The following is a 57671-nucleotide window of genomic DNA, read 5'->3' as shown; positions in this document are numbered from 1 at the left end:
GAGTAGATTCGGCGGTGGCGTTAGGGATCTTAAAACATACGGCCCAGCTGCCAAACTCCCCGCTTAAACACATCTTTGCGTTAATGATGCCTGTTTCTAATTCCTCCGGTACTACACACCAAAATGAAGCCACCCAACGAGGGAAGGAACTTTGCCAAAAATGGGGTTTGAAACCGTATATTATTGACTTGCACGATACCAACCAAGCCATGCGAACAGTCGTAGAAACTGCCCTGCAAGTACAAGCTACCGACTGGGCTATCGGACAACTAGTTTCCTGCAGCCGTACCCCGATTGTGTACTATGTTGCTAATCTGTTAGTCCAAGAAGGGAAAAAAGCCGTTGTTTGCGGGACAACCAATCTGGATGAAGGCGGTTATTTGGGATTTATGGGAAAAGCATCCGATTGTATGGTGGACTTGCAGCTAATTTCCGATTTACACAAATCTGAAGTATATGCGTTGGCTAGGCACTTGGACGTATTACCTAGTATTTTAGAAGCGGTGCCTAGTGGGGATATGTACGATGCCCGAAGTGATGAAACCGTATTCGGGGCTCCTTATGATTTCGTAGAGCTGTATTTGCATTATTTGAATTTACCCGCACAAGAACAAAACCGACTCTTAAACGGCTGGGACGATACAACGCGCCAACAATTTAACACCTTTGCGGCTAATTTAGAACGGCTCCACCGCTACAATGCCCATAAATACATGGTAAAATCTCCGGCAGTACATTTGGATATACTGCCTAGCACCATCAAAGGCGGTTGGGATAATTCCAGCCCGAATTGGAAAGAGGTTTTGTATGAAAAAAACACTATGGGAACAGCTCGGGATTGCTAAAAATGCCACGCGGGAAGAAATAGATGCTTCCTATCAAGCCATTACACATCCAACGTACCAAACACGACTGGCGTGGAAGGTATTGCGAGATGATTTCTACCGGGATATATATGTCAAATATGAGGATCTTTGCATTGTAGAGCGAGCCGGGTTCTTAGAAGATAATTTTGAACTGCAAGACATAGCCCGGTTAAAAGACATCACATTTCTGACAACACCGCTGCCGTTGATAAAACATCTGCCCAAAGATGCCCATCCGGTTGTATTACTCAGTACCGGAGGATTTTGCCCTCTACACGAAGGGCACCTTCAAATGATGTACTTAGCCAAAGCAGCATTAGAAGCGGCCGGGAAACAGGTGATTGGGGGCTATTTCTCCATTTCTCACCCCAGTTATGTGAACACCAAAACAAATGTGCACGGAACGCCGGGATCCTGGCTTTATGATTTACAAAAGCACTTAGTTTCTCATCCCTGGCTGCTGGCTGATCCCTGGGAAAGCTGCTATATGCCTTCTTTTGTTAATTTTACGGAAGTCATCAGCCGTTTACAGCAGTATCTACGCACCTATTTCCACCCTAATACCCAGGTTGCTTATGTGTTTGGTTCGGATAACGCACGGTTTATGTACTGTTTTGAGAAACGCGGGTTAGGAGTATGTGTGGAACGTACCGGGAGCAAGGAACTATTTAAACAATTAAAGGCAAAACTGACTTCTGAGCGGTGTTTCTTTGTTCCGAATAACACTCCCCAAGCAGCGGCCAATTCCACCAAATTACGAACGGACGGCATTCATGCACGCCCAGAAACTCAGCCAACTTTGCGTTATTATATACGCAATGAAGGAACTATTCCACTGCGGCATTTCCCCTTGCCTGCGGAAGAAGTGGCCCAAATCCAACAGTATTTCGCTAATCAATTTATACGCATACTTAAGAGCAGCATTCCACCACATGCAACTGTTTCCACCGTATTTGCACAGCAACAAATTGAACAGGCCAGGCAAACATTGGGCTCTCAAAAAGTAATCAGTTTAGATCGGTTATTCAAAGCCGATTATAATATATCATTAAGCCGAGTATTTAATTTATGTGCAACAAACAATAATTCGTACGTTTATTTTTCTAGTGAAGGTCCGCTTGCCCAACAATTACAGTTAGTTGCATCGGGGGAATATGTGCTGTTAGATGATGACTTAGCCAGTGGCGGCACCTTAAAAACATTTTATCAAGCATTGCCGCCCCACGTTCAAATCAGTAAGGTTCATTTGCTCATTAAACCGCAAGACAATATCCCCTATGAAATACTGGATTTACGGGATTTCTTGCTAGGGACACAGCATGGGGGCTTATGCGTACAGCTTCCCAACGGCAAATACGCGCGTGCCCCCTATTTGTTGCCCTACGCATCTCCGGCCGCACGTAGTACAATTTTGCCTTCACAAGAGCTGTTATTTTCAAAACAGATCTGGCAATTAAATTACCAAATTTTCAGTCAAACAAGCCACCCTGTGTGCATCCGGGATATTCCCTCGGAAACGGCCGCTTTCCTTAATTATTTGGGTTTTCCCCTGCATGAAACATTGGCCAAAGTATGCCAGTACCACATAGACCGATTAACCTGGGCAGGCCATTAACTGCAATTTTGCTAAAATCCCCTGGGATTTAGCATTTTAATGTTTTGGAATTAACTTGACTTCTAGGCCTAGAAGAAACGGTAATATGTATAGGAGGAAACATGCAAAACTATACACATTTAACCGCACGGGAATTACGTTTAAAACGGATTGAAATCATAGGCCGGCCTATACCGCCAATCGGGCGAAGTCTAATTATTAAATACCTGTTATGGTATGAACAAGCCAAGCGTGAGAAGATTTCTCCACTTGGCTTTTTTCATGAAGTGGCCCAAGCTACTAAGGGAACAGACAAACATCCCAAAGCTACATTGGAAGTTGGTTCTAAACTAATCCGTTCCTATCAAGGTATCAAATACGAAGTAGAGATTGTTGCTAATGGATATCTATATGAAAATAATCTCTACAAGAGCCTAAACACAACATTTTAACACAACTACCAGTATGGGGCGGCTCACATTAAATATGCTACTCTCATTTGCCAAATTGAACAAGTCCAAGCCGTAATGGCGGAAAAGCGCATTAACCGCCAACATTATGACCCTAAAAAGAGCCTTTTGTGGGGCAGTTTGTAGAACCGAAGAAACGTCCTAATACTGAACTTATCAAAATATTAAATCAGGCCTATACTTGGCACCAAGATATACTGGACGGCAAGACTACGCAAGAAATAGCAAATAGAGATAAAGTATGCGTACAATATGTTCGCAGGATCCTCAATTTAAGTTTTTTATCCCCTAAAATTGTCCGTAGTATCTTAAACGGTACCCAACCGACAGATTGACCCTTAAAAAATTGCTCTCCATTAAAACGTCAGATTGGCAAAAACAAGAGCAAAACTTTTACAAATAATCGTAAGTGCACGACTTCCTAACCCACCCGGTCAGCATAGAAACAACAGATTCTTCACAATACCCCAAAACCCGCCAAAATTCCCATGCTATCAGTCATTTATAAAAAAATCCCCGTCGGGCAAGTTGCCTAACGGGGATTTATGCTATAAACTCAAAACTAAAATACGGTGGGTGTAGTTTTCCTAGCACTATGCTGATTTTTCAAACAGGACGCAAACAGGCGAGAAATGTTATTTTCAAAGTTAAATTAAAATAAAATGCTTGACAAATAAAAAGTTTCTTAGTAAACTATTTATATGAAAACCAATAAACCGAACTTACGTCCTTACGGTATCAATCCGGAAAAAGGACGTGTGTATGAAAATATTACATATGTGTTGGCGCTGGTTTATAACCTGTTGCAAACGCGCGTGGAAAAATTCCTGCTTCCGCATGGTTTGTCGGCTGTGCAGTTTAATTTGCTGATGCTTGCCGCTTATCAAAATAATGGCAAAGGACTTAGCCAAGTGGAGTTAGCTAAGAGGCTTATTGCATCGGCCAGCAATATTACTAAACTAGTGGAAAAATCAGTTCATGCCGGTTGGCTTACACGCCAAACAAATCCGCAAAGCCGTCGCGAAAATATTATTTGTATCACAAAAAAAGGACAGGAACTCATTGATAAAGTGTGGCCCGGATATGATCAGTTAGTAAAAAGTTTGACAGAAAAAATTCCGGCACAAAGCCGCCCGCAAATGGAACAAATTTTAAAAGATTGGTTTGTGGCACTACAGGAGGAAAAATAATATGTTGTCTTTACTTAAAACTTTCTTTAATCGTCCGTTTTTAGCTTTGTTTTGCACTCAGTATTTGGGTGCGTTTAATGACAATTTTTTTCGTACTGCTATGGCTACATTCATTACCTATAAGGTGACTAGTATATCAGCAGGGAGCAAATCAGTAATAGTTTCTTTGGCAGTTGCATTATTTATGTTGCCGTTTTTCTTGTTCTCGGCATTGGCAGGGGAACTGGCGGATAAGTTTCGCAAAGATATCCTTATTAAAGCCACTAAAGGGTTGGAAGTTGTTATCGTCCTTTTAGCCGGAGTTGGGTTTTTAACGACCAACGTACCGCTTTTGCTGGGTGTATTATTTTTAATGGGTACGCAATCCGCCTTCTTTGGCCCGGTCAAATACAGTATCTTGCCTGATATTTTAGGTGAAAAACAACTGATTGCCGGTAATGGTATTATTGAAGCGGGTACGTACGGCTCTATTTTGCAAGGCACTATTTTTGGCGGGATTATCATTGCCGCTAATGAATTGTGGTTGCCTGGCATTATTTTAGGGGTAGCTATATTAGGGTTGCTTGCCAGTTTGTTCATCCCGGCTCAAAAACCGGCCAATGCGGATTTGAAGATAGATAAAAATTTCATCCGCAGTACATGGAAGAATATGGCGTTTGCTAAGCAGAACCACGATATTTTCCTTTGTATTTTGGGGATTTCCTGGTTTTGGATGTTGGGCACGGCGTTGATTGCCCAAATGCCTTCCTTGGCACATGACATCTTAAACGGTACGCCCGGTTTGTTTACCTTCCTTTTAACTCTTTTTTCCTGTGGAATCGGGTTGGGCTCTTTGCTTTGCCAATTTTTGGTAAAGGGGGAAATTACCAGTAAATATGTGCCGATAAGTGCCCTTTTGATGACGGTATTTTTGGCTGATTTGGCTTGTGCCACTGCCGGCTATATTCCGGCGGAAACGGCCCTGGATTACAAAGCCTTCTTAATGACTTTTGCCGGCAAGCGTATTACCTTGGATTTACTCGGCTTTGCGGTGTGTGGCGGGCTCTATATTGTACCGCTTAATGCGATGCTGCAGTTTTTGGCTACCGAGGATACCCGCTCCCGTGTGATTGCCACTAATAACATTATTAATTCACTTTTTATGGTGCTTGGTAGCGGTTTCTGTGCACTACTATTAGCTATGCACTTTACCATTCCAACCGTATTTGGAGTGATTGCGTTTGCTAACGCGTTAGCTGCCATTTACATTTGCGGTCTATTGCCGCATCATATTATCCGTATGATTATGACGCGGGTATTAAACTTTGTGTACGGTGTGAAGGTAAACGGGATTGAACATTGGAAAAACCTGCAAGGCAACGCTCTAATTATTGCCAACCACACTTCCTTTTTAGATGCTGTTTTGTTGTGGGTGTATCTGCCGGGAAATTTGTATTTTGCCATTGACACTTATGTCAGCCAAAAATGGTGGGTAAAACCCTTTTTGCACTTGGTAAAATACTTCCCGATTGACCCCACCAACCCGATGGCGGTAAAGTCCATTATTGAAGAAGTAAAAGCCGGTAAACGGGTGGTTATTTTCCCCGAAGGGCGTATTACCACCACAGGCGGCCTTATGAAAATCTATCCCGGCCCAGCCATGATTGCCGACAAAAGCGACGCCCAGTTGTTGCCCGTCTGTTTGGAGGGGAGCCAATACTCGTTATTTTCGCGCTTTGGTACGCAATTAAAAACGCGCCCGCAGAGCAAAATTACCATTACCATTCAATCGCCTAAAACCTTGAAAATTGACGAAAGCGTAAAAGGGAAGGCCCGCCGTTTGGCAGCTGCCCGTGGTTTGTACGATGTGATGGTCAATATGAAGTACGAGGCGGGCAATGTCAGCGAGACGTTGTTTGATTCGCTCATTGATGCCTATAAATTGGTGGGCCGTAAAAAACGTATTATCAATGATGCTACGCGCAAGCCGCTCAATTTCGGGCAATTTTTAACCGCTGTATTTGTATTAGGAAAGAAAATTGCTAAACATCAAAAACAGGGCGAAATGGCGGGTTTTTTACTCCCAAATATGACAGCCAGTGTGGTGGCGTTCTTTGGGATGCGGGCTTTTAATATTACTCCGTGTATGCTTAATTTTTCTACGGGTGTAAAAAACATGCTCGCTTGTTGTAAAGCCGCAAAAATCACAACCATCTTTACTTCCAAATTATTCCTGCGGCAAGGTGGACTGATGGAAACAGCGGATGCTTTAAAACGGGCGGGTTTTCAACTGGTGTACTTGGAAGATTTGAAAAAGGAGATTTCTGTTTGGGATAAAATAATTGGTTTAATGGCATCTTACTTCCCAAGTCGGTACTACAAAAAAGTGCGTGGCAATGTAAGCCCCAAAGATCCAGCAGTGGTACTTTTTACCTCCGGAAGTGAAGGAACCCCCAAAGGAGTCGTGCTCTCACACGAGAATATTCAAGCCAATCGTTTGCAACTGCAAAGTGTGCTAGATTTTGGGCTTAAAGACCGTGTGTTTAATGCAATGCCTATTTTCCATTCCTTCGGTTTAACAGTAGGCACATTGTTGCCAATCTTGTGTGGCGTTCCAGTATTTTTCTATCCGTCTCCGTTGCATTACCGCATTGTGCCAGAGCTGGTTTATGATAGAAATGCCACTATTATTTTTGGAACGGATACCTTCTTCAGCGGGTACGCCAAAATGGCTCACCCGTATGATTTTTACTCGGTGCGTTTGGCCGTGGTGGGAGCAGAAAAACTAAAAGAAGAAACTATCCGCAATTACTATGACCAGTTCGGTTTGCGCATTATGGAAGGATACGGAGCCACCGAAACGGCCCCTGTTATGGCTGTCAATACGCCTATGTACTTTAAGCGGGGTAGTGTAGGCCGTCTTTTACCGGGTATTGAATATAAGTTGGAACAAATCCCCGGAGTGGAAGAGGGAGGCAAACTGCTTGTCAAAGGGGCTAACATTATGGCTGGGTATCTGCGCGATAGCAACCCCGGTGTATTAGAGCCGCCGCAAGACGGTTGGTATGATACAGGCGACATTGTACGCGTGGATGAAGACGGTTTTGCATTTATCTTAGGTCGTGCCAAACGTTTTGCCAAAATTGCGGGCGAGATGATTTCTTTGACGGCAGTAGAAACGGAAATCAATGCGCTGTGGCCTAACAAAATGCACGCGGTAGTCAATATTCCCGATGAGAAAAAAGGTGAACAACTTGTGCTATTTACCACAGAACCTACCGCTGAACGCGGAGCCTTGCTTGCCGCTTTCAAAGAGAAAGGCCTTAGTGAACTGGCCGTGCCCAAAACGATTCGTGTAGTGGAAGAAATTCCGCTGATGGGAACCGGCAAAGTAGATTATGTAAAGTTAAAAGAGATGGCATTAAATAGCTAGGATTTATTATGACTAAATTACACATTGAAAGCATTGCTTATGAATTGCCGGATCGGTATATCTTGTCTAATGAACTTGACGAAAAATGTCAAACCCCTATTGGATATACCGAAGAACATATCGGTATCAAGTCACGCTATTATTTTGATAAGAAAACCGTGCTGGCAGGTGGTGCGGCGGCAGCTCAAAAGGCCGTGGAGCAAGCCGGACTGACGTGGAAAGATATTGATTGCATGGTGGCGGCTTCTGCTACCAAATGGCAACCCATTCCGTGCATGGCTGCTTGTCTAAAACAAGAGTTAGGAGTATCTGATTATACGTTTCCTTGTTTTGATATAGACAGTACTTGTTTAAGCTTTATGGTGGCAGTGGATACGTTGGCATGCGGGTTAGAAAGTGGGAAATATAAACACGTGCTTGTGGTTTCTGCCGAACAACCTTCAGGCGTTATTAATTGGAATCAACCCAAAAGTGCATGTTTATTTGGAGATATGGCCGTAGCGGCTGTATTGGGACGAGGAAATGCAGATAAGCCTTTCTTCTCATGTTTTAGCACTCACATCCAAGGAGCCGATTTTGCTCGTATTAAAGGTGGACAACTGGCACAGCTTCCCACATTATATACACCGCAAAATCATAACGATTATTTGTTCGATATGAACGGACGAAGTATCTATAAAGTTTCGGCAAAAGTATTGCCCGGATTTATTGAAAATGCATTTAAACAAACAGGGCTTGCATGGAAAGATATTGCCATGGTTATCCCCCACCAAGCCAGCCCACTTGCGATGACGCTTATGAGCAAAAAATTAGGGATTCCTTTGGAAAAAATGATGTTTACCATCCAAGATTACGGCAATAATGTAGCGGCAGCTATTCCGTTTGCATTTGCTAAAGCTATTGAGCAGGGTAAAATCAAACGAGGCGACAAAGTAATGCTGCTGGGCACGTCAGCGGGTTTATCTATTGGGATGATGATATTGGAGTATTAATATGCGGATATTGGTTACCGGAGCAACAGGTTTTTTGGGTGGACAAACGGCTTTGCGATTATGTCAAGATGGCCATAGTGTGCGTGCTACGGGACGTTCGGAAGTTGCCAAAAGTTTGAAACAAAGAAATATCGAGTTCCATAAGGTTGCTTTAGATAAAGAAAATTTGAGCGGTTTGTTAGAAAATATAGATGCTGTAGTGCATTGTGCTGCAAAGTCTAGTCCATGGGGAAGTTATGAATCTTTTTATGCTAGCAATGTAGAGGCAACTCGTAGGTTGTGTCAAGCAGCCTTGGCGCATAAAGTAAAATGTTTTGTTCATATTTCCACTCCAGGATTGTATTTTAATTTTCAAGACAAACATCATTTGAAAGAAGAAGATATTATCGCAAATAATAAAACTAATTTCTACATTCAAACAAAATATCAGGCTGAAGAAATTGTACAGGAGTATGTTAAATTGGGATTGCATGCAATTATTTTAAGGCCACGTGCTATTTTTGGACAGGGCGATAGAGCATTACTGCCTCGTTTATTGAGTGTTGGACAGAAACGTTTTATTCCTCAAATGCGCGTTGATAGAGGTCCCTTGTGTGACTTAACTTACGTAGATAATGTGGTGTTTGCAATTCGACAGGCACTTCATTCTTCTGTACCGAGTGGAAGTGTATATAATATTACAAATGATGAGCCAGTTTATTTATTGGATGTATTGAAAAAAGTATTTGAATCTTTAAATATTCCTTGGAGAACCCGAAAAATTCCTTACAAATTAGCGGTAGGTTATGCTTATTTATTGGAAAAGATATATAGTTGTTTTTTGCGAGGGAAAGAACCTCCTTTCACAACATATACCATTTCTTTGTTAGCCAAAGATATGACGTTGGATATACAGAAGGCAAAAAAAGAATTGGGATACGTGGCCCAGGTTAACATGTCTGATGCCTTAACATATACTTTGCAGGCTTATAAAAATGAACATACAACTTAAACATTTTATTTGTGGTACATGTAGCCAGTTTGCTCATTTTGCAGTCAGAAATAAGCCTTTTCGTTGGCAACGTTTTCCTGCCCGAGTAACTTGTGTGATTTTTGGAAAAGAGAAGTGGCTGATAGATAGTGGTTATGCGGGAAATTCGCAATCACATAATATTTCTTGGCAACGTAAGATATATAACATATTGGTACCAAATCGTCAGACGGATGAGGAAAATATATCTTTTCAATTAAAACGAGAAAGCATACGTCCACAAGAAATTTCTAATATCTTTATTTCCCATTTTCATGCAGATCATATTGGGGGGCTTTCTCAATTTATCAAATCGAAATATATCTGTTCGGCATATGAATATAAACGATTAATGAAAATGAGTGTATGCTCAAAACTTTTACATGGTTTTTTTCCAGAGTTGCTTCCCGCTGATTTTGAAAAGAGAAGTTTGTGGATAGAAGATTTCCCAAGAGGGAAGGATATTTTTGGACTTCCATCCTATTGTTTAGATGAGAAAAGGGGAATTTTTGCAGTTTTTTTACCAGGACACACTTTGAATCAATATGGCCTATTTTTAGAGCAGGAAAAAGTATTGTTTGCCGCTGATGCGGCTTGGAGTCCTCTGCTGTATGAGCAGGGAATTTTGCCATCAAAGATAGGACTTTTGGTACAAGAAAATCAAAAGGATTATCTCGCTACGGTGGGAGTATTAAAAGAGATGTGGGAACAAGGAATTACTATTTATTTGACGCATGGAAATTAATTTATGTTTGAAAAACTTTTGATTCTTTTTTACTATCTAAAAACAAAGTATTTTATGCATTTCTCTTCTAGAGAACAATTAGATCGTTGGCAACAAAAGCGTTTGCGGAAATTTTTAGACTATATTATTCCTAGAAGTCCTTTTTATCATTCGTTATATAGAAAAACGGATTCTAGGAACAAATTAACCCCCATTAATAAAGCGATTTTTATGGAAAATTTTGATAATTTAAATACTGTGGGAATATCTTTGAAAGAGGCTCTTGAAGTGGCACAACTGGCAGAAGATTCGCGCAATTTTTCACCGACGTGTAAAGGATATACGGTTGGTTTGTCATCGGGAACATCTGGTATTAGAGGCGTATTTCTTGTTAGCCGATTGGAACGGGCAAAATGGTGTGGAACAATTCTGGCTAAAATGCTACCAAGAGGACTTTTTTCAGTTACCAAAATTGCTTTTTTCCTACGTGCTGATAGTAACTTATATGAAACAATTCATAGCTCTTTTTTAAAATTTAAATTTTTTGATTTAAAAGAGGATTTCTCCCTACATGTTGGTAGCTTGCAGAGTTTTCAACCGAACGTACTGGTAGCTCCTCCGACAGTTTTAGATTTATTGAGCAAAAAACAACAGCAAGGTGAAATTTCTTTAACTCTTGAAAAGATTATTTCGGTTGCAGATGTCTTATATGACGATATAAAGCAAAGAGTGCAGAATTCTTTTCATTTACCTGTTCATCAAATTTATCAAGCTACGGAAGGCCTATTGGGGTGCAGTTGCAAAGAAGGAAATTTGCACTTAAATGAAGATTTAATACACATAGAAAAAAAAGTTTTGGATGAAAAAAATCATAAATTCATTCCCATTATTACTGATTTTAATCGTACAACACAACCTATTATTGCTTATGAATTAAATGATATTTTGACCGAGGATCCGACACCTTGTCCATGTGGTAGTCCTATGATTCGTTTAAAACAGATTGAAGGGCGGGCAGATGATATTTTGTGCTTTAAAGATGATAACGGAAAAGAAAAACTGATTTTCCCAGATTTTATAATCAGATTAATACTACGGGTTTGCCCAATGATTGGAGAGTTTAAAGTAGTACAAGAGGGATCCTTTTTACATATTTTTGCTTCAATATCAGATGTAAAAAGGCAGGAATTAGAAGCGCATTTGCAATCCTTCTTTTCAGAAAATAGATTAACCGTGAAATGTGTCTTTATGCCTTTTTCTCAAAAGATTCCTTTAACAATGAAAAACAAACGAGTAATACGGAGCATATCTAAATGAAAACCAAAGTGCGGTCCCTTTCGCAAAATGAATTGATGTATTTAGATTTGCAAGAATTATCTAATACATTTACAATTCAATATTTGCTTGCTTATAAAAAAGTAAATATGACATGGGTCCAAGAGTCTTTTGAACGCACAGTTAGGGAAATACCATCAATTTGGGTATATAAAAAGGGAAATAACTGGGTGTGTAATACCGTTCGGCCAAAGGTTGAAGAATTATGGATAAAAGAAACAAATGTGTTGGACGAACCTATTCTAAAATCCAAATTGGATGTATGTAAACAGAGCATTACTTGTACTGTCTTGCATGCGCAGAATCAAGATTATTTACTAATACGTTTTTCACATAGTTTGGTCGATGGACAAGGGGCTCTTTTGTTTTTAAATCACTTTTTCCGCATTATGTCAACGAGGCAAATTCCGGATAATACTTGTAATGATGAATCCTTTGTACGAGACTTGCCCCTGCAGTCAGGAAAATTAGAGTTTGGAAAATATAATCCGAGGAATCCGATTGCGTTAGATAAGAATTTTGTATGGCGTGATATAGTGCTAAATGGATATCATGTTGGGGTTATCGCACGTTTAGCTCGCATTTTGGCCCAATACTTTCGACAAGATTCTATAAAATTTTTGATTCCCACTGATATCCGTAGACATAAGCCTTCGAGTGACTTATATTTTGCTAATTTAACATTGCCCATTTTTTTAAATGCTTCTCCGAAAGAGGATTGGCAGAATATAAATGGGAAATTATTATATGCATTGAAGGAAAAACAGGAATTATGTGCGGCCAATGTGCGACATTATCACTACGGGATTATTCCGCATAAAATGCGAGTTTGGGGTTGGGAAAAACTAATCAAGAGATCACAAGAAAGAAATCGATTTTTGATAGGGGGCATTATTTCCCATTTGGGCCGGATATCTCTTGATAAGTATTTAATAGAGCAGCAAGTGCCTATGCAATTTGTATCTTTGCCGGTAGCTCAACCATTGGGCATATTTTCCGTAGTGATTACGGAATATAACAGACGTACTCATATTTGTATTTCTTATCCTAAAAATCTGTTCAATTTCCAAGAAGAAAGATTATTTTTATTAGGTATTAGGCAAGAATTCGAAGGGTATAGTTCTATGTTACAAGGGCCTGAGCAAGAATGGTCCGTTACGTGTGTTCAAAGTTTAGAAACAATAGCACGTGAATCTGCTCAAAAAATAGCTATTGTTACGGAAACGAAAAAGTATACTTATGCAGATTTGTTGGAGGCCAGTTCTCATATTGCTACGGGTTTGAAACAAGCGGGAGTTAAAGCGCAAGATAAAGTAAATATTTGCTTGGGTAGAAGTTTTGAGATGGTAGCTAGTATGTGGGCTGTGATGCGCATAGGGGGTTTTTGGCATTTAGTAGCTGAAGCGGAGGGAACATCAAATACAAAATTTACTATCAATTCAGAAAACATCAGTCGATTATTAGCTTTTCCGGCAAAAGAAGATATATTTTATAAGTATAGTGGAAAAGATATCCTGTATGAGGTTTCTACCTCTGGTTCGACAGGTTGTCCCAAGCTCATAAGGGTTACGGTAGAAAATTTTTCGAACTATATTTTTTGGGCAGCTCAAACCTATTCCGCTCAAAAAAACGCCGTAATGCCTTTATTTACAGATTTGAGAGTCGATTTAACCTATACTTCTTTATTTTTGCCTTTTATTACGGCAGGCACATTAAAAATATTTTCAGAAAGTTTTACTCCTATGATATTGAAACGAATTTATTCGGATCCAGATATCAATTTGGTTAAGTGCACGCCTTCTCACTTAACTTTCTGGGATAAAGAAATGCTTACTTGTACAAAATTAAAGGGTCTGATTGTAGGTGGAGAGGATTTTTCAGTATCGTTAGCGAAACGTCTGTGGAACCGGCATGCATTTATTGTAAATGAATATGGCCCTGCTGAGACTACAGTCGGTTCTTCTTATCATTTTCTACGGGAGGAGGATTTGAAAAGGGAGAAGATTCCCATCGGACAGCCTATTTGTAATACGGCCATAAAAATACAAACGGCAACTTTAGGAAATCCTGGCGTGGGAGAAATTATTATCCAAGGTAAGGGGGTGACCTCCGGTTATGCAAATGGTTTAGAAGATGGATTCTTGCAACAAAAGGGAAAAGTGATCGAATATCATACCGGAGATCAAGGATATATATTGCAAAATCAATTGTTTTTTAGTGGTAGGTCCGATGGACAAATTAAAATACACGGACATCGTATTGAACGAGAACATATCAGTGCAGTGTTGAAAAAATTCTCTGATGTGAAGGATGCTTATGTATTTTATACGAGGAAGCATTTAAGCGCCGTCATCTGCACAAATGTAAAAATAGACATGAAAGATTTAAAGAGTTTTTTACGCTCAACTTTGCCTGACTATGCAATACCACAACATTTTATATTTGTAGAAAACGTGCCCATTGGGGCCAATGGAAAAGCGGATATGAATTATATGGAATCAATCGTTGATTCGTATCTTTCTGTTTCGAAAGAACCTCAAAGCCCTATTGAACGCCTTATTCAGTCAATTCTTAAAGATAAATCTTTGAAAATGGGGGCAAATTGTTTATACGATATGGGAGTAGATTCTGTCGATTGTATTAAAATATTGATGAATCTTTCTCGTGGTGTTACGCCTGCAAAACGAGATGATTTTATACATAATCTTATGCCAAAAATCCAAGGGATGTCGGTAAGTGAACTTGAAAAAATATTGAGTGATTACGCATGGAAAGCAAATTAAAAAAACATCATATTGGCATTGCAACAAAAGATTTAAACAAATCCATACAGAAATATATTAATTGGGGATACCAATGTTGTAACCAAGTTTTTGATTCCCATCAGCAAGCTGATTTAGTATTACTAACCAAAGAAGGGAAACCTTATATAGAATTGGTATGCGCTATAAATGAACATTCTCCGGTGTGGAAAACTTGTCAGACTTATGAAAATAAAGAATATCACGTTTGTTACCAAGTAAAGAATTTGCAAACAGCTATTGAGCAGAAGAAAAGGGAAAAGTGGTTACAAGTTTCTGAGGTTGTATATGCACCATTACTAATGGGATATATTTGTTTTATGTATAATCGCGAAGAGGGATTAATAGAGCTATATGAATTATGTGTATCGAAATACGACCGTTGAGTATTTATTCAAAGAGAATACTTGTTCGTTTAGCGGATATAATGATTATACTTTACCAACTGATTGGGAAAAGTATGAACGGTTTATTTTCTTATTAACATTACCCAATTGGTATGAAGAAGCAAAATTAGTTTCATGGATTGAGGACTATAAAAATATATTAATAAACTTTTGTAATATGGTTTCTGGTAAACCGATTTATGTATGCAAGTTGGAGAATTATCAATGTCCTGTTTGGAACAGAGGCCATATACTAGATAAAGCCTTGAATAAATTTAATACAGATTTATTTAATTTAAGTCCTAATGTGAACATATTAGATCTTAAAAAATTTAAGCAAGACTGGGTGCCAGATCTGCGCTATTATTATATGTACCAGGCTTTGATACCTCCTCATTATGGAGCAGAATTCCAATGTTGGTTTGAGCAAATATGTACTCGCGAAATTATGCCTGCCAAAAAATGCTTAGTCCTTGATTTGGATAATACCCTTTGGGGAGGAGTTTTAAGCGAAGATGGATCCGCCAATTTGCAGATTAGCGGAAGCTATCCCGGGAATGTCTACCAAGATTTTCAGCGCCTTGTATTGGCAGTAAAACAAGCGGGAATTGTGCTTTGTATAGCTAGCAAAAATGATCCGGAAACAGTAAAAAAATGCTTTGAACAGCGAAGCGATTTGTTGGTCAGATGGGATGATTTTATTCTTCATAAGATAAGTTGGCAGTCAAAATATATATCCGTGCAAGAGATTGCTTCCGAACTAAATATTGGGCTTGATAGTGTAGTGTTTGTTGATGATAGCTCGCTTGAGCGTGAAGAAATGAAATATTATTGTCCGGAAGTAATTATTCCAGACTTCCCCAAAGAAATTTATAGCAGGCCTACTTACTTTGCTAAGTTATTTGAACAGTATTTTTCTCAAAATACGCAATTTTCTGATGTGAACAAAACAGATCTGTATATGAAAAAAATACTGGCAGATCAAGAACGAGATAAGTTTTCTTCATTAGCAGACTATTTAAAAAATCTTAATATAAAATTGCATTACGAAGAATTGGCCGAAAACAATATGGAACGTATCAGCGAATTAATTAACAAAAGTAATCAGTTTAATTTGACCACCCATCGATATACAAAAGAAAAGTTGGGAGAAATGGCGAAGACCCATTGGATTAGTTGTGTTGATGTAGCAGATAAATTTGGAGACCTGGGTATTTGTGGGGTTTGTATAGTAAAATATCAAGCAAATACAGCCGAAATTGATACTTTTTTATTAAGTTGTCGAGTTTTAGGAAGGGATATTGAATTCTCATATATGAAATATATAGAAGACACTTTAAAGAAGAAAAATATTAAACGTATAAAATCGTGTTATGTTCCTACTTCCAAGAATATGAAGGTTGAATTTTTTTATGAGAAATGTGGTTTTACGTTAGATAGTGTCAATAGTGGGTGTAAAATTTACATTAAGGAGCTATGAGATGGTAAAAGAAAGGGTGAGAGCTATTCTGAAACAGGTGTTAGAAAGTGAGATCCCTGATGGTTTTTCGCAATCAATGTCAGAAAATTGGGATTCGATTCATCACTTGGCTATACTAGTAACTTTAGAAAAAGAATTTGATATCTCTTTTACGCCAGAAGAAATAGGCCGAGTTGATTCATTTGAAATGTTAGTCAGCGTAGTTGAAAAAAAATATGAAAAAAATACGACCTCTAAGTGATAATGAACGTGCTTACAGGTTATTTGAAAAGTTCTATCCTCCAGTAATACAATTTGTCTTGCAATATCCAACACGGATTAAAGAGGATAAGTTGTCGAGTTCTATCGGGGTGTTGCGCAAACAAGTAAAAGAACTGCGCCTTCAAATTAGCAAAAATTATTTTTACGAGAAAGATTATCCTTTAACGATCGAAACGATAAATTCCCCGACATTTACAGGATATAATTGGGATGAGCTTGCTTGTTGGAAACGGAGTATTTTATCTACAAAACCAATTGAAGTTTTCTTAATCCATGGGAAAACAGATGATTTTTTATTTTTTCGAGTACATCATAGTTTAATGGATGGGATGGGGATACTGCAGTTTGTAAAGGCAGTATTTAATCATATAAATGGGAAGTCGGTCGCATTGCCAAATTGTTTTATAAGTGACCAGAATTTTATAAAAAAATTCATCCGGCGAAAGAGAGAATCTTCATTTTGGTTTAATCAAAAGTTACGACAAAATAGAAAAGAGGGGGCAGATTTTATATGCCGACGACTGTATTTGCAAAATATTTCTCATGGCTTGTTGTATAAGATTTGTTGTGTGTTAAAAGAATGTTATAGCAATTCCCCCGTGCGTTTTTGCATACCTTCTTCTGTGCGTTTTTTGCAACCGAATTTGAGCAGCTGGGGAAATTTAACTTTGCCGTTATATATTGACGTAACGGAACAAGAAATATGGAGCGATGTATATAAAAAAATGTTTCAATACCATACCCAACTGCAGATGTGTTCAAAGCAGAATATCCGATATCCGTTTTTACATTTGCCTGTTTGGTTAGTTATAGGAATGTTAATATTGTTGCAGAATTTTCAACGAAAAAGTGGCCGTTTTTTGACGGCGGGGATGATAACGAGTGTGGGAAAAGTCAATTTAATGGATTATGTCCTAGAAGATTGTATTCCTGTTTCTGCATTTATTATTCCTCTCTATCAGCCATTGTTCCCTCTGTCTATGTGTCTAACAGAACAAGGTAAAAATTGTGAAATTTTGCTTTGTACGGATTTAAAGGTCTTCCCCGAAAATTTATTAAATCAGGTAATGGAAAAAATCGCTACATTATCTTAAATTATTATATTGAACATTTATTTAAAATATACCTTGACTTCTAGGCCCAGAAGAAACGGTAATATGTATAGGAGGAAACATGCAAAACTATACACATTTAACCGAACGGGAATTACGTTTAAAATGGATTGAAATCATAGGCCGACCTATAAAAGTATTGATAAAAGTCCCAAAGCTACATTGGAAGTTGGCTCTAAAATGGTCCGGTCCTATCAAGGTATCAAATACGAAGTAGAAATTGTTGCTAATGGATATCTATATGAAAATAATCTCTACAAGAGCCTAAACACAACATTTTAATACAACTACAAGTATGGGGCGGCTCACATTAAATATGCTACTCTCATTTGCCCAATTGAATAAGTCCAAGCCGTAATGGCGGATAATCGTATTAATCGTCAGCATTATGACCCTAAAAAGAGCCTTTTGTGGGGCAGTTTGTAGAGCCGAAGAAACGTCCTAATACTGAACTTATCAAAATATTAAATCAGGCCTATACTTGGACCAAGATATACTGGACGGCAAGACTACGCAAGAAATAGCAAATAGAGATAAAGGATGTGTGCAATATGTCCGCAGGATCCTCAATTTAAGTTTTTTATCCCCTAAAATTGTCCGTAGTATCTTAAACGGTACCCAACCGGCAGATTGGCCCTTAAAAAATTGCTCTCAATAAAATCCTCAAACTGGTACGAACAAGAGCAAATCTTCTACAAATAATTGCAAGTGCGCGACTTCCTACCCAGTTCCGTCAGCATAAAAAGAGAATATTCACAGAAAAGCCAGAAAACCTGCCAAAATTCCCATGCTATCAGTCGTTTATAAAAAAATCCCCGTCGGGCAAATTGCCTAACGGGGATTTATGCTATAAACTCAAAACTAAAATACGGTGCTTTTAGTTTGGGTAGCAAAGAGCTTCTTCTTTCGCTCCGACAGATTTTAAGATATCAGCAATTTCAGTAAATCCTTTTTGTTCGGCTATCTGTAAGATGATTTCATTGAAATTGTTTTTGTAATTTCCATCTGCTCCGGTCTTTATTGAACGTTTAATAATTTCTACATTCTTTTTAATAATAGCAACCATTAAGGCGGATTCAGCAAATCTGTCTACGAAGTTTACATCAGTACCTTGTGTAATCAGATTTTTGACTTCGTCTATTTGGCCGTTTTTAACTGTGTTGAGTAAAGGGTGTATCCAAGTCGGTCCAGTGTATCTATGGGTTTCTTGGTATAAACACGGGTTATTGTCTGTAGGTTTGCTGTCAGTAATTCGGGCTGTGGTATAACTTGTTTCTATTTTTCTGTCACCTAATATGTAAAGATATTGTCTGTTAATTCCGCAGCTGTTTTTGCTCCGGCAGATTTTAAAATAGAAATAATTTCTGTATTACCTTTATCTTGAGCCAAATCTAAAGCGGTTTTTTGGGGTTCATAATGTTTGTCTCCCAAGTGTCCTATAAGGTTTATTTGACTTCCTTTTTTTATGAGTACTTCTACTAATTCTAGATTTTTATTTTCCACGGCCCACATTAAAGGAGACAATTTGTTTTCTTCGTCAATCCCATCCATGCCGGCAACGAATTGGCGCTCATAATATACTATATTTACATCCGCACCTTGTTCAATGAGCCATAAGGCTTTCTGTGTATCATTATTTTTACATGCTACTGACAGGGCGGAATATTTTCCTTCATAATATCCTCTACCATATGATGTCTGTTCTTTATCTATTCCATTTACATCTACTCCGTGGTCTTTTAGCAGTTGAGCAATTGTTAGAAAAGGGGTTTGTACAAATGCTTTAATTCGGGTGTTTTCATCGGCATCTTCCATATAGTTTCGTACAAAAGATTCATCCCCCTGTTGTGCCGCGTGTAAAAAAATCTCATTGGTGTGGCGTTGTTTATAGTTTTGCAACCATTTTTTTGTATAGGGGGCAATATCTTGGACGGTTTTACCTTGGGTATCTTTATAATCTGTATTTGCCCCGGCTTTTAGTAAAACATCCATTAACGTAAAATTCTGTTGTTTTGCTACACACATAAAAGCGGACTCGCCTTTTTGTTCTGTTTCTTCTTTAATTATCAGAACAGGCGAATTAACGTCCGCGTCATTTTTTATTAACCACTTCACTTTTTCTATATAATTTTCTTCACAAGCTCTGTAAAGTGCCGTTAATTTAACTTGCTTATCAACATCATATGCATAGCCATTTATTTCAACTTTGTATTGTAATAAATATGTACTTATCTCCACGGAAGGGGTATAAACAAAAGCGAGTTGAAGTGCCTCGCGGCTAGCTTTATCTGCGTATTCTTTTATGTATGCTAGATTATCCGTTTGAGCTGCTTGTAAGAATTGTTCGCTTTGTGGAATCATATTCGGTTTGTCTCCCGTTAAAAGTCATGCTTTTTTTATTATAGATTTTTTTGATAATTGCCGATACTCCCCTTTCTATCCAGTTCGATCGGCATAAAAATAAAATTCTTTCCGAAATTCTCAAAAATCCGCCTAAAACCACATGCTTAAAGTGGTGTATAAAAAAATCCCCGTCGGAGTTAAACTCTAACGGGGATTTATGCTTAAAATCAAAAACTAAAATACGGAGTCGACGGGATTCGAACCCGCGGTCTCTGCCTTGACAGGGCAGCGTGTTAGGCCAGGCTACACCACGACTCCAACGACTTAAATTATTTCGTACATATATTATAGCAACTTATAAAAAGTTCGTCAATTATTTTTATTTTACGAGAGAGATTATTTGCCAAACTCGCCCCATAAAATTTGTTCAAGTTCCAATTCAATGCCACTTTTTTCTTTTACTTGGCGTTTTACTTCGTCCATTAGATTTCTGATATCTTCCGGAGTGGCATGGTTGAAATTGATGATGAAACCGGCATGTTTTTCAGATACTTTGGCTCCACCAATGCTTAGACCGCGCAGTCCGGCCTCGTCAATCAAGCGTGAGGCATAATCTCCCACCGGCCTTTTAAAAACACTCCCTGCTGACGGAAAATCCAACGGTTGCTTTTCTATACGCTTATGCAAAACGGCATTTCTGGCTTCTACCAAAGAAGCAAAATCCTTTTTTTCCAAAGAAAATCCCGCCCCTAACACGATATAATTTTCTATGCCTTCCACGTGGCGATAGGCATGTGGAAGATTTTCTTTAAGCAGTGTAGCAGGACGTCCATCATAATCAATCACTTCTACATATTCCAAACAGTCAAAAGTCTCCTGTCCGAAAGCCCCTGCATTCATATATACCGCTCCGCCTACGCTGCCCGGAATGCCGGAAAGTTTTTCCATGCCGGCTAAACCTGCCCGGGAGGCGAGCTCGCATACTTTATCTAAAGCAACCCCTGCCTGAGCAGCCACTCTGTTTCCGGTGACGGCTACATGATTCATGTGTTTGGTGGAGCAGACAATTCCGCCTACTCCTTTTCCGCCTACTAAAATATTGGAGCCAAACCCAATGATGCGCAAGGGCACATTCTCTGTGCTGGCCAACTTAAGCACGAAACTCCACTCTTCGCTGGTGGTCGGATAGACATAAGCCTCCGCCGCACCGCCTGTTAAATAGGTGGTGTGGCGGCTCATCGGCTCGTTGAGTAAGCAGTTTTCCTTAAAATAGGCGGAAAGTTCTTGTTTAAAATCCATGTTTTACCTTAAAAGTGTACGCCTACGCCGCCTTGAAAACCTTGACTGTTTTTGGTGTAGGTATAGGCTCCATACAGATACACAAGCGGGAACGGATGGAAATTGGCACCCAATGTGTAGCGTACGGCATCATCATTGGTTTTGTGATGGGTCGGCCAATTTTTGGTTTGCATTTCGCTGTAATCATAACCCACACCAACGTAGGGCGTTAAGAATAATAAATTAACAGAGGCGGAAGCAGAGGCAGACACATGGTCCCCCTCGTAATAATCGGTTTGGTAGCGATCATAGAAAAGACCGGCAGAAAAATGTACCGTAGCCAAAGAGCCATGCCATTTTAAACCACCGCCGATGGATTGGAAATCATTATAACTGGTACCGCGTGCGGCTACACCCATGCCGATAATGGGGATTTGCGTTTCAGCAGTAATAAAAGGAGCATAAAAATAATCTTCACCGGTGAAGTTGTCATTGGCTGTTTTGACGGCAGAAAGGGTGGCGCCTACGTCAAAACCGGGAAAAGAGGTGCCTTTGCCGGTGTGGAAATCAGCCATACCAATCATGGTAGAAATATCGTGGTTGTATTGAGAAAATCCAGCCACATTGAAATGATCTTTAAAATCACTGTTCATACCGGCAAAAGCAGGTACGGAAAAAGCAAAGGCTAAAAATACGGCTAATATAATTTTTTTCATGGGTTATATCCTTGTTGATAAATTTTCCTACATATCATATCATAGAAAAAGAGAGCATTTTTCGCAAGGCGAAAATAAAAAATTTTATTTATTGGAGGAAAATTTATGGTTAGTCCGTTAGCAGGTACTTTAACTAAAGAACGCATTGATGTAGAAAAATTGCGTCAATTGTTTTGGGAACCGGAAGGAGAAATCGCTCCTGTAAAATTTGGCACTTCCGGTCATCGCGGTCAGTTGGGAAACGGTTTTTGCGCTCGCCATGCTTTGGCAATTGCGCAAGCGGTGGCTCAAATTCATTTGGAAGATAAAATCGAAGGCCCGATTTTGTGCGGAGGAGATACTCGTTTAATGTCTTACGATACGGCCAAACTTTGCGCCGAAGTGTTGACCGCAAACGGACTAAAAGTGATTTTGCCCGACGGTGCTTTGCCCACGCCGGTCTTTTCTTTTGAAATTATTCAAGGCAGAGCCAGTGCCTGTTTAAATGGTACTGCCAGCCACAATCCTCCGCAAGATATGGGACTGAAATACAATCCCTCCAACGGTGGTCCGGCTGGTGCGGAATTGACGGGACGTATAGCCAAATATGCTAATGAATATTTAAAAAATCCCTCGTTGATTAAGCGTATTTCTCTGGAAGAAGCGAAAGAAAAAGGCTTATTGTTGGAAGCGGATTTACTGACTCCCTATGTAAAAGCATTAGGTAAAATGGTAGATTTTGAGGCTATTAAAAAGGCTGGTTTGAAAATTGCCATTCATCCATTAGGCGGCAGCAGTTTGGCCTACTATCGCGCAATAAAAGAAATGTATGGCTTGGATAATTTGCACATTGTGAGTGAACTTCAAGATCCGTCTTTTTACTTTATTCCCATTGACCATGACGGCAAAATCCGCATGGATCCCTCCTCTGTATATCCGATGAAGCCTTTAATTGACATTGTTTCCTCCGGTGAATATGATGTGGCCGGAGCTAGCGATCCGGATGCAGACCGTTTTGGCTGTGCCACAAAAGAGGGGGGGCTTGTTCCTCCTAATCATGCTTTGTGTGTGGTGGCGGATTATTTAATTGAAAAGAAAAACCCGAAAAAAGAAATGCAAATTGGTCGCACATTGGGTACCACTTCTTTATTAGACCGCATTGCCGCTGCCAAAGGATACGGTCTTGATGAACAAAATGTAGGTTTTAAACATTTTGTAGATGGCATTGTCGGCGGTCGCTACATTGTAGCAGGCGAAGAAAGTGCCGGTATGAGTATGAGCGGTTGGACCCCGGAAAAAGACGGCATTTTGGCGGTTTGTTTGTTGCTGGAAATCGCATCTACTAAAGGAGATATCGCCGCTTTATACAAAGGACTGACTGAGAAATATGGCTTGCCATATTATACACGCGTAGATGTGCCCACTGAAGAAGAAGCCAAAAAACGTGTGCAATCTTTTAAGAAGGAGGATTTAAAAGATTTGACTGCTGTGGCGGGAGAAAAAGTGACGGGCGTGCGTGATAGCGATGGTATAAAAGTATATTTAGAGAACTCTTGGTTCTTGGTTCGTCCCAGCGGTACGGAAAATATTTTGAAGTTTTATGCCGAAACTTTTGTGGGTGAAGATCATTTGCTCAAAATTATTGAAGAAGGCAGAAAGTATTTTGGCGTATAGCATTTACTAAATAAAAAAGGAGCAAGCCTTTTGGTTTGCTCCTTTTTTTATTGCTTTAAATGAGTTTATAATTTCAGCCACTTAAATTCAAAGAAAACGACTATGCTAAAAATAAGTACCGGGCCCCACCCTGCCAGAAAAGGGTTGATATAGCCATTTTCCCCAACGGAAGTAATCATGCTGATCAACCACCAAAAAGTAAAAGCAATAACCATAGAAGCAATGATATTTAAGATTTTACTTTTTCTGCGCATGCTGATGGCAAACGGCATTCCCAAAAGACACATGATTAAGGTGACAAACGGGGCAGCCCATTTGGCTTGACGTTCGGTTTCTGCCGAATAATGTGCCAAACCCATTTTTCTGAAAAAATTAATACGTTTGCTTAAGTCACGGATACTTAAAAGTTTGTTTTCTGTTTTGCTTACGGACATATCTTGCGGTGAAATTTGGAAAGAAGAAGTTTCTTGTGCAAAAGATTCATCTTTTGTTTCTAAGGAATCTACAAAGATGCGTTTGGTGCCGTCTTGCAAAACCCAAGCGTTTTTCTCTTTGTCCCATACCATACGTTTGGCTACTACTTGAGAAGATATATTCCAATTTTTGTCATAAGAGTCTACGGATACATCTTGCATTTCTCCTAACCCCAAATCCACTTGTTTGGCGTAGAGCATTTGATTGGGGCCGATTTTCATGGCGACGTCCGATTCTGCATTTAAATTGAAATTTTCGCGATATTTGATTTTGGTGTAGTATACCGTTTCGGCTTTAATATTAAATGGCGGAACAATAAATTCCTGTATGGCCATGGTAAAAGCAGATACAACTACAATACAAAGCAGTACCGGTTTGAAAAGTTGGCGCGGGGCAAAACCGCTGGCAACACAAGCGGTCCATTCTCCGTTGGCTACCATTTCTGAAATGACGGAAATAGCCCCCAGCAAACAAGCCACCGGCATAACGGTAGTAAGCCAACTTGGAAAGGTAAGCAGAGAATAGGTCAAAATAGCCCCTAACGTGGAATGACCATTGCTTAGTGTTTTGAGTTTTTCAAAGGTGTCCCCCAAGACCACTAAAGCAGCAAATACACCTAAGGCAAAAAAGAAAGGCCCCCAAAACTTTTTGGAAATATATAAAGATAATCTGCTCATTAAATATTTAACCTCTTTTTCCAGAGATAGCACGCCACCACTGCTCCTACGACCATTGGCAACCACGGACCCGGATACGACAATAAGGCATATTTTTCACCCAAACTGAGGCCCAGCGTCATCAGTAAATAAAATACAAAAATGATAATCACGCTAAAGAGCATCCCCCAGCCCTTGTTGGTACGTTTGCCCAAAGAAAAGCCTAAAGGACAACTGATGAAAAGCAAAATAATAGGGGCAAAAGCCATCACATTGCGTGTGCTGACTTCGGTGCGATATTCGGCTTTTTCTTCCGGCGTCATGCGACCTTGTTTAATCATGCGGAAAATTTTGGTGGTGGTTCTTTCGGCCACGCGACGGCTGCGCTTGTGATCTCGCGTAAGGGAAATGTTCATTGTATATTGATCAAAATTAGCAGCGATAATGGCCGTCGGATCCTTAGAATCAATGCGTTGCATTTGTCCGTTTTGCAATTGCAGACCGATGGCTTTATCGGTCAAAATTACCTTGCCGGAGCTGGCATTGACTTTGGTGCTTAAAGCATCTTTGTCATTTTTGCGGATTAAATGTATTTGTTTTGCCAAGTCTGAAACTTCGTCTAAATCTTCTAAATACAAATCCCATTCTCCCAAATTTAAAAAGGTTTTAGGCTCTAAGGTCACTTTGGTGATTTTTTGTTTGGCTTCTTCGCGCAAATTGAGCATGCGTTGATAACTGCGCGGGGTCAACCAATTAGCGGAGAAAAATAAAACAATCACAAGCCCGATGGCGCAAAAAAGCATCGGCTTTACAATTTCTTTAAAAGAAAAACCGGCCGCCCGCAAAGCAATCAGTTCCCCTTGTTCGCTCATGCTGGTCAGGGTTAAAAGTACTGCAATTTGAAAGGCCATCGGTGCGGCCATCGTGAAAACATTAGGAAGCACGCTTAACAAAGAAGATGCTATCCACCACCAGCTGGTGCCGTAATTCATCGCCATTTCCATAATGCGGATAAAATGGTTCATAAAGATGACAAACATCAAAATCCCCACCACTCCTATAAAGAAGGTTAGTAGAGTTTTGGCGATATAGCGCGTAAAAATACCGGGACGTGCAAGTTTCATAGATAATCTTATTCTAACAAATATCAGACTAAAGACGGGCAAAAATATCAGCAAAAATCTATTCTTTTTTAATCAGTCAAAAAATAACCCCATATTACCGTGAATAAGCAGACAAATATTATACAATGAAAGAATGAGGTTTTTTATCGTCTTATGAAAACCGCACGGTGGTTTTTGTCTCTGTTTTTAATCCCCCAGCTGATTTTCGGCCCGTACTTGCAGGCCGAAACGCTACCGTATAGTTTGGTGGATCGGGACCGTTATGACATTTTTGAAGACGAACGCAAAGCCAAAGCCGAAGAAGAACTCATTATCAAAGATACCCCCGATGATGCTCAACTTTTAAAATATACCAATGAATTTTGGCGCCAAGCCGTCACCGCAGTAGAAGGGGACTATAGTTTGGATAAGGAGCCGGAACCGATTCCGGACCTGACTTTATTAAACCCCACGCTTTCCTTGCCTATTTACGGCACCAATATCGCTTTGACGGGGCGTTATGTGGTGGGATTTAAAATGGACGCCAAACGCTACATCGAAGATGCCAACAATGACATTGAAGAAAGAAATATCCGTAATTTTGAAATGCAACAGGAAATGCAAATCAAAATGCAGGGTAAAATTTTGGACCGTATTTTTGTAGATATTGATTATGACGATAAACGCGAAGATGAAAAAACCTTGTCCGTAGCCTATCGCGGTAAAACGGGGGAATTTGTCCAGTCTGCTGAATTTGGTGATATTAATTTATCTTTACCGCAAACGGAATTTATTGCCTATCAAAAACAACTTTTCGGTGCCAAAGTACATCTGCAGCACAAAGATTTAGATTTGCGCATCATTGGCAGCCAAACCAAAGGCTCGAGTAAGCAAAAGCAATTTATCGGCAGCAGTGTATTTGAAATCGTGTCTATAGCTGATGTGGATTATATTCGCCGTACTTATTATGACTTGACCTTCGGCAGTAATGTGGGACTCAATGGGTTGGGTGCGGGAAATATCCTACCTGGTACTGAAGAAGTGTATCTCTATACCAATACCACAGACGGCGATTATGTGCCCATCTCTTTGACAGCGCGAGACTATGCCGATCCTGCGATCTCTTTTTCGGCTAAGTTTAAACTTTTGCAGCGCGGTGTGGATTATACCGTAGACTATAACCGCGGGATTATCCGTTTTGCTTCGGCCCAATCTGCGGCCAGCGTGATTGCGGTGAACTACCAAAAGGCTTCCGGGCAGTGGCTCAACACCAATCAAAATGAGCCGTATTTGATTAAAACCGAAAACGAGAAAGGAGCCAATGGCGGTGCTTGTCCTACGTATGCGACGCCGGGGGGAGAAGTGGGATGCCGTTTGGAAATGAAAACCTTTTACTCCGTGGGGGCGCAACAGATTACGCGCGATAACGGAAAAGGCAACTTTATTCTGACTTTGTTAGATGCCAACGGACAAGAGGTAGGGTCAAAAATTGGTCAAGTTTATCCAGCCACAATAGATATGGATTTTGACCGAGGTATTTTTGAACTTCAAGATCGTATGAATGATGATTTAGGGTTATACAATGCCACCCCTGTTTCTTCTAAAAACCGTACCTTTAAAGTAGAATATACCTCCACCGTAAAAACGTATTTTGTGGAATCGGATATCGTGATAGAATCAGAATCTGTCAAACTTAACGGCCGCCAACTCCAGCGCAACAATGACTATTATATAGACTATACCTCCGGCTTTATTACCTTCTACAAAGGAGATATGATTACCGAAGATTCCGTCATCGATATTACCTATGACACTACCAACGGTTCCAACTCCAATAACTCTTTAATTGGGGGACGTTTGGACTACAAAGTTTTTGACAAAATCAAGTTGGGCAGTACGGTGCTTAAGGAAGGCTGGGACAAACCGCAAACAGTACCCCAAATCGGAAACTATGCCAAAGATTTGCTCGTCTACGGAGCCGATATCAATGCCAAAGATTTACAACTGACAAACAAGATAGCGGCTGATTTTGGAGCAGAAGTCGCCAAAAGTGAAAAGAATGAAAACGTGTACGGCTATGCGATGATCGATAGTATGAACGATGCTAATATCCAGATAGGCGGCAGTAGAGTTTTTTATGATTGGACCATTGCCGCCAACCCCAACGGCAAACCCGCTTTCTTGGACTCTATTTCTTGGGATACCCAAGAACTACCCATGCTGGAAATTAACCCCAATGCTATCGGCACTTATAATGAAAAACAGCAGGTCTTGGTGATTAATTACGATTTTACAAAGCCTCAAACGGTTGGCTTAGGGAGTTATGCTTCCCACGATGAGGTATCTATTGTATACCCGTTAAGTGACAGCGGGGTAGATTTGTCTGACAAAACTTCATTTGAACTGACGATGCTCGGTGAAGGAAGCGCGGTGCCTGCTCCGGAGTTGAATGTCACATTCGGTAATATTAGCGAATATTCAGACTCGATTAATCCTTTAACGGTACCTGCCGGATTGGTAGAGGGTGGCTATGGTATGTACACTACCTGCAGTGGCGGAGAGGCAGCCCCCAAGACCGAAGACGTAAACTGTTTGAAAACATTGGCTCCCAATGAGGACAGAGGTTGGTGGTTTGCTAACCCGGACGGCACAGTGCAACGTTTTGACCCTTTTACCAAAAATATTTACAACCCTGAACGCCAGCCCAACGGCCGTATCGACAGCCAAGATTTAAACCATAACGGAAAGTATGACCCCGAAGATGTCAATGTCGGCGGAAGTTTCGGTTATGGCGGAGTAATGATTAACGGCATGACGAACAATAGCCTCTCTTACGACGGTTGGAAAACTTTTACTACTCCTTTAACTATAGATATAGATAAGAAAGATTATTGGAACGCAGTACGCCATTTACGTATTACGTTAAAATTAACCGATGAAATGAAAGCAGGCGGAAAACTGAAAGGTACGGTGAAAATTGCCAATGTGGCCTTAGCCGGTACGGCTTGGAATCCGCAGGAAGATACAAACCCCAATAAATTTGCGGTTTCCGGTATTAATAACGTAGATAACACCAACTATGTGCCCATTTTTAGCCCCAATACCGGAGATGGTTTGCAAGTATTTAATGAGTTGTACGGCTCGGTGGCCAACTACAAAGCTCAAAGTGATAGTGCCAATATCATGGACCAAGCCTTGAACCTGACTTACAAGGATATTACCGTCGGAGATAGGGATGCTTTGTTTGCCAATCGCAACTTCAAAACGATGGACTTTACCCAACATAAAGAGTTTCGCTTTTTGCTTCACAATAATGAGGAAAATGCTGGTGCGGAATTTTTCTTGAAAGTGGGTACTGATGAAAACTATGACAAAATTATTGTCCCTTTAGGCGAAGGCAAAAACGAGTGGCGTTTAATTACATTAAAAATGCTGGATACAAACGGAGACGGCATTACCGATACTTTTGAAAATATTTCTCCGGCCGACTACGGCGTAGAAGTGCGCAATGTGCGCCAAAATGGCGGTATCTTGAATTTCAAAAAAGTCAGTATGATTATGGCCGGTATTTCCGCTAAATCGGAGGTAGTGGATGAAAACGGAAATGAAACGTACAGCGGCGGCGGTAGCGGTTCTGTGTGGCTCAACGTCATTCACTTGGCAGATGCTATTACCACCAAAGGTACGGCTTATAAAGTAGACGGCGTGGTACGCATGGACGGGTGGGGTAGTGCCGGAGCCAAATATAAATATATGGATGGAGATTTTGAAACACCGCTGACGGTTTCTAAAGACCAAGAAATTACGGAAGAAGAATATTTCTTAAAGGTGGACCGCGTGAAACATTTCCCGATGGAGGCTACGTTTAACCGCAGCACAATCGTCACACCTAATATTGCCGATACGACCGACTACAACACCATCAGCACCTTAGATAAAGGTTCGGTAGAGCGTCAACAAGCGGTGGTGCGTGGGGATTTTGTGAAAGACAATTTGCCCAAAATAGGCCTGCAATATACGATGGACCAAGTGGATTATGACTTAATGAAACGCAAAGATAAAGAGCAAACATATGCGCTAAATGTGAGCCATGAAACAAAGGGTGCATTTAAAAATATTAGTGCCGGTTATTCTTTTACCGATACCAAGATTCATTATGCGCAGGAAAATCATTCCGACTCTAATTACAATACGCAAGAGCAAACTCAACGTTTGAATATGAAGTTAAAATATGAGCCGAATAAAAATTTCAATTTTACACCGTCTTATAGTTTGATGCAAAGCAAAGAGGAGCGAACCCAACATAACCCTTCTGCGCCTACATACCAGCGCCGTTATCCTAAAGGAATGAATCAAAATGTTGGTTTTAACAGTACATGGCGCATTAATAAGTGGTTAGCCCCTTCCCTTAGTTATAGCATTGCCACTACGGAAACCAATAATTTGGTGGCAAAAAAATTTGGTACCGGTGCCAATGAGAAAACCTTTGAACCGGGAGAATTAAAAAGTTTAAACCGTAATGCAGACGGCGGTATTTCTCTCACGTTAAACGGCAATGAAATTATGCCCAAGAGTAAACTGTTTAAGAATTTTGTCATTTCGTCCAGTTATCGCATGCAAGATGCTGACTCTTGGGATTATATAGATGAAGATTTTGACGGGAAAAAAGAGTTGTGGATTCGTTCTTCTCTCTCCGGTACCGGTAAATATGCCAATCGCCAAAGTTTAATTTTGCGCGATACCATCACTTCTTCTCAGCGTTGGATGCCTTTGGCTGCGTATGATTTGGGCGGACAAATGGCCCCCTTAAAAACAATTTCTTTTTTAAACAACTTTACGCATAGTACCCAAGAAAATAACCAAACGGGTACGGTCTATGAAAGCAAAAGCATGACATTGCCCGATGCTGTTTTTTCCATTTCCGATTTGGAAAAATTCTTCTACGCAGGACGTTGGGTCAATTCTACTAATTTAAAACTTCGCTTTAGCGAGGTGGAAAGCCGCACTGTCGGCAGTGATGAGAAAACGGAGCGAAAATACGGAGCCGATTTCCGTTTTCTGCTTTTTAACTTTTTTGATACGGTGCTGATGTATGATAAACAGGACAGCTGGAAGGATGATTTGAAGGCGGGGGAAAGTTTGGAACAAATACATGGGGAGAATTTTTCTGCGCAGACTTCTTTTTATGTAGGCAATTGGCGTTTTACACCTAAAATTCTTTACTCGGAATATGAAAGGCAATTAGTGCGCGGACAAATCGGTCAAAGCAGTAGTGAATTTACCCCTAGTTTAAATGTTCGTTTGGACTTTAATTTGCCGCGCGGTATTAAACTGCCTTTTGTAAACCGTATGTATAATGCCACCAACCGCGTGATTTGGAACACCACTTTGTCTTATACACAAAAAGAGTCCCCTGTGGAAGTAAATGATAACTATGACAAATTGGATATTCTTTCTTCCTTAGATTATGAACTTTCTCAAAATTTGCGCCTGAACGTGGCGGCAGGAGTCACGTGGCTCAACCATGCCTACGTGGCAACGGAAGATTATATGGCGTATAACTTGGCGGCGAATGTCACAATTCAATTTTAATTTTTTGACGAACTTAAAAGAAATATTGCTGCATGTGTTGTTGCCAAATACATGTTATGCATGTTGTCGGGACTTGGCGTATAGAGACACATCTGCTTTGTGTCCGTCTTGTTTGGCAAATATCAAAACGGTAGGCAATTTGTATTGTCTTCGTTGCGGTAAACCTTTGCCGGACGGTGGAGCGCATTGTTATCAATGTCGCGGGTCTAAAACACATCGGTTTAAATGTAGTCTTATTCGTTCTGCGGTGTTGTTCGGGCCTGAAGTACGAGAATTGGTGCATGCTTTTAAGTATGCAGATCAAGCCTATCTGTCAGATTTTTTGGCGGATATAATGCTGGCACATTATTCAAAATATTCAGAATTATCAACAGCGCAACTGCTGGTACCGGTTCCTTTATATCATAAAAAGGCCCAATCGCGCGGTTATAATCAGGCGGAGTTGTTGGCTTCGGCTTTAGGTAAAAAATTAAAGGTATCTGTTGGATGCCAAATTTTAAAACGGGTGAGAAATACCCCTAGTCAAACAAAATTGGGCAGAGAAGACCGCTTAAAAAATATGTGTGGTGCTTTTGCATGTGTCAGGCCGGAGCAGGTAAAAGGCAAAGTGATTTTGTTGATAGATGATGTGGCTACTACGGGTGCTACGTTGGAAGGGTGCGCGGAAGCCTTAAAAAAAGCCGGTGCTAAAAAAGTGATGGCCTATACTTTTGCTCGCGAAAACTAACGGAAAAGCACCGCACGAAGATACAAAAATAATATAATAAGATATATGGGCAAATTTCTATTGCTTTTAACTAATTTGGCTTTTCCGTTTGCCGCACTGGGTGTGTTGTTGGGGTTTGTGTTTTCGGCTCGCCGCCGCGTGCTTAAAACTTTGTGGCAAGAACTCAAAGAGCGTTTTGCTCTTGAGCAGGAAAAGGATATCCCTCAAGGGGCCTTGTGGATACACTGTGCCAGCGTGGGGGAAGTGAAATCTGTCCAAACACTTATCAAACAGTTAAAATCTCTTTATAAAAAAGAAGTCATCGTCACCACTAGTACGGTGGCCGGTCGCGCCGAAGCAGCCAAAAATCCCGATATTCAAAAAGCCTTTTTGGTTCCACTTGATTTTTATCTTTTCAGCACTCGTTTTGTTCGTTTGGCAAAACCGCATCGTTTGTTTGTGGTGGAACGGGAAATATGGCCCAATATGATTTATGCGGCTGAAAAAGCCGGTGTGCCTGTGATGCTTGTTAATGCTCGCATTTCTCAAAAAAGCACACGTGCCTATAGCCTTGTTAAGCCCTTGTTTAAGATGTTGTTTGGCCAAATTGCGTTGGGTGCCATGCAAGATGAAGACGCCGCCAAACGATATGCCACGTTGGGATTGCCGGAAGAAAAAATTTTTGTTTGTGGAAACGTGAAATATGACACGCTCAACGATAAACCCGCCAAACTAAAAGAAGTAAACAGTTTAATCAAAAAGTTAGGCTGGAGTAAGAGCCAAATTTTAGTTTGCGGCAGCACACACCCGTTAGAAGAAGAATTGATTATAAAGGCCGCTGCGGCTTGGGCAGAAGCCGGAATTAAAATTATTTTTGCTCCGCGCCATTTAGAAAGAAAAGAAGAAATTAAAGCCAATTTGCAACATCAAAATCTTCCCTTTGCCTTGCTCAGTGAGAAGAAGTTTCCCAAAAATACGGTTATTTTGTGTGCCGATACGATGGGCTTTTTGCAATCTTTATATGCTTGCGCGTCTTTGGCTTTTGTGGGGGGGAGTATTGCTCCTCGAGGTGCGCATAATTTATTGGAGCCTGCCATTTTGCAAAAAACAGTTCTATTCGGAAAGAGTTTTTATAACACGCCCGATACAGCCCACGCCTTGCTTTCTTGCGGCGGTGCTGTGTTAGTAAATGCAAACAATTTCAAAGCAACGGTACTTCGTTTGTGTAAGGATAGTGCCGGGCTGGAAAATATGGCCGCTAAGGCGCGCCAAACGGCTCTTAGTTTTAAAGGAGCCACCCAAAATATCATGGGAGCTGTAAAAGATTATGAACGAAAAACAACCTAAAATATTAGTGGTTCGTTTGTCCTCCTTAGGAGATATTGTGTTGTCTTCTCCGGTGTACAAGAACCTAAAAGCCAAATGGCCTAACAGCCATATTACATTGCTTGTCAAACCGCAGTTTGCGCAAGTATTAGCAGGTCACCCCGATATTGATGAAATTATGGTGGCTAAGAAAAATCTTTGGGGCAATGTCCGCCAAGTACGTGCGGGCCATTTTACCCACTTCTTAGATTTGCATGCCAATTTAAAAAGCATTTTGATAGGGTTTTTTAGCCGCATTCCTAACAAATTGCGCTATAGCAAAAATCCGGTCGCACGCCGTATGTACGTGCGCTTTAAAAAGAATTCTCCGGTATTGGAAAAACATACTTTGGAACGTTATTTGGAAGTATTGAAACAATGGGACGTGCCTGTGGTACATAAAAAACCCGAACTGAGCGATTGGGCTTATAAAAATGCCAATTTAGAGGGCAAAAAAATTAATAAAATCGCTATCTTTCAAACTTCTTTTATCGGAGACAGTGTATTGACTACTCCGCTTGTGCAGAAAACGGCAAAATTGTTTCCCGATGCTAAAATTTTAGTAATCACCCGCCCGCAAACTGACGATATTTTCCGTCCGATGAAAGAAGTGGATGAAATTATCTTAAACGATAAAAAAGGGTGGAATAAAATTGCCGGTGTGTGGAAAACTGCCAAAGCCATCAAAAAAGCCGGTGTAGATATTTTACTCGTACCGCACCGCAGCTTCCGCAGTGCGCTTATTGCGTGGCTTAGTGGTGTGCCTATACGTATTGGTTTTACCTCCAGCGAGGGGTGGTTCTTCTATACCAAAACGGTACCGTTTAACTGGATGGTACATGATGTAGAGCGCAACTTGTCTTTGTTGCATGGAATTGTGAAAGAAAATTTCAAAGCGGAAAAACTCAATATGCGCTATGCTCCCAGCGCTGAAGAAAATGTGGCCCGTTTGATGAAAGATTTTAACTTGGAAGGAAAAACCTTAGTGGGTATCCATCCGGGTTCTGCGTGGCCTACCAAATGTTGGCCGGCTGAAAACTATGTAGAGTTGATTAGTCGCATACAGACAGAGTTGAAACTGCAGGCAGTTATTGTCGGTGGGGCAAGCGATGCTGATTTAGGTGAAAAAATCTGTCAGCTCTCCAACGGTCATGCTGCCAGTTTGTGCGGAAAAACCAGCTTGTCTGATTTGATGGCTTTGATGAGTCATTTAAAATTGTTTATTACCAATGACTCTGGCCCGATGCACATCGCTACTGCGTTTGGGGTACCTACTTTGGGTATTTTCGGTCCTACCACTCGCGAGTTGGGTTTCTTCCCGTATGGATCTGACAGTCGCGTTATTGAGGTGAAAGGATTGGAATGTCGTCCCTGTGCCTTGCACGGCGGTAAAAAATGCCCGAAAGGACATTTTAAATGTATGCGCTTAATTACGGTAGACGATGTATTTAACACTGTAAAAGAGATGCTACAAGAAAAGAAAGTAATTTAGGTTGTTTAAAAACACAAAAAACCGCTCCTATGAAGGGGCGGTTTTTTTGTAATATAAAAGTAAGATGTTTCGTAATTAAAGAATAAGTATTTTTGATCTACTTTTGTAAAAGATGATGTGTGCCAAAAATATGAAAAAATTATTTAAAAAAGTTTCAGGTTTTACACTGATTGAATTGCTGGTAATTGTGCTGATTATTGGTATTTTGGCAGCAATAGTGGGGCCGCTATATCAAAAAGCGGTGTTTCAATCTCGTATGACAGAAGCTTTTGCCAACTTAAAGACTATTTCTGATGCCCTAAAACTTTGTGAATTGGAACATGGAAAAATAGAAGGTTCTTTTAGTAGGTCTGATGCCCCCGCTTGTTATTACGCAAGCAATTTGTCTATCAGTATCGGAACGGTGGAGGATGATTTATCTTCTTCTTTTTCGACGGAAAATTTCTCTTATACAATTGATAGAGGATCTCTGACCGAAGAAGATACAATGGTGGCAGCCTATAATCCAAAAACAGATGTTTGCATTTGCATCTATGAAGATGGGCACTTTGAAACTGATGCAGAGCAAGCAGGCTGTGGCGGGGGGACTTATCCTGATTTTAATGTAGCAGAAGCATTGGATATTGAAGAAGGAAATTGTAATTGTTGTTAAAAAGGAACATCTTGAAATAAAAACCGGAGCCAATCGAACTCCGGTTTTTTTATTATAATGTTTGACGGCCCATACCCCAGATTCTGTCAGGTATTAAACCTGTGAGAACCATTACTCTAAGCGGCCTACTCTGTCTCTGATGCGGGACACATATGGACATATTTGGCCTTGCTCCTCGCGGGGTTTACCCTGCCGCACGCGTTGCCTTGTGCGCGGTGCGCTCTTACCGCACCTTTTCACCCTTGCCCGTAGGCGGTTTGTTTTCTGTGGCACTTTCCGTCTGTACGGATTTTACCCCGTACAGCCCAATCTTTCGGTTGGCGCGTTTCCCTGTGGAGTCCGGAAGTTCCTCCTCAAGCATAAAACTTAAGGCGATTCTCTGGACCGTCAAATTTTAAAATCCGTCAAATAAAGAAGGCTGCGCTGGATTGGATTTTTTCTTTTTAGCGGTGCCTTTTTCGTCACGCACCACTACTTCCACCGGTACACCGTTGACTGTATTGTCTTGCGGTTTAGTAGTGGAATTTGTGCTGGACGGATGTAAATTTTGAATCGGGTTAAATCCTACCGATTGTTTTAAATCCATCGCTTTATTAGCCAAAGCATCCGGCTCTTTGTTTAGGTGGCGAAGAACATGTTGGATTTGGATATGAAAGGGCCGCGCCAGCTGGCGTATTTCGGTCATTCTTTCCGCCAAATCCGGATTTTTGATTTTATACTCGCCTAAATATTGTTTTACCAATAATAAAGAATCAGAGATAATAGACAGTTGTTTTGCACCTAATTCAGCTGCTTTAATTAATGCCAAACGCAGGGCCGTATACTCGGCCTGATTGTTGGTGCAATGCGGTATATAATGCCCTTCTTGGGCTAAAATTTTGCCGTTTTCGTCTTTGATAACATAAGCTGAAGCCCCAATGCCAGGATTGCCGCGACTGCCGCCATCTATATTAATAATTACTTTCATATCTTTATTTTAGCAAATATAAAGTCCGGCATTAGTATAACCAAAAGATTATGGGGGGATATATGTTTCAAAAGATTGCAAGGTCGGGCTTGTTGGCATTAGTGATTATAGCCATTGGTTTAGATATCAGTGCAAGGTTTGTTTTTCTGGATTAAATAGCACTGATGTTTTTGACTTTAATAATTCGTTTGGGCAGTTTTTGAGCTTTGTGGAGGCTTTGCCAAAATGATAGTTTTTGCTTTTTTTAAAAAAATCAGTTAGACTATCTATAGCACAAGCAACCAGTGCGGGACGCCGAAAAGTAGGCCCGTATTGCGTAGGGTTAGAGTATTGAGCACTAAAACTCGCTAACTCATCTTGTGCTTTTTTTGTGCCTATTTTCTTATAATTTGGGTCTATTTTATACCCACTTAAAAGCCACCCCTTTTTTTCGTTATCATTCATAAAATAGACGATAAGAAAAAATAATCTTAAAAAAACCTCCGCCTAAGCGGAGGTTTTTTGATGGATAAGTATTTTATACAAGGCCTTGATCTATCATGGCATCGGCTACTTTTAAAAATCCTGCAATGTTAGCCCCTGCCATATAATTACCTTTCATGCCAAACTGCTCCGCTGCTGCTAAGCAGTTGTTATGGATGCTATTCATAATGCGTTGTAAATATTGGTCCACTTCTTGACGGGTCCAATACAAACGCATGCTGTTTTGGGTCATTTCCAATCCGGATACCGCCACCCCGCCGGCATTAGATGCTTTACCGGGAGAGTATAAAAGACCGGCCGCTTGAATCACTTCCGTCGCTTCAGGTGTGCAAGGCATATTAGATCCCTCTGCCAAACAGATACAGCCGTTTTTGACCAATGTTTCAGCATCTTCTTTGGTCAGTTCGTTTTCGCAAGCGGTCGGGCAGGCCACTTGGCAGGGAATATCCCACGTTTTTTTGCCGGCTCTAAATTCAGCCGTTGGGAATTTAACGGTATATTCTTTAAGGCTTCCACGTCTGACAAAGACCAAATCTTTGAGGAAAGCCAATTTTTCTTCATTGACACCGTCTTTATCGTAGATGCTTCCGTCGTAATCCATAAAACCTACAACTTTGGCACCCAAATGGCAAAGTTTTTCAATGGCGTAGATCCCCACGTTTCCGGCTCCGGAAATAATGGCGGTTTTACCTTGCAAACTATCACCACGCGTAGTTAGCATATTTTGAGCAAAATATACCACGCCGTATCCGGTTGCTTCCGGACGGAGCAAACTGCCTCCCCATGCCGGTTTTTTGCCGGTAAACGCGCCTGTAAAATTGTCTACCAATTTTTTATATTGGCCGTACATATAGCCTATTTCTCTGGCACCGCAGCCTAAATCTCCGGCGGGGACGTCAGTGTGATAACCGATGTGGCGATAGAGTTCATTCATAAATGAATGACAAAAGCGCATCACTTCATCGTCACTTTTTCCGCGAGCATCAAAGTCACTGCCTCCTTTCCCTCCGCCCAAAGGTAAGGTGGTTAAAGAGTTTTTGAAGGTTTGCTCAAAGGCTAAAAATTTTAGAGAGTCTTGCGTGACAGTCTGGTGGAAACGGATACCGCCTTTGTAGGGGCCTAAGGCACTGTTGTATTGAATGCGAAATCCGCGATTGACGTGAATTTCACCTTTGTCATCTTTCCAAGGAATGCGGAAAATAATAGTGCGTTCCGGTTCAACGATACGGTCTAAAATCTTTTCTTTAATATACTTGGGGTTTTGCTCTAAAACAGGTGCCAAACTTCCTACTACTTCTTTGACGGCTTGTTGAAATACTTTTTGTGCGGGATCTTTTTTAGATAAGCGGTCCAAAAAATCGGATGTATATTTTTGAATATCCATATTTTCTCCTTTTGAGATACTTCTTCTTTTATTATAGCAACAATTTTTCCTAAAACAAGCAAAACTTTTTCGTCGAAAAATATACTTGCAAATTGAGTAGAAAATGTTATGATATATATAAAAGTTAGTTTTTCTAAAAAGGGATTTTATGACGAAGCGTTTAAGTGCCAATATGGAAGATTATTTGGAAGCCATTGCTTTGGCCTGTAATGAGCAGGGGGCCGCGCGGGTGACGGATATCCGTGATTTAATGGGGGTTAAGACTCCCAGTGTGACCGGGGCTTTAAAGGTTTTGGCCGAGCAAGGATATTTAAAACATGAGCCTTATAAAGGGGTGGTGCTTACGCCCAAAGGTCGCCGCGCTGCCGAAGATGTGCAAGATCGGCACTCCATTTTAAGTCAATTTTTAAAAAATGTAATTGGCGTGAGCCCCAAAACAGCCAATATAGATGCTTGTAAAATGGAACACACCATCAGCAAAGAAACCTTGAGCAAATTGCATCAGTTTTTGGAAAAGCAGAAATAAAAAAGGGGCTTAAAAAAGCCCCTTTTTTAGTGGCAAATTAGTGAGAAAATTTAAAAATTACGTTTAATGATACTGCGCACAATTCCCTCTACGTGAAAACTGTGCCGATCTGCCACGATGGGGGAATATTTTTTGTTTTGAGATTCCAAAATAACGTTTGTACCGTCTTGGCTAAAACGTTTGACCATTACCTCTCCTTGATTAACGCAAACCACAATATCTCTGTTTTGGGGTTGGTGGTTTCTCTCTACAATCAGCCAATCGCGCGGAGCGATGATATTTTCCATAGAGTCGCCTTTGGCTTCTACCATAAAGCCTTTGCAGGCAGGAAAATAAATCATAGAAGGATCCACCGGCACTACGCGTGTAGGAGCCCCACTGAGCAAAGTGCCCTCCGGCCCACACTTGGCACAACCGTACATGGGCAGATAGACCACATTTCTTTCAGGGTCTTTGAGAATAATATAATCACGAGGATTTTCAGGATTGCGCTTTAAATAGCCCTTTTTTTCTAACTGCTTAATATGATGATAAGCCACACTTTTTCCGCTGACCCCTAAACGTTGGGCTAGTTCTTCCAGTGTTAAAGGGTCTGAAATATTATTTTTTAAAATTTCCAAAAGTTCTTCTTGTTTGGGATGAAGTTGTTTCATAAAAATATCCATTTGTTAAAAAGTTCTATATTTTGTTCTATCATTTTTTGAATAAATTTGTAAAGCAAAAAATGAAAAATGCTCTATGCCTTGACTTATTTTTTTTTTGTTAAATTATTCTTATAAGAAAAATTAACAAGAAGGAGATTTTATATGAAAAGGCGAAACAAAAAAGGTTTTACATTGATAGAACTGTTGGTAGTGGTTTTAATCATCGGCATTTTATCAGCAGTGGCCTTGCCGCAGTATCAAAAGGCCGTTGCAAAAACACGATTTGCAGAAGCGATGGCAAATTTGAAAACAATATTATCTGCTACAGAGGTTTGTGTGTTGGCAGACGATTCCATTTATAGAGAGGGTTGTCGATTGGTTGATTTGGATATTTCTGTAGGGACTGCGCTGGTTAACGATGAGATAGGCCGCAGCGAAACAAAATATTTTGTTTATGAGGCAGAAGGTGGTGCTAATGCTTGGCCTGCTGCTCAGTATAAAGAAGAAGATGTTTGTATTTGCTATGAGGGACCTGGTTCTACCTTTTTATCATTATCTCAAGGAGACGGTTGTGTGGAGCAGGAGGCACGTTTTGATTATTCTAAATTATTAAATATTCCGCAGGGCAGTTGTGTTTGCTGCTAATTAAAAATCCCCGCTTTTGAAGCGGGGATTTTGTTTTAAAGTTTTTGGATAAACCGGCCGAAGGCTTCTTGCCCTTCGGGGGTTCGTTTGTACACTCCGGCATATTCAAGTACTTTGGCAAATACTTCACCCACTTCTTTTTGAAGGATTTTAGAAGCGTTTTTGCTTGTGAATTTGTATTTGGCCAATAACTCTTTGGCCCAAGTGGCATGCTTGGATAAAGAAGCATCTTTTTCAATACTTTTTACATCGGCTTTTATTAAAAGTGCCTCTAAGGCTTTCAATTCTGCCGCCAAACGCGCCGGCAAAACCGCCAACCCCATAACTTCAATAAGTCCGATATTCTCTTTCTTGATATGATGTACTTCTTCATGCGGATGGAAAATGCCCATCGGAAACTCTTGGGTGGTGCGATTATTGCGCAACACTAAATCCAACTCAAAGGCTTTTCCTCTGCGACGGGCAATGGGGGTGATGGTGTTATGTGCAGTATCTTGGCTATAGGCCAAAATATCGGCTTTTTCATCACTGTAATTGCGCCATTTTTTAAGGATATAATCAGCTGCGTTAATTAAGTCCTGCTTAGTGCCCGTCAGTCTCAGCACACTCATTGGCCAACGGACGATACCGGCTTTGATTTTGGGAAATTTTTTGAGTTTAAATTTGGTTTCTATCGGGGCTTTTTCCATAGCAAAGCAGTATCTGCCGCCTTGAAAGTGGTCGTGCGTGAGGATTGAGCCGCCCACAATGGGTAAGTCTGCATTAGATCCGACAAAATAATGCGGCAGAATTTCCACAAATCCAAGTAAACGCGCAAAAGTGTTTTTGGTAATTTTCATGGGTTCGTGTTGGCCGGAAAGCAAAATACAATGTTCATTGTAATAGACGTACGGAGAATATTGCAGATACCATTTTTTCCCGTCTTTTAATAAATCCAGCGGAATCAAGCGTAAGTTTTGACGGGCCGGATGCGCTGCATGCCCGGCATATCCTTCGTTCTCTTTACACAATAAGCATTGAGGATAGCCGGAAGATTTTACTTGCAAAGCCGCCGCAATATCCTTGGGGTCTTTTTCCGGTTTGGACATATTAATCGTGATGTCCAAATCTCCGTACGGGGTGGCTGCTTTCCATACGAGATTTTTAGCCACACGGTCTGTACGAATATAATTTAAGGCCTGTGCATCATGATAAAATTTGTCCGTAGCCGCTTGCGGATTTTTGGTTTTATACAAGACAGCAAATTCAGAAATAACCTCGCTGGGACGGGCGGCAAAAATATTCATGATTTTGGTATCAAACAAATCCCGTTGTGTCACAGTGTTGGGAGAGATAAGTCCTTTTTCAGCGGCCCAATCACAGATAGGTTCCAGCACTTCCACCGCCGTTTTTGGAGTTTTTACTTTTCCGCTGGGTTGATAGTCAGTAAGTCCCAAAACGGCCAACAATTCATTGATAGCCCATATTTTGTCTTGTTCTTCTATCAATCCTTGCGTCAAGGCATAAGATATCAAACGATCAATATGTTGATAAATGTTCATGTTAAAATCTCCGGTTCTGTTCCCAATTCCAAGCAGTGGCAATGATTTGTTTGAGGTCATACTGCGGTTTCCAACCTAACTCTTGTTGTGCTTTGGTCGGGTCTGCCACCAAGACGGCAGGATCTCCTGCGCGGCGGGCCTCATATTCTACCTTAAAATCTACACCCGTAATTTCTTTGGCTTGTTTGATAAGTTCCGCTACGGAAAAACCACTTCCGCTACCTAAATTGTAGCGCAAACTTTGGTTTTCTTTTTCCATTTTTTCCAAAGCCAAAATATGTGCGCGGGCCAAGTCGTTCACGTGTACATAATCGCGTACGCAAGTACCGTCCGGGGTGGGATAATCGTTGCCAAAAACTTTAATGCAAGGACGTTTGCCGGCGGCGGCTTGCAGTACAAGCGGAATTAAATGAGTTTCCGGTGTGTGAGATTCTCCAATCAGGCCGCTTTCATCTGCACCGCTGGCATTAAAATAACGCAAAGCAACGGATTTTAAGCCGTAAGCGCGGTCAAAATCTTCCAACATTTTTTCCACCATAAACTTGGTGTTCCCGTAGGGGTTAATAGGAAGTTGAGGATGCGTTTCGCTGATTTGAGGTTGTACCGGTTCTCCAAAAGTAGCGGCTGTAGAGGAAAAGACAAAATATTTAACATTATGTTCTTTCATGGCGTCTAATAAGTTTAAGACGCTGGCTACATTGTTGTGATAGTATTTGGAAGGCTCTTTTACGCTTTCGCCCACTTCAATAAAAGCGGCAAAATGCATGACGGCCTCTATTTGATGTTTGGCAAATACTTCGGCCAATTTGGCTTTATCACCTAAATCACCTTCTTCAAAAGCAATATTTTCTACCGCTTCGCGGTGTCCTTTGGATAAATTGTCATAGACGACGGGGTTATAGCCTTGTTTGGCCAACATTTTAACGGTATGAGAACCGATGTATCCTGCTCCGCCCACTACTAAAATATTTTTCATTGGTTTGCTCCTTAGATTTATTTGATTTCTCTGGCACCTGCACCGGCAGAAGCGACATAAAAGTCCGGTTTATAACCCGTTTTGGCTTGGTAAATGCGAGCTACGTTTGCTTTAAAGTTTTCCACATTTTCATTTTTTACTAAGGCCACCACACAACCGCCGAAACCGCCGCCGGTCATGCGCGCGCCAAGCACTCCTTCCTGTTCCCACGCGGCAGAAGCCATTGTGTCCAGTTCCACACCCGTCACTTCATAATCGTCACGCAAGGAAACGTGGGAAGCATTCATCAACTTTCCAAATTCTTGCAAATTGCCTTCTTGTAATTTTTGTACGGCGGTTAATGCACGTTGATTTTCATAAACGGCATGTTTGGCACGTTTTCTTTCAATGGGGTCTGTAATGATTTCTTGATGAGTTTCAAATTCTTCTTCCGTCAATTCACCTAAGGCTTTGATGGAAAGTTTAGTTTGAAGTTGTTGCAAGGCGTGCTCACATTGACTGCGACGTTCGTTGTATTTGGATTCTATCAAATTGTGTGGTTTGTTGGTATTGCACAAAAGAATAGAAACTCCGTTCAAATCCAGCGGTGCATAACGATAGTTTAATGTATTGCAATCCAGCAAAATGGCATGGTTTTCTTTGCCCATAGCAGAGGCAAATTGGTCCATGATGCCGCAATTCATACCCACAAACTTATTTTCTGCTTCTTGGCCAATTTTGGATAATTCAAAGTTGGGAATGCGTAAATCAAAAAGACTGCTCAACGCATAAGCGGTGGCGACCTCTATAGAAGCAGAGGAAGAAAGACCGGCCCCTTGCGGGATATCTCCCCAGAATAAAACATCAAAGCCGTTGTGAATGGGATATTCTCTTTTTAATAAAACAGACAAAACACCTAGAGGATAGTTGGCCCAATCTTGCTTTTTGTCATAGACGATATGTTGCAAATCGGTTTCTACAACCGCTTTGTCTTGAAAATTAGCGGAATAGAGACGGACTTTGGTATCTTCTCTTTTGGCAATTAATACATAAGTGTTAAAAGATAAGGCACAAGGGAAAACGTGCCCACCGTTATAGTCGGTATGTTCTCCGATTAAATTTACCCGTCCCGGTGAGGCATAGGTGCGGGGGGAATGTTCCTTACCAAATACTTCCGTAAATTTTTGTTTTAAGTCGGCTAAGTTCATAATTGCTCCTGTCCAATTTTCATAGTGAAGTTCCAATCGTATTTGCCTTTCGGCGCACATATAGCCGCGCGGCGGATTTTATGTGCTACATACAAATCGTCATAAATGCCGGTGCAAGGTTCCAGTGCGATGTTGTAATCACCGCGATATCCGCCTTGTGTTTTCCATACACCCAAATAGGGTACTTTGTCGGCATCATAATGGTAGGTTAAGGTGTCTCCGTTGTCACTGTGATAAATACCGCACCAACCACGTGTGTTGGGAGCGGTGAAATAGAACTTTTCACAGGAATTATCCGTCATGGGTTGAGTGGCAGAGAGATCTATGTTTTCTCCATTGGTGCTGATGGTTAAGGGATAGCTGTGGCGTGTGCCCCACGCACCTAAATTTTTCGTGGAGTGTTCCACCGTTATCACTTCGCTCAGATTTTCTGGGGTGAGTAATACTGTATGCGTGGAACAGTTAAGCAGGCAGTGTGGGGTCCAAATAAATTTAAAGGGATCTTCTGACAAATTTTCCACCGTATAGTGGATGCGGACTTCTTTTTCATGTAAAGTCAGTTCCCGAATCAGTTTGTAAGGCAAATGTTCGCTTTCTACCCAAGCGGTAATACCGTTGCCATCGGGGTGAACGAAATGTTGCCATTTCATGGCCCACACTTCTCCGTGATCCGGAATACCAACCCCTTTGTAAGAACCGTCTGGATACGGGCAGGCATCTATAGAAGGGAAAACTTCATCAAAGCCGCTGCTATCGTAATCTGAAAAAGCGGCCGCATAAGGAGGAAGCGACAGTGTATCTTCTTTGGCTTGAAAGAGAAACTCGCGGCCGGTGTCTTTTTTGACAAAACTGACCATTTTGCAAGCATAATCCGGTAAAAAAGTCAGTGAAATAAAATCATTTTCCAACTGTATGGCGGGAAGCCCTTTAAATTGTATTTTTTTCATAAAGTCCCTCAAAGGTTATGATAACACTTTCCACGAGAATAAGGAAGTCTTATCTTGACAAAAAAACTCGGTCCGTAAGACCGCGTTTTTAAAAATTATTCATAAAGTTTTGGAAAAGGATACGGCATAAAATCTTTTAGTTTCTTTTTGAATATTTTTCTTTCTCCTTTTTTAGGAGCAGAAATCATAAGCATAGGCATATCTTGGTCCATAAATTCCGTCATGACTTGGCGGCAAGCACCGCAAGGAGTACCAAAATCGCTTCCGCTTACTTCGTCAGTACATAAGGCTAAGGCAGCAAAACGGCGATGTCCGTCACAGACGGCTTTAAAAATGGCGTTTCGTTCGGCACAGATAGTTAATCCATAAGAAGAATTTTCAATATTGGTGCCGGCATAAATTTGTCCATCTTCGGTTAATACGGCAGCGCCTACTTTAAAATGAGAGTAGGGAGAGTACGAATATTTTTTGACGGCCACAGCAGCATCGGCTAAGGCGTTAATGATGTCTTTGGTAAGTTTTATACTCATACCTTTATTTTATCTTTATAACCGAAAAAGTCAAGGAGAAAAAAGGAAAAATTTTGCTAAATATTGCGACGGATAGTCCTTGCTTTTGCTACAATGAGTCATGAAAAAAATAATTTTAATTTTACTGTGTGTGATAGGGCTTTTTTATATGCTCGGAAAAAAGAAACCTGAAATAAAAAATGTAGGAAATAACAGGCAACGTATTGTTGTTTTCGGGGATAGTTTGTCATATGGATACGGAGCCGAGCGTGGACATAGTTATCCTGATTTGATTGCCCAGAAAATAGAACGCCCCGTCATTAATTTGGGCCGCAACGGAGAAACGGCCGTTCATGCGGTTTTTCGGATAGAGGAAGTGTTGGAATTAGAGCCCTATATGGTGCTGATTGAGTTTGGCGGAAATGATTTTATGCAAGCGGTTGCCTTTGAGAAAACGCTGCAAGCTATGTCCGATATGGTAGATAGTGTACAAGCCGCCGGTTCGGTGGCTGTGGTGGTGGATACGGGCGGTTTTTATGGTATGCAAAAATATAGCAAAGCCTACCATAAAATGGCTAAAGAAAAAGGTGCAGTTTTTGTGGAAGGAATTTTAGATGGGATTTTTGGCAAAAGTGCGCTGATGAGTGACCAAATCCATCCCAACTCAAAAGGGTATGAAATGGTAGCTGATAAAGTGTATCAGCAAATTAAGGATTATTTGTAGAAGATCTAAAAGAAATTAAAATCGGCCGGATACAAGATAGCCCGCCCACGCACATAGCAGTCCTACTAAACAACTTGCTTGCATATATCCTATGCCGGCCAACAGTTTTGCTTCTTTTAAAAAGGTCAATGTTTCCCAACTAAAGGTAGAAAAGGTGGTCAGCCCTCCTAAAAAACCGACAGTTAAGCCTAATTTTAAAGGATCAGATAGAAATTGGGATTTACTAAGCAGTATGCCATATATACAACCAATCAAAAAGCATCCTGCAGTATTAGCGGTCAGCGTTCCCAACCACAAAGGTTTATGTTGATGAAGAAATAGAAGGGATATGGCGTATCGCAGGCTTGCCCCAACTCCCCCACCTATAAAGATAAATAATAGTTTGCTCATAGCGTGTTCTAGATAAGCAGGTATCATCAAACCCCCCTGCAAAATGCAGGGGGGTTTAGTTTAAACTTATTTATCTGCGCCACAGCACTTTTTGTACTTTTTGCCGCTGCCACACGGGCAAGGATCATTGCGGCCGATGCGCGGCCCTTCATGCACAACGGTTTCTACTTTTTGTACACCGGTGGCATTTTCGGCTTTGAGTTCAGCCTCATGCTCTTTCATCCATTTCTTCATTTGGCGAATGCTTTTGAAATCCACGCCATCTTTTTCCATGCGTTTAGCGATATCGATAAAACGCTGTTTGATTTGCGGGTCTTTGAGTTTATTTTTAATCATTCCCGGTAAGGATTCTATTTCGCGTTCAATACGCTGCTCAATGCTTTCCTTTTTGGCCGGTTTATCTGCTTTTGCGACATCTTTTGTATCGGCCTGAGGGGTAGATTTTTTCTTAAATGGATTCCACATATCTATTACAACTCCTTAAATATAAATTAGTGAAGTAAACTCTCCACAAAATTTTTGATGATTTCCGCTTTTTCAAAATAATGGTCTTTGCCGGGTACTACCAAGCGGTTGGGGTGTTTTTCCCACAAGTCCAAAATCTTTTGATCCAATGCCATTGCTTGTTCCAATGTTTCTGTACGAACATTGTTGGATTGATAAAAATCTTTTTTAAGCGGAGGGGACAAATGTAGCACTGCATCATAGCGGGATAATTCCTCCTCCAACGTAGTGCCCATCGCTTTAAAGAAGTCTTCCGGTCCGTTGGGCCAATATCCGGCACCGTCAATAGAACCGCGATCGCACACAATGAGTTTGGCATCTGAGGTCACTTCGGCCAAGTGCTCTAATTGATGTACGGTATAAAAAATAATATGTTGAGCGTGCTCAATATGTTTAGGACTATTGTCTTTGCGTGGGAAACCGCCGCTATAAATCAAAGTGGCTGCTTCTTGCACGATTTCAATTTGATTTCCAAAAGTTTCTTTTAAAAGAGATAAGGCTGTGGTTTTGCCACCACTGGGGCCGCCGGTGAGTACGATTTTCTTTTTCATTTGTTATTCTCCTGAGGGAGCAATGTTTCAATAAAATCTTTAATGATACCTGCTTTTTGGAAAAAGTGGTTCATAGACGGGAGTACCATACGATTGGGGTGTTTTTCCCAAATTTTTAAGATTTTTCGGTCAATGCTGGCCGCTTCTTCTAGGGTTTCTGTTCGTACGCGAGTAGATTGATAAAACTCTGCATTGAGCGGAGGAGAGAGGTGAATGACTGCGTCATAACGGGCTAATTCTGCTTCTAAAGTTGTCCCCATGTGGGCAAAAAAGTCATCCACTCCTTCCGGCCAATAAACAGCCGCATCTACGGTGCCGCGATCGCATACAATTAAATCTGCCGAAGACGTTTCCACCGTTAAATCTTCCATTTGTTGGGTGGCATAATAAATAATGCGTTGAGCGGTGCGCACATGTTCCGGGCTGCCGTCTTTGCGAGGGAAACCGCCGCTGAAAATCATGGTGGCGGCTTCCGGCACTACTTCGATGCGAGTGCCAAAAGTTTCTCTAAGCACTGACAAAGCGGTCGTTTTTCCGCCGTTAGGTCCTCCGGTAAAAGCTATTCTTTTCATTTTTGCTCCTGCGCTTTTTCTGGGGTAGAGACTACGGGCTGAGTTTCTGCACGCGCCTCATTTAAAGCCTTTAAATAAAGTGTTTTTATTTCTTCAAAATCTTTGCGTTGATCTTGCGGAATCGAACGAAGTGCCGAGTTCCGATTCTTCATCTTTAAAAAGTCTACAAATTTATTACGCTCTTTGATACGAAAATCTAAATGCGGCCCCGTAGAAAGGCCTGTGTTTCCGACATAAGCAATAGTATCGCCTTGTTTTACTTTGGCTCCTTTTTTGGTTTTGCTGGCATAGCGGCTTAGGTGTCCGTAGGTGGTGACGTAGTTGTTGGCATGACGGATTTCTACATATTTGCCGTATCCTCCTTTATTGCCTACAAAAGTCACTACTCCGTCAGCTACTGTTTGTACGGGGGTGCCTGTCGGTGCGGCATAATCAATACCTAAATGTGGGCGGCGAATGCGCAAGATAGGATGCAAACGCTTGGGATTAAAACGGGAAGTAATGCGTGCTCCGCGAAAACTAATAGGAGATTTGAGAAACATTTTTTTGCTGATTTTTCCCGTTTCATCAAAAAACTCATCATTATAATAAAAAGCATAGTTTTCGCCGGTCACTTGACCTTTGTAAATGGCTGCCACCAAATCTTGCCGCGTGATTTGGCCGTCTGCGGTATAATGTTCTTCCCAAACGGCGGCAAATTCGTCTCCGTTGCGTGTTTCGGTATTAAAATCGATGGTCCAAGAAAAAGCATCGGTTAAGTCTACTATGAGCGGGATGGTGACTCCGTCTTTTAGCATGGAATTAAAAAGAGAGCCTTCAATTTTGCCGGCGGTACTCTGGATACGGGTTTTAATTTCTACTTCCGATACCCCTGCTACCAATTTTCCACCGGCATCAGCCACAAAATAATGAGCCAAATCTTTGTGTAAGATAAACAAGGCAAATTTGCCATCGGTAGTGGTGGAGATGGAGTACCGATCTTGATTTTGTAATTTGCGCGTATCCACCACAGAGTTTAGTTTGTCCACAATGGCGGAAACTTCTCTGTTTTCCAACCCGGCCTCTTGTAAGGCAACATAGATGGGCTTTTGTTTGATGGTAAATTCAGAAACATAGATTTCTTTTTCACGAGAGTTGAGCAGTTCCTGTTCGTTTTTATCTCGCGTAATGTGAATTGCCAAACCGGTAGCCAAGGCAATCACGAAAAGCGTTAAAATATAAAACATCAAATCGTGATAGCGGCGGTAATGCTGGTTTAGAAAAGAAATGAGTTTCTGATACATGTTCGTAAAGTGGCGGCCGGAAAAATATCCGGCCGCCCACTCAGAAGATTATTTTTGATCTTTCAAGAAAGAACACAATGCAATGGCATTGAGTTTTACTTTCGGGTCATCGGCACGAGACGGCAAAATGACGGGGATTTTCGGTCCGACCAAGATGGCGGCCGCTTCCATTTGTTCGCCAAAGAAAGCCAATGCTTTATAAAGCGGGTTGGCGGCATCTAAATCCGGCAACATCAAGATATCGGCATTGCCGGCCACTTGTTTGCCGGTGATTCCTTTTTCAGCTGCTTTTTGGGCAGACATGGAGATATATAAATCGTACGGTCCTTCCACTACACAACCGGTGATTTTGCCTTCGGCATTCATTTGGGCTAACGTGGCAGCATCAACGGTGGAGGGGATTTTTTCATTTACTTTTTCAACAGGACATACACAGGCCACTTTCGGATTTTCCAATCCCAATTTGTGCATGGTGTTGACGGCATTTTGAATGATTTTGGCTTTTTGTTCCAAAGTAGGAGCGATTACTACGGCAGAATCGGTGACGGCAAAAGGTTTGTTGTATTTGGGCGTGCTGTATAAAACAAAGTGAGAAAGCAACGCGCCTTCCGGCACCAAGTGGGCCTCTTTATTTAAAATGGCTTTCATATAATACTTGGTATCTACTAAACCTTTGATTAAGAAGTCCCCTTTTCCGGCCAAAATTTGGTCTACGGCTAATTTGCACATGGTGGGCACGTCTTCACAATCAATAAATTCAAATTTATCTTCATTTAGTCCGGCTGCTTTTACCATTTCCTTGACTTGGGCCATCGGTCCGATTAAAATACCGTGAGAAATAAGACCGTTGTCATCAGCCATTTTAATGGCTTCTAAGGCTTCGGAATTGTTGGCGCCCGGTACTACGACGCGGTTAGACTTTCCTTTGACCTGATTGATGAGGTCTTGAAAACTATTGAATTTCATGTTCATTGCTCCTTAAGAATAATGTTTAATTATAGAGGGGTTTTCTAATGCGCGGCGGGCCGCATCTCGCAGTCCGTCTTTTTCTTCGCTTCCGGGCAAGATGTAAATCGGGGCAATCCAGCCAATTTGCCTTTCCAATTCGCGCGGAATATATTTGCTAAACATCAATCCGCCCGTTAAAATAATAAAGTCTACTTTTCCTTCCAATACCACCGCTTGCGCACCAATTTCTTTGGCAATTTGATAAATCATAGCATCTAGAGCCTCTTTAGCCTTTTGCGGAGTGGTACTGATTAAAGATCCCGGACGTTTGGCACCGCTGGTAATAAATTCTTCCAACTCTTTTACATCAGAAGTGCCGGTATAGGCCACCAAGCCGCCTTTTCCGCGCATTTTAAAATGAATATCTTGGCGCGTATATTTTCCGCTGTAGCACATATCTGCTAATTGTGCGCTCGGTACAGAGCCGCTGCGTTGCGGAGTCATGGGGCCATCACCTTCGTATCCGTTGCTGACATCAATCACTTTGCCCTGTTTGTGCGCCCCTACCGATACACCGCCACCGCCATGACATACAATGCAATTTACTTCTTCGTAGCGCTTGCCCTTTTGTTCGGAAATTAGCCGCGCTACCCGTTTTTGATTAAGTGCATGGAAGACGGAAAGGCGTGGGTTTTCCGGCATGCCGCTATAACGGGCTAAAGGTTGCATTTCATCAATGACTACCGGATTGGCGATAAAGCAGGGACATTCGGCATATTGTGCAATTTCTCTGGCCAAAATTCCGCCCAAATTGCAAGGGTGAATGCCGCCATATCGGCCTGTTTCCAAGTCTGATACCATTTGGTCATTAATGCAATAAACGCCCCCTTCTACCGAGCGAATAAAACCGCCGCGTCCGATAACGGCATCAATCTCTTTTAGAGAAACATGGTGATCTATTAAGTAGTCTAGGATTAATTTTTTTCGCAGAGGTAATTGTTCGATCACATTTTTCCCTTCATAGGGTTCAAGGTCTGTTATCGAATAACGCACCGTCACTTCAAATACGGCTTTATCGCCACGATAATAACCGATATCGTCTGAAGTGGAACCGGGATTAATGACCAAAATATTATATTGCATACATTCTCCGCTTATAGCACGTGTATATTCTAACATTTTGTGCGCCTTTCTTTCATTTTCCGTTTTTATAAAAAACGGATTAAGAATTCTTTTGTAAAGTTGCTACCAGTTGGTCCGCCAATTTTTTAATAAAGAATAAATCGTTTCCGGATAAACGGGTTTTGTGAAACAATGTTCGGACTAATATTTTACGTTGTTCACAAGAGAAATCTTGTTTAAAGTTCGCTTGCGTCATCAAACGTTCTAAAGAGTCAATGACCAATTCGGTTTGTTGAAAAGTAGGCAACTTAGGGCCTCTAAGTGTTTGATCGCTATTTGCGCGTGCCAATTCATAACAGGTCAAAATAACTGCTTGAGCCAAATTGACGGAGGGTTGTTTGGCCGTTGTAGGGATATGCATGGCGGCGGTGCAAAGTTCGATATCTTCATTGCAAAGGCCGGTTTTTTCATTACCGAAAACAAGTGCTATTTTTTCTGCATTGTACTGCTCTATCCATGTAGGAAGTTGAGGTAAAGCGACAATCTGCTCATTGAGTTGACGATTTTTTAAAGCGGTAGTGGCAATCGTGAGGTCGCAATCGCTCAATGCTTGTGGTAAAGAAGAAAAAAGTTTGGCGTTTTGCAAAATATCTTGTGCGCCCACTGCACTGACGGCTATCTGCCAAGAAGGCAAAAAGGGCTCTACTACGCGCAGTTCGCTTAGGCCAAAATTGGCCATGGCCCTTGCAGCAGCCCCGATATTGTTGGGGTCTCTGGGTCGAACTAATACGATAACAAAGGATTTTTTCATTTGACTAAAGCATCTCCGATGGATTCGCAAACCGTCGGGTGCGGAAAAATGACATTTTTTAATCTTTCCACCGTAAAGCCCGCTTCTAAGGCTACGGTAATAGTACTGATGATTTCCGAAGCATTGGGGCCCGCCATCGTTGCACCTAAAATTTTATCGGAATTTTTATCGGCAACAATTTCCACAAAGCCTTCTGCCGCTTGCATCGTTAAGGCTCTGCCGTTGGCCAGCATAAAATATTTATATGTTTTTATTTCCAAGCCCTTTTCTTGAGCCTGTGCTTTGCTGAGGCCGACAGAGGCTAATTCCGGAGAAGTATAAACGGCATTGGGCACTAGATCATTATTATAGGTGGCCTTTTTCCCACAGATATTGCCGGCGGCCACGATACCCTGACGGCTGGCGGCATGAGCCAAAAGCGAAAGGCCCGTCACATCGCCGGCGGCGTAAATATTTTCTGTGATTTGCAAGGTGTGCGGGTTTACGTTTTTAAGGCCTTTTCTATCCCATGTTAATCCGGCATTTTCCGGTTTGAGTTCCGTTAGATCACAACTGCGGCCGATCGCCGTTAATATAACTTCCGTTTGTAAAGTGGTGCCATCATCTAAGATTAATGTTTTTTGATTTTCTTCTACTTTCACATCTACGGCTTTTTTACCTAATAACAAAGAGACACCGCGTTTTTGAAGATTGGTTTGAATAACGCGGCTTAAACCCTCATCTAAAGTGGGTAAAAGGCGGTTTTGCATTTCTATCATGGATACCTTAACACCCAACGAAGACATGAGTGTGGCAAACTCACAACCTATGACTCCGCCGCCTACTATTGTTAATGTTTGCGGTAATTGGGAAAGCGTGAAAATATTGCTGTTATCGTAAATGTGTTCTTTAATTTTATCAAACGGCGGTGGTACAAAAGCCGTACTTCCGCTGCACACGATGGCATAATCAAAGGGAATTTCTTTTTCTTCTTGTTCATTTTTTACGGTTAAGGTGTTTGCGTCTTTAAAAGTGGCAGTGCCTTGTATGACGTTTACTTTGGCTTGCTTCAGCAAGGCGGAAATGCCCATTGTTAATTTCTGGGTGATATTTTGCTGACGGGTTTGTATTTTTTGCCAAGATAAATGTCGGAAAACATTTTCGGCGCTATTGGCCGCTTCCGTTTCACATAAAGAAGAAATATGTTTAATGACGTCAAATCTGTGTGCGGCATCTAATAAAGATTTAGAAGGGATACAACCGCTATTTAAACAAACTCCGCCAAGTTTTGCCTTTTCAATCACGCTTACTTCAGCACCCAATTTAGCGGCGGTCAATGCGGCCGGATAGCCGGCAGGTCCTGCCCCGATGATAGCAACTTTGATAGACATGTTTTCCTCACTCGTAATAGGTAAAAAGAAACTTTCTTGTATTTTAGCATTAAAAAATAGCATAAAAAACATATAATTAAATTATGCCTGTAAAAATAAAACCTTCCTATTTAGGGCACAGAGAAAGAATTCGTGAGAAATTTGCTTCCGGTGGATTGGACCATTTTTTGGATCATGAAACGCTGGAACTTTTGCTCACCTATTGTATTGCCAGACGAGATACAAAGCCGTTGGCTTGGGCTTTATTGAAACGTTTTGGCAGCCTTTCAGCGGTGTTGGATGCTTCGGTGGAGGAGCTGTGTTGTGTAAAAGGAATAGGCCGTCAAAGTGCTTTGTACTTAAAACTTATCCGAAGTGTATTTAAAAAATATTCTTTAGATGAAGTAAAGAAAAAAATTACTATTCGTACTCCGGAACAAGTGATAAAATATTGCAAAGCCTCTTTGGCCGGAAACAGTGATGAATGTTTAGAATTGATTTATTTGTCTATTCGAAATACGGTGATCAAAACGGAAATTATTGCCACCGGAAGTTTAGATAGAGTAAGTGTGTCTCCGCGTAAAGTGGTAGAATGTGCTTTGGCGGCTAAAGCGGCCGCAGTGATTTTGGTGCATAATCACCCCTCCGGAGACCCTACCCCCTCTGCAGAGGATATCGCTTTAACAAAAGAAATAGTCCGTTCAGCCGCTTTGCTGGGGATTACAGTGCATGACCATATTATTGTGGGTAAAGGCGCTCATTATAGTTTAAAGACAAACGGGAATATCGCATGAATATATTAAAGGAAGTATTAAAACACCAAGTTTATCCGGCTATGGGTTGTACAGAGCCGGTGTCGGTTGCTTTATGTGCCGCTTATGCGGCAGCGGAGTTGGGTGAGGAAGTGGCTCAGGCCTCTTTTCGGTTAGATGCCGGAACCTATAAAAACGGTTGTGGTGTACGCATTCCCAACACTGACGGAGAAAAAGGGAATTTGTTGGCAGCGGCGATGGGGTTGTTGATTGCTAAGCCGGACTTACAAATGGAAATTTTGTCCGGTGCCGATAAAGAACTTTTGTTAAAAGCCAAAAAATTAGTAGCCGATAAAAAGGTCCTATTAGAAGTAGCCCCCGATAAAAACGGCTTTTATATAGAGGCCAATTTGCAGGGGAAAAATGGGGGAAAATCTACCTGTATTATTTCCGGCAGTCATACCAATGTCACTTATTTATCTAAAAATGAAACGGTATTAAAAGACGCCCAAGTGCAAGAAGAAAAGACCGATTGTCATGCTTTTAAAGAAGCATTAAAAAAGGCCACCTTGTCAGATTTGATTGCTTGGGCGGATAATGCCGACGGCGCGGACTTAACCTATATCAAAAAGGGCGTAGAAATGAATCTAAAAGCTGCCGAAATGGGGCAGGCTTTGCAAAAAGTAGGTTTTTATATTAAGGAATTGGTGCGTAAAAAACTATTGCACATGGATTTGATTACCTCCACCAAAATTTTAACTGCGTGTGCAGCTGATGCGCGTATGGACGGGCAAGCCGTACCGGTGATGAGCAGCGGAGAAAGCGGCAATCAGGGAGTAGTGACGATTTTGGTCCCGTGGAAAGTAGGCAAAGAGATGGAAGTAAGTGAAGAAAAAATTTTAAAAAGCATCGCGCTTTCTCACCTGCTCAACGGATATGTAAAGGTTTTTACGGGAGAGTTGGCCCCTATTTGTGGTTGTGCCATTGCGGCCGGAGTCGGCGCTACGGCGGCTATTGTTTATCAGCAACGCGGCGGCAATGTGAAGGCTATGACGTTGGCCATTAACAATATTATCAGTGATATCGGCGGTATGCTCTGTGACGGTGCCAAAAGTGGCTGCGCTTTAAAGGTGGTCAGCTCGGCCGATGCGGCTATCCGCAGTGCTTTTATGGGCATTAACGATTACGGCATTACGGAAGTGGAAGGTTTCGTGGGGCGCAGTGCGGAGCAAACGATCCAAAATTTGGGCAGTATTTCTACGGTGGGGATGAGCGCAGTGGACCCGATGATTGTGGGCATTATGCAAGAGAAAATGAAATAACCCCCAAATACACTGACTGTAAATGTTCAAGGTTCTTTAAGATTGAAACTTGTAAAAATCTGAGTTTTACAAAAGAAGGTGCCGATGTGTTTGCGCGGTGTATATCAATCTTGTTTCTATACACACTAAATCAGTTATATCATCAGGAAAAAAAATGATTAAAAAATTATTTTTAATAGTTTTAATAATTGTTTTCGGCTGCGGAGTATATTATTATTTTACTCCGCACTTTGTATTAAACCCCAGCGGCAAGACTCCGCTGTCTGCCGTCTATAAACTGCCTTTTGTGAATAAGCATCCGCTTACTGTCACTGTCAAAGGGCAAAGGGGCGATGGAGACCTGACCCACACTTTTTCTGCCGGTTATGGCAAAGAATTTGGCATACATGGTTTGTATCCTGAAGCGCAAACAGAGATTGTGATTGACTATGCCGGCAAAACCAAAACTTATCGTGTAGATATAGATAAAGTGTATGCACACGGAGAGTGGCTCCCACCGACACAAGTGGTCAAAATAGATACAGACCCCGCCCAAACAAAAGCCGATAATATGTACTTTATCAGTGCCAGCATTTACGGCAAAACATCTGCAGAGCAATGGGTAATTATGGCCTTTAGCCGAAAAGGCAACCTGCGCTATCTGAACATAGATGACCCTACTCGTTTTAATGAGATGCACCGAGTCGTACCTGTGGGAGAGGAGATGATTTTGGTGAACAACTTTGGTGCGGAAACTTTGCTGGGGAAATCTGTCTTTGATTTGCGCGGAAAAGAGACAGAGGGACACCACGACCGTTTGAAAATAGGAGATAAATTTATTTCGTTGGCTTTTTCTAAATGGGGGGTAGAAGACCGCATTTTGGAGTTGGACGGGCAAGGAAATATTTTGCGTGATTTGTCTTTGGGGGATTTGCTGCGCAAAGTGGTCTATCAAAAAAATGACCCTGCCGAAATAGAAACATTAAACAGAGTGGCCTTTGACGAAAAAAATATTTACGTGGCCACTAACGGTAAGCAATATCCGGTGGATTGGGCTCATATCAACTCTATTGTATATGAACCGACGACGGATATTTTGTATATGTCCGTTCGTAATTTGGGGGTAGTGGCGGCCAAGTACGCCTCTTGGGAGTTGGTATGGTGGATGTCTAATAATAAGATGGATTTATTGATGGAGCCGCCCATAACGGCACATAATCGTAAGTTTTTATCTGATTTGCCTTCTTTAAAGCCGTACCGCGTAAAAGCAGATGGTTTGACCGACGGGCCAAAGCATCATCATGCGTTGTTTTTATTGCCGAACGGGGTGTTGGGATTGTTTGACAATCGTGGTTATAAAGAGAATGAAAGCCGTTATGTGGAATATAAAATCTCCGGTAAACATGGCGCATGGAAAGCCAAAAAAGTGTATCAGTTTTATGAACCGCAAGCGAATAAAAATGACTTCACTGGTGATGTAGATGTATTACCGGACGGGACATTGCTGCTAGGTTTTGGTCCTTCCCATGTGATTATAGAATTGGATAAACAAAAGCAAAAAAAATTGTATCAACTTAATTTTGCATTGCCTTCTTTGATGTTTTATAGAGTAGACAAAATGCCTTTTTATCATACACCCGGAAGGGAATATCCAAAAGAAGATCATTTGTAGAAAAAAAGAGGAGAGAATTATTTCTCTCCTCTTTTTAACAGAACTTTTATTTAATTTTCTTGCGGAGTGTGTTTGTATTTAAAGACAATCGCAAAAGCGATGGCTACTACCAAAGCATAACCCGCAAAGATAAACCAAGAATTGGCCCAACCAGAGGCGATGGCTTGAGATACATCAGCCGGATAGACGGCTCCGGCGGCCAAAGGCCCGTTGGCAGACAC

The 57671-nt window shown here is 41.2% G+C and carries 52 protein-coding genes, 1 tRNA gene and 1 other RNA gene (2 of these 54 cut by a window edge); 27 read left to right on the top strand and 27 right to left on the bottom strand.

Annotation, left to right across the window (positions count from 1 at the left end; translation table 11 throughout):
- The 15 genes from nadE to IKL48_02955 all read left to right on the top strand — a co-directional run.
- On the top strand, nt 1-845 hold the 3' portion of the coding sequence (nadE, locus tag IKL48_03025; GenBank protein ID MBR3603646.1) for an NAD(+) synthase. Its footprint begins 181 nt before the window's first position; only the last 845 of its 1026 coding nucleotides appear in the window; the start codon falls outside the window, past its left edge; it ends in the stop codon at nt 843-845.
- A complete protein-coding gene (locus tag IKL48_03020) occupies nt 808-2481 on the top strand; it encodes a hypothetical protein (GenBank protein MBR3603645.1) in 1674 nt (557 codons plus the stop codon). The genes nadE and IKL48_03020 overlap by 38 nt, the downstream gene beginning before the upstream one ends.
- 101 nt (nt 2482-2582) lie before the next feature.
- Nucleotides 2583-2912, top strand: coding sequence for a DUF2924 domain-containing protein (locus IKL48_03015; GenBank protein ID MBR3603644.1), 330 nt, complete (start codon nt 2583-2585; stop codon nt 2910-2912).
- A gap of 719 nt (nt 2913-3631) precedes the next feature.
- Nucleotides 3632-4120, top strand: coding sequence for a MarR family transcriptional regulator (locus IKL48_03010; protein MBR3603643.1), 489 nt, complete (start codon nt 3632-3634; stop codon nt 4118-4120).
- A 1-nt stretch (nt 4121) separates the two neighbouring features.
- Nucleotides 4122-7532, top strand: a complete 3411-nt coding sequence (locus IKL48_03005) for an acyl-[ACP]--phospholipid O-acyltransferase (GenBank protein MBR3603642.1) — start codon at nt 4122-4124, stop codon at nt 7530-7532.
- Nucleotides 7533-7540: 8 nt separating this feature from the next.
- Nucleotides 7541-8524, top strand: coding sequence for a hypothetical protein (locus IKL48_03000; GenBank protein MBR3603641.1), 984 nt, complete (start codon nt 7541-7543; stop codon nt 8522-8524).
- Nucleotide 8525: 1 nt separating this feature from the next.
- A complete protein-coding gene (locus IKL48_02995; protein MBR3603640.1) occupies nt 8526-9515 on the top strand; it encodes an NAD(P)-dependent oxidoreductase in 990 nt (329 codons plus the stop codon).
- Nucleotides 9499-10278: an MBL fold metallo-hydrolase gene (locus IKL48_02990; protein MBR3603639.1), complete on the top strand. Its 780-nt coding sequence runs from the start codon at nt 9499-9501 to the stop codon at nt 10276-10278. The genes IKL48_02995 and IKL48_02990 overlap by 17 nt, the downstream gene beginning before the upstream one ends.
- Before the next feature lie 3 nt (nt 10279-10281).
- Nucleotides 10282-11574: a hypothetical protein gene (locus IKL48_02985; GenBank protein MBR3603638.1), complete on the top strand. Its 1293-nt coding sequence runs from the start codon at nt 10282-10284 to the stop codon at nt 11572-11574.
- Nucleotides 11571-14375 carry an AMP-binding protein gene (locus IKL48_02980; protein MBR3603637.1) on the top strand — a complete coding sequence of 935 codons (2805 nt, stop codon included), beginning with the start codon at nt 11571-11573 and terminating at the stop codon, nt 14373-14375. The genes IKL48_02985 and IKL48_02980 overlap by 4 nt, the downstream gene beginning before the upstream one ends.
- A complete protein-coding gene (locus tag IKL48_02975) occupies nt 14360-14779 on the top strand; it encodes a VOC family protein (GenBank protein MBR3603636.1) in 420 nt (139 codons plus the stop codon). Before IKL48_02980 ends, IKL48_02975 begins: the two co-directional genes overlap by 16 nt.
- Nucleotides 14748-16259 carry an HAD-IIIC family phosphatase gene (locus IKL48_02970; protein ID MBR3603635.1) on the top strand — a complete coding sequence of 504 codons (1512 nt, stop codon included), beginning with the start codon at nt 14748-14750 and terminating at the stop codon, nt 16257-16259. Before IKL48_02975 ends, IKL48_02970 begins: the two co-directional genes overlap by 32 nt.
- A gap of 1 nt (nt 16260) precedes the next feature.
- Nucleotides 16261-16500: an acyl carrier protein gene (locus IKL48_02965; GenBank protein MBR3603634.1), complete on the top strand. Its 240-nt coding sequence runs from the start codon at nt 16261-16263 to the stop codon at nt 16498-16500.
- Entirely contained in the window at nt 16475-17614 is a 1140-nt protein-coding gene (locus IKL48_02960) for a hypothetical protein (GenBank protein MBR3603633.1), read from the top strand. The genes IKL48_02965 and IKL48_02960 overlap by 26 nt, the downstream gene beginning before the upstream one ends.
- A 180-nt stretch (nt 17615-17794) precedes the next feature.
- Nucleotides 17795-17914, top strand: a complete 120-nt coding sequence (locus IKL48_02955; GenBank protein ID MBR3603632.1) for a DUF2924 domain-containing protein — start codon at nt 17795-17797, stop codon at nt 17912-17914.
- 595 nt (nt 17915-18509) lie between these two features.
- Here the strand turns inward: IKL48_02955 and IKL48_02950 are convergent.
- The 5 genes from IKL48_02950 to IKL48_02930 form a co-directional block, all read right to left on the bottom strand.
- Nucleotides 18510-18977, bottom strand: coding sequence for an ankyrin repeat domain-containing protein (locus IKL48_02950; protein MBR3603631.1), 468 nt, complete (start codon nt 18975-18977; stop codon nt 18510-18512).
- A complete protein-coding gene (locus IKL48_02945) occupies nt 18923-19993 on the bottom strand; it encodes a hypothetical protein (GenBank protein ID MBR3603630.1) in 1071 nt (356 codons plus the stop codon). The genes IKL48_02950 and IKL48_02945 overlap by 55 nt, the downstream gene beginning before the upstream one ends.
- 224 nt (nt 19994-20217) lie before the next feature.
- Nucleotides 20218-20293, bottom strand: a tRNA-Asp gene (locus IKL48_02940).
- 78 nt (nt 20294-20371) lie between these two features.
- Entirely contained in the window at nt 20372-21274 is a 903-nt protein-coding gene (gene murB, locus IKL48_02935; protein ID MBR3603629.1) for a UDP-N-acetylmuramate dehydrogenase, read from the bottom strand.
- Nucleotides 21275-21282: 8 nt separating this feature from the next.
- Nucleotides 21283-21969 (bottom strand): hypothetical protein, encoded by a 687-nt coding sequence (locus IKL48_02930; protein MBR3603628.1) that lies wholly within the window; start codon nt 21967-21969, stop codon nt 21283-21285.
- A gap of 105 nt (nt 21970-22074) precedes the next feature.
- Here IKL48_02930 and IKL48_02925 point away from each other — a divergent pair, with 105 nt between their 5' ends.
- Nucleotides 22075-23622, top strand: coding sequence for a hypothetical protein (locus tag IKL48_02925; protein ID MBR3603627.1), 1548 nt, complete (start codon nt 22075-22077; stop codon nt 23620-23622).
- A gap of 65 nt (nt 23623-23687) precedes the next feature.
- Here the strand turns inward: IKL48_02925 and IKL48_02920 are convergent, their stop codons facing one another.
- Both IKL48_02920 and IKL48_02915 read right to left on the bottom strand, forming a co-directional pair.
- The gene (locus IKL48_02920) at nt 23688-24773 is read right to left on the bottom strand and encodes an LptF/LptG family permease (protein ID MBR3603626.1); all 1086 of its coding nucleotides are present in this window, start codon (nt 24771-24773) and stop codon (nt 23688-23690) included.
- Nucleotides 24773-25876: an LptF/LptG family permease gene (locus IKL48_02915; protein MBR3603625.1), complete on the bottom strand. Its 1104-nt coding sequence runs from the start codon at nt 25874-25876 to the stop codon at nt 24773-24775. The genes IKL48_02920 and IKL48_02915 overlap by 1 nt, the downstream gene beginning before the upstream one ends.
- A gap of 153 nt (nt 25877-26029) precedes the next feature.
- Here IKL48_02915 and IKL48_02910 point away from each other — a divergent pair, with 153 nt between their 5' ends.
- From IKL48_02910 to IKL48_02890, 5 genes are all read left to right on the top strand, one after another.
- Nucleotides 26030-31447 (top strand): hypothetical protein, encoded by a 5418-nt coding sequence (locus tag IKL48_02910; protein MBR3603624.1) that lies wholly within the window; start codon nt 26030-26032, stop codon nt 31445-31447.
- Nucleotides 31428-32174, top strand: a complete 747-nt coding sequence (locus IKL48_02905; protein ID MBR3603623.1) for a ComF family protein — start codon at nt 31428-31430, stop codon at nt 32172-32174. Before IKL48_02910 ends, IKL48_02905 begins: the two co-directional genes overlap by 20 nt.
- Nucleotides 32175-32219: 45 nt before the next feature.
- Nucleotides 32220-33500 carry a hypothetical protein gene (locus IKL48_02900; protein MBR3603622.1) on the top strand — a complete coding sequence of 427 codons (1281 nt, stop codon included), beginning with the start codon at nt 32220-32222 and terminating at the stop codon, nt 33498-33500.
- Nucleotides 33481-35010, top strand: a complete 1530-nt coding sequence (waaF, locus tag IKL48_02895) for a lipopolysaccharide heptosyltransferase II (GenBank protein MBR3603621.1) — start codon at nt 33481-33483, stop codon at nt 35008-35010. Before IKL48_02900 ends, waaF begins: the two co-directional genes overlap by 20 nt.
- 130 nt (nt 35011-35140) lie before the next feature.
- Complete coding sequence (locus tag IKL48_02890; protein ID MBR3603620.1) at nt 35141-35662, top strand: prepilin-type N-terminal cleavage/methylation domain-containing protein; 522 nt, start codon at nt 35141-35143, stop codon at nt 35660-35662.
- Between the two features lie 57 nt (nt 35663-35719).
- On the opposite strand, the gene rnpB is transcribed toward IKL48_02890, so the two are convergent.
- From rnpB to gdhA, 4 genes are all read right to left on the bottom strand, one after another.
- Nucleotides 35720-36053: RNase P RNA component class A (rnpB, locus tag IKL48_02885), an RNA gene on the bottom strand.
- A gap of 3 nt (nt 36054-36056) precedes the next feature.
- Entirely contained in the window at nt 36057-36629 is a 573-nt protein-coding gene (locus IKL48_02880; protein ID MBR3603619.1) for a ribonuclease HI family protein, read from the bottom strand.
- 126 nt (nt 36630-36755) lie between these two features.
- Nucleotides 36756-37073, bottom strand: a complete 318-nt coding sequence (locus tag IKL48_02875) for a hypothetical protein (GenBank protein ID MBR3603618.1) — start codon at nt 37071-37073, stop codon at nt 36756-36758.
- A 73-nt stretch (nt 37074-37146) separates the two neighbouring features.
- Complete coding sequence (gdhA, locus tag IKL48_02870; GenBank protein MBR3603617.1) at nt 37147-38496, bottom strand: NADP-specific glutamate dehydrogenase; 1350 nt, start codon at nt 38494-38496, stop codon at nt 37147-37149.
- A gap of 148 nt (nt 38497-38644) precedes the next feature.
- On the opposite strand from gdhA, the gene IKL48_02865 reads away from it, so the two are divergent.
- Nucleotides 38645-39022, top strand: coding sequence for a metal-dependent transcriptional regulator (locus IKL48_02865; protein MBR3603616.1), 378 nt, complete (start codon nt 38645-38647; stop codon nt 39020-39022).
- Between the two features lie 50 nt (nt 39023-39072).
- Here the strand turns inward: IKL48_02865 and lexA are convergent, their stop codons facing one another.
- Entirely contained in the window at nt 39073-39675 is a 603-nt protein-coding gene (gene lexA / locus IKL48_02860; protein ID MBR3603615.1) for a repressor LexA, read from the bottom strand.
- 153 nt (nt 39676-39828) lie between these two features.
- On the opposite strand from lexA, the gene IKL48_02855 reads away from it, so the two are divergent.
- On the top strand, nt 39829-40311 hold the full coding sequence (locus IKL48_02855; protein ID MBR3603614.1) for a type II secretion system protein: 483 nt from the start codon (nt 39829-39831) through the stop codon (nt 40309-40311).
- Nucleotides 40312-40346: 35 nt separating this feature from the next.
- Here the strand turns inward: IKL48_02855 and galT are convergent, their stop codons facing one another.
- The 5 genes from galT to cdd form a co-directional block, all read right to left on the bottom strand.
- Nucleotides 40347-41852: a UDP-glucose--hexose-1-phosphate uridylyltransferase gene (galT, locus tag IKL48_02850; protein MBR3603613.1), complete on the bottom strand. Its 1506-nt coding sequence runs from the start codon at nt 41850-41852 to the stop codon at nt 40347-40349.
- A gap of 1 nt (nt 41853) precedes the next feature.
- Nucleotides 41854-42828 carry a UDP-glucose 4-epimerase GalE gene (galE, locus tag IKL48_02845; protein MBR3603612.1) on the bottom strand — a complete coding sequence of 325 codons (975 nt, stop codon included), beginning with the start codon at nt 42826-42828 and terminating at the stop codon, nt 41854-41856.
- A 17-nt stretch (nt 42829-42845) separates the two neighbouring features.
- Entirely contained in the window at nt 42846-44015 is a 1170-nt protein-coding gene (locus IKL48_02840; protein MBR3603611.1) for a galactokinase, read from the bottom strand.
- Nucleotides 44012-44962, bottom strand: a complete 951-nt coding sequence (locus tag IKL48_02835; protein ID MBR3603610.1) for a DUF5107 domain-containing protein — start codon at nt 44960-44962, stop codon at nt 44012-44014. Before IKL48_02835 ends, IKL48_02840 begins: the two co-directional genes overlap by 4 nt.
- A gap of 95 nt (nt 44963-45057) precedes the next feature.
- Nucleotides 45058-45492 (bottom strand): cytidine deaminase, encoded by a 435-nt coding sequence (gene cdd, locus IKL48_02830; GenBank protein MBR3603609.1) that lies wholly within the window; start codon nt 45490-45492, stop codon nt 45058-45060.
- Between the two features lie 100 nt (nt 45493-45592).
- On the opposite strand from cdd, the gene IKL48_02825 reads away from it, so the two are divergent.
- Nucleotides 45593-46195 (top strand): hypothetical protein, encoded by a 603-nt coding sequence (locus tag IKL48_02825; protein MBR3603608.1) that lies wholly within the window; start codon nt 45593-45595, stop codon nt 46193-46195.
- Between the two features lie 15 nt (nt 46196-46210).
- On the opposite strand, the gene crcB is transcribed toward IKL48_02825, so the two are convergent.
- From crcB to lpdA, 9 genes are all read right to left on the bottom strand, one after another.
- Nucleotides 46211-46585, bottom strand: coding sequence for a fluoride efflux transporter CrcB (gene crcB / locus IKL48_02820; protein ID MBR3603607.1), 375 nt, complete (start codon nt 46583-46585; stop codon nt 46211-46213).
- Nucleotides 46586-46651: 66 nt separating this feature from the next.
- On the bottom strand, nt 46652-47050 hold the full coding sequence (locus IKL48_02815; protein MBR3603606.1) for an SEC-C domain-containing protein: 399 nt from the start codon (nt 47048-47050) through the stop codon (nt 46652-46654).
- 26 nt (nt 47051-47076) lie between these two features.
- A complete protein-coding gene (locus IKL48_02810) occupies nt 47077-47640 on the bottom strand; it encodes an ATP-binding protein (protein ID MBR3603605.1) in 564 nt (187 codons plus the stop codon).
- Nucleotides 47637-48212: an ATP-binding protein gene (locus tag IKL48_02805; GenBank protein ID MBR3603604.1), complete on the bottom strand. Its 576-nt coding sequence runs from the start codon at nt 48210-48212 to the stop codon at nt 47637-47639. The genes IKL48_02810 and IKL48_02805 overlap by 4 nt, the downstream gene beginning before the upstream one ends.
- Nucleotides 48209-49495 carry a M23 family metallopeptidase gene (locus IKL48_02800; GenBank protein ID MBR3603603.1) on the bottom strand — a complete coding sequence of 429 codons (1287 nt, stop codon included), beginning with the start codon at nt 49493-49495 and terminating at the stop codon, nt 48209-48211. Before IKL48_02800 ends, IKL48_02805 begins: the two co-directional genes overlap by 4 nt.
- A 48-nt stretch (nt 49496-49543) precedes the next feature.
- On the bottom strand, nt 49544-50467 hold the full coding sequence (locus tag IKL48_02795; GenBank protein MBR3603602.1) for a hypothetical protein: 924 nt from the start codon (nt 50465-50467) through the stop codon (nt 49544-49546).
- 6 nt (nt 50468-50473) lie between these two features.
- Nucleotides 50474-51586: a butyrate kinase gene (gene buk, locus IKL48_02790; protein ID MBR3603601.1), complete on the bottom strand. Its 1113-nt coding sequence runs from the start codon at nt 51584-51586 to the stop codon at nt 50474-50476.
- Between the two features lie 79 nt (nt 51587-51665).
- Nucleotides 51666-52376 (bottom strand): TrmJ/YjtD family RNA methyltransferase, encoded by a 711-nt coding sequence (locus IKL48_02785; protein ID MBR3603600.1) that lies wholly within the window; start codon nt 52374-52376, stop codon nt 51666-51668.
- Nucleotides 52373-53809 (bottom strand): dihydrolipoyl dehydrogenase, encoded by a 1437-nt coding sequence (lpdA, locus tag IKL48_02780; protein ID MBR3603599.1) that lies wholly within the window; start codon nt 53807-53809, stop codon nt 52373-52375. The genes IKL48_02785 and lpdA overlap by 4 nt, the downstream gene beginning before the upstream one ends.
- Nucleotides 53810-53829: 20 nt before the next feature.
- Between lpdA and radC the strand changes: the two genes are divergently transcribed.
- From radC to IKL48_02765, 3 genes are all read left to right on the top strand, one after another.
- Complete coding sequence (radC, locus tag IKL48_02775; GenBank protein ID MBR3603598.1) at nt 53830-54519, top strand: DNA repair protein RadC; 690 nt, start codon at nt 53830-53832, stop codon at nt 54517-54519.
- A complete protein-coding gene (locus IKL48_02770) occupies nt 54516-55799 on the top strand; it encodes a serine dehydratase subunit alpha family protein (GenBank protein ID MBR3603597.1) in 1284 nt (427 codons plus the stop codon). The genes radC and IKL48_02770 overlap by 4 nt, the downstream gene beginning before the upstream one ends.
- A gap of 154 nt (nt 55800-55953) precedes the next feature.
- Nucleotides 55954-57450 carry an aryl-sulfate sulfotransferase gene (locus IKL48_02765; GenBank protein MBR3603596.1) on the top strand — a complete coding sequence of 499 codons (1497 nt, stop codon included), beginning with the start codon at nt 55954-55956 and terminating at the stop codon, nt 57448-57450.
- 50 nt (nt 57451-57500) lie between these two features.
- Here the strand turns inward: IKL48_02765 and IKL48_02760 are convergent, their stop codons facing one another.
- Nucleotides 57501-57671 carry the 3' end of an MFS transporter gene (locus IKL48_02760; GenBank protein ID MBR3603595.1) on the bottom strand. 1152 nt of this gene lie beyond the right edge of the window, so the window shows 171 of its 1323 coding nt (coding positions 1153-1323); the start codon falls outside the window, past its right edge — the gene reads right to left on this strand; its stop codon occupies nt 57501-57503.

It is taken from the genome of Elusimicrobiaceae bacterium (genome assembly GCA_017520185.1).
Classification (GTDB): domain Bacteria; phylum Elusimicrobiota; class Elusimicrobia; order Elusimicrobiales; family Elusimicrobiaceae; genus Avelusimicrobium.
Note: the sequence above shows the minus strand (reverse complement) of the source record. Positions and strands in the feature narration are given on the sequence as shown.

What these genes read in the sequence shown, in the direction of transcription:
- IKL48_03010 (MBR3603643.1), top strand. Translation starts at nt 3,632, where the DNA reads ATGAAAACCAATAAACCGAACTTACGTCCTTACGGTATCAATCCGGAA.
- IKL48_02785 (MBR3603600.1), bottom strand. Translation starts at nt 52,376, where the DNA reads ATGAAAAAATCCTTTGTTATCGTATTAGTTCGACCCAGAGACCCCAAC.
- IKL48_02925 (MBR3603627.1), top strand. Translation starts at nt 22,075, where the DNA reads ATGGTTAGTCCGTTAGCAGGTACTTTAACTAAAGAACGCATTGATGTA.
- waaF (MBR3603621.1), top strand. Translation starts at nt 33,481, where the DNA reads ATGAACGAAAAACAACCTAAAATATTAGTGGTTCGTTTGTCCTCCTTA.
- IKL48_02930 (MBR3603628.1), bottom strand. Translation starts at nt 21,969, where the DNA reads ATGAAAAAAATTATATTAGCCGTATTTTTAGCCTTTGCTTTTTCCGTA.
- IKL48_02765 (MBR3603596.1), top strand. Translation starts at nt 55,954, where the DNA reads ATGATTAAAAAATTATTTTTAATAGTTTTAATAATTGTTTTCGGCTGC.
- IKL48_03000 (MBR3603641.1), top strand. Translation starts at nt 7,541, where the DNA reads ATGACTAAATTACACATTGAAAGCATTGCTTATGAATTGCCGGATCGG.
- IKL48_02985 (MBR3603638.1), top strand. Translation starts at nt 10,282, where the DNA reads ATGTTTGAAAAACTTTTGATTCTTTTTTACTATCTAAAAACAAAGTAT.
- gdhA (MBR3603617.1), bottom strand. Translation starts at nt 38,496, where the DNA reads ATGGATATTCAAAAATATACATCCGATTTTTTGGACCGCTTATCTAAA.
- IKL48_02855 (MBR3603614.1), top strand. Translation starts at nt 39,829, where the DNA reads ATGAAAAGGCGAAACAAAAAAGGTTTTACATTGATAGAACTGTTGGTA.
- IKL48_02910 (MBR3603624.1), top strand. Translation starts at nt 26,030, where the DNA reads ATGAAAACCGCACGGTGGTTTTTGTCTCTGTTTTTAATCCCCCAGCTG.
- IKL48_02920 (MBR3603626.1), bottom strand. Translation starts at nt 24,773, where the DNA reads ATGAGCAGATTATCTTTATATATTTCCAAAAAGTTTTGGGGGCCTTTC.
- cdd (MBR3603609.1), bottom strand. Translation starts at nt 45,492, where the DNA reads ATGAGTATAAAACTTACCAAAGACATCATTAACGCCTTAGCCGATGCT.
- IKL48_02795 (MBR3603602.1), bottom strand. Translation starts at nt 50,467, where the DNA reads ATGAACATGAAATTCAATAGTTTTCAAGACCTCATCAATCAGGTCAAA.
- IKL48_02970 (MBR3603635.1), top strand. Translation starts at nt 14,748, where the DNA reads ATGAATTATGTGTATCGAAATACGACCGTTGAGTATTTATTCAAAGAG.
- IKL48_02875 (MBR3603618.1), bottom strand. Translation starts at nt 37,073, where the DNA reads ATGAATGATAACGAAAAAAAGGGGTGGCTTTTAAGTGGGTATAAAATA.
- IKL48_02880 (MBR3603619.1), bottom strand. Translation starts at nt 36,629, where the DNA reads ATGAAAGTAATTATTAATATAGATGGCGGCAGTCGCGGCAATCCTGGC.
- IKL48_02945 (MBR3603630.1), bottom strand. Translation starts at nt 19,993, where the DNA reads ATGATTCCACAAAGCGAACAATTCTTACAAGCAGCTCAAACGGATAAT.
- galE (MBR3603612.1), bottom strand. Translation starts at nt 42,828, where the DNA reads ATGAAAAATATTTTAGTAGTGGGCGGAGCAGGATACATCGGTTCTCAT.
- IKL48_02815 (MBR3603606.1), bottom strand. Translation starts at nt 47,050, where the DNA reads ATGTGGAATCCATTTAAGAAAAAATCTACCCCTCAGGCCGATACAAAA.
- IKL48_02900 (MBR3603622.1), top strand. Translation starts at nt 32,220, where the DNA reads ATGGGCAAATTTCTATTGCTTTTAACTAATTTGGCTTTTCCGTTTGCC.
- radC (MBR3603598.1), top strand. Translation starts at nt 53,830, where the DNA reads ATGCCTGTAAAAATAAAACCTTCCTATTTAGGGCACAGAGAAAGAATT.
- IKL48_03005 (MBR3603642.1), top strand. Translation starts at nt 4,122, where the DNA reads ATGTTGTCTTTACTTAAAACTTTCTTTAATCGTCCGTTTTTAGCTTTG.
- buk (MBR3603601.1), bottom strand. Translation starts at nt 51,586, where the DNA reads ATGCAATATAATATTTTGGTCATTAATCCCGGTTCCACTTCAGACGAT.
- lexA (MBR3603615.1), bottom strand. Translation starts at nt 39,675, where the DNA reads ATGAAACAACTTCATCCCAAACAAGAAGAACTTTTGGAAATTTTAAAA.
- IKL48_03020 (MBR3603645.1), top strand. Translation starts at nt 808, where the DNA reads ATGAAAAAAACACTATGGGAACAGCTCGGGATTGCTAAAAATGCCACG.
- IKL48_02825 (MBR3603608.1), top strand. Translation starts at nt 45,593, where the DNA reads ATGAAAAAAATAATTTTAATTTTACTGTGTGTGATAGGGCTTTTTTAT.
- IKL48_03015 (MBR3603644.1), top strand. Translation starts at nt 2,583, where the DNA reads ATGCAAAACTATACACATTTAACCGCACGGGAATTACGTTTAAAACGG.
- IKL48_02810 (MBR3603605.1), bottom strand. Translation starts at nt 47,640, where the DNA reads ATGAAAAAGAAAATCGTACTCACCGGCGGCCCCAGTGGTGGCAAAACC.
- IKL48_02770 (MBR3603597.1), top strand. Translation starts at nt 54,516, where the DNA reads ATGAATATATTAAAGGAAGTATTAAAACACCAAGTTTATCCGGCTATG.
- IKL48_02835 (MBR3603610.1), bottom strand. Translation starts at nt 44,962, where the DNA reads ATGAAAAAAATACAATTTAAAGGGCTTCCCGCCATACAGTTGGAAAAT.
- IKL48_02890 (MBR3603620.1), top strand. Translation starts at nt 35,141, where the DNA reads ATGAAAAAATTATTTAAAAAAGTTTCAGGTTTTACACTGATTGAATTG.
- IKL48_02965 (MBR3603634.1), top strand. Translation starts at nt 16,261, where the DNA reads ATGGTAAAAGAAAGGGTGAGAGCTATTCTGAAACAGGTGTTAGAAAGT.
- IKL48_02975 (MBR3603636.1), top strand. Translation starts at nt 14,360, where the DNA reads ATGGAAAGCAAATTAAAAAAACATCATATTGGCATTGCAACAAAAGAT.
- IKL48_02915 (MBR3603625.1), bottom strand. Translation starts at nt 25,876, where the DNA reads ATGAAACTTGCACGTCCCGGTATTTTTACGCGCTATATCGCCAAAACT.
- IKL48_02905 (MBR3603623.1), top strand. Translation starts at nt 31,428, where the DNA reads ATGTCACAATTCAATTTTAATTTTTTGACGAACTTAAAAGAAATATTG.
- lpdA (MBR3603599.1), bottom strand. Translation starts at nt 53,809, where the DNA reads ATGCTATTTTTTAATGCTAAAATACAAGAAAGTTTCTTTTTACCTATT.
- crcB (MBR3603607.1), bottom strand. Translation starts at nt 46,585, where the DNA reads ATGAGCAAACTATTATTTATCTTTATAGGTGGGGGAGTTGGGGCAAGC.
- IKL48_02805 (MBR3603604.1), bottom strand. Translation starts at nt 48,212, where the DNA reads ATGAAAAGAATAGCTTTTACCGGAGGACCTAACGGCGGAAAAACGACC.
- IKL48_02960 (MBR3603633.1), top strand. Translation starts at nt 16,475, where the DNA reads ATGAAAAAAATACGACCTCTAAGTGATAATGAACGTGCTTACAGGTTA.
- IKL48_02840 (MBR3603611.1), bottom strand. Translation starts at nt 44,015, where the DNA reads ATGAACTTAGCCGACTTAAAACAAAAATTTACGGAAGTATTTGGTAAG.
- IKL48_02800 (MBR3603603.1), bottom strand. Translation starts at nt 49,495, where the DNA reads ATGTATCAGAAACTCATTTCTTTTCTAAACCAGCATTACCGCCGCTAT.
- murB (MBR3603629.1), bottom strand. Translation starts at nt 21,274, where the DNA reads ATGGATTTTAAACAAGAACTTTCCGCCTATTTTAAGGAAAACTGCTTA.
- galT (MBR3603613.1), bottom strand. Translation starts at nt 41,852, where the DNA reads ATGAACATTTATCAACATATTGATCGTTTGATATCTTATGCCTTGACG.
- IKL48_02995 (MBR3603640.1), top strand. Translation starts at nt 8,526, where the DNA reads ATGCGGATATTGGTTACCGGAGCAACAGGTTTTTTGGGTGGACAAACG.
- IKL48_02990 (MBR3603639.1), top strand. Translation starts at nt 9,499, where the DNA reads ATGAACATACAACTTAAACATTTTATTTGTGGTACATGTAGCCAGTTT.
- IKL48_02980 (MBR3603637.1), top strand. Translation starts at nt 11,571, where the DNA reads ATGAAAACCAAAGTGCGGTCCCTTTCGCAAAATGAATTGATGTATTTA.
- IKL48_02865 (MBR3603616.1), top strand. Translation starts at nt 38,645, where the DNA reads ATGACGAAGCGTTTAAGTGCCAATATGGAAGATTATTTGGAAGCCATT.